General features: G+C 70.3%; 27 protein-coding genes (1 of these 27 running past the window's edge). 14 read left to right on the forward strand and 13 right to left on the reverse strand.

What is annotated here, in order from left to right:
- The 8 genes from ON31_RS04465 to ON31_RS04500 all read left to right on the forward strand — a co-directional run.
- Positions 1–530: fasciclin domain-containing protein (locus ON31_RS04465; protein ID WP_039809511.1), on the forward strand; the 530-nt coding region annotated here is incomplete at its 5' end.
- A gap of 125 nt (positions 531–655) precedes the next feature.
- Positions 656–1,318, forward strand: coding sequence for a sigma-70 family RNA polymerase sigma factor (locus ON31_RS04470; RefSeq protein ID WP_051036851.1), 663 nt, complete (start codon positions 656–658; stop codon positions 1,316–1,318).
- Entirely contained in the window at positions 1,315–2,064 is a 750-nt protein-coding gene (locus tag ON31_RS04475; RefSeq protein WP_029931797.1) for an anti-sigma factor, read from the forward strand. The genes ON31_RS04470 and ON31_RS04475 overlap by 4 nt, the downstream gene beginning before the upstream one ends.
- A gap of 25 nt (positions 2,065–2,089) precedes the next feature.
- Complete coding sequence (locus ON31_RS04480) at positions 2,090–3,655, forward strand: molybdopterin-dependent oxidoreductase (RefSeq protein ID WP_081592219.1); 1,566 nt, start codon at positions 2,090–2,092, stop codon at positions 3,653–3,655.
- Between the two features lie 198 nt (positions 3,656–3,853).
- Complete coding sequence (locus ON31_RS04485) at positions 3,854–5,533, forward strand: fatty acyl-AMP ligase (RefSeq protein WP_051036853.1); 1,680 nt, start codon at positions 3,854–3,856, stop codon at positions 5,531–5,533.
- The gene (locus ON31_RS04490) at positions 5,530–6,816 is read left to right on the forward strand and encodes a MupA/Atu3671 family FMN-dependent luciferase-like monooxygenase (protein ID WP_081592220.1); all 1,287 of its coding nucleotides are present in this window, start codon (positions 5,530–5,532) and stop codon (positions 6,814–6,816) included. Before ON31_RS04485 ends, ON31_RS04490 begins: the two co-directional genes overlap by 4 nt.
- Positions 6,817–35,367, forward strand: coding sequence for a non-ribosomal peptide synthase/polyketide synthase (locus ON31_RS04495; protein ID WP_039809518.1), 28,551 nt, complete (start codon positions 6,817–6,819; stop codon positions 35,365–35,367).
- 97 nt (positions 35,368–35,464) lie between these two features.
- Entirely contained in the window at positions 35,465–36,223 is a 759-nt protein-coding gene (locus tag ON31_RS04500) for a PP2C family protein-serine/threonine phosphatase (protein WP_081592221.1), read from the forward strand.
- Positions 36,224–36,944: 721 nt separating this feature from the next.
- On the opposite strand, the gene ON31_RS04505 is transcribed toward ON31_RS04500, so the two are convergent.
- From ON31_RS04505 to ON31_RS04515, 3 genes are all read right to left on the reverse strand, one after another.
- Positions 36,945–37,793, reverse strand: coding sequence for a lysophospholipid acyltransferase family protein (locus ON31_RS04505; RefSeq protein WP_051036855.1), 849 nt, complete (start codon positions 37,791–37,793; stop codon positions 36,945–36,947).
- A gap of 300 nt (positions 37,794–38,093) precedes the next feature.
- Positions 38,094–39,041 (reverse strand): enoyl-CoA hydratase/isomerase family protein, encoded by a 948-nt coding sequence (locus tag ON31_RS04510; protein WP_039809521.1) that lies wholly within the window; start codon positions 39,039–39,041, stop codon positions 38,094–38,096.
- A gap of 100 nt (positions 39,042–39,141) precedes the next feature.
- Positions 39,142–40,311 carry an MCE family protein gene (locus tag ON31_RS04515; RefSeq protein ID WP_039809523.1) on the reverse strand — a complete coding sequence of 390 codons (1,170 nt, stop codon included), beginning with the start codon at positions 40,309–40,311 and terminating at the stop codon, positions 39,142–39,144.
- A gap of 216 nt (positions 40,312–40,527) precedes the next feature.
- On the opposite strand from ON31_RS04515, the gene ON31_RS04520 reads away from it, so the two are divergent.
- On the forward strand, positions 40,528–40,929 hold the full coding sequence (locus ON31_RS04520) for a hypothetical protein (protein ID WP_039809525.1): 402 nt from the start codon (positions 40,528–40,530) through the stop codon (positions 40,927–40,929).
- A gap of 171 nt (positions 40,930–41,100) precedes the next feature.
- Positions 41,101–41,946 carry a DUF6319 family protein gene (locus ON31_RS04525; RefSeq protein WP_039809526.1) on the forward strand — a complete coding sequence of 282 codons (846 nt, stop codon included), beginning with the start codon at positions 41,101–41,103 and terminating at the stop codon, positions 41,944–41,946.
- A gap of 55 nt (positions 41,947–42,001) precedes the next feature.
- On the opposite strand, the gene ON31_RS04530 is transcribed toward ON31_RS04525, so the two are convergent.
- Entirely contained in the window at positions 42,002–43,456 is a 1,455-nt protein-coding gene (locus tag ON31_RS04530; RefSeq protein WP_051036856.1) for a GGDEF domain-containing protein, read from the reverse strand.
- Positions 43,457–43,909: 453 nt separating this feature from the next.
- On the opposite strand from ON31_RS04530, the gene ON31_RS04535 reads away from it, so the two are divergent.
- The 3 genes from ON31_RS04535 to ON31_RS04545 all read left to right on the forward strand — a co-directional run bounded on the left by ON31_RS04535 (position 43,910) and on the right by ON31_RS04545 (position 46,289).
- The gene (locus ON31_RS04535; protein ID WP_051036857.1) at positions 43,910–45,643 is read left to right on the forward strand and encodes a sodium:solute symporter family protein; all 1,734 of its coding nucleotides are present in this window, start codon (positions 43,910–43,912) and stop codon (positions 45,641–45,643) included.
- 25 nt (positions 45,644–45,668) lie between these two features.
- Positions 45,669–45,908 carry a hypothetical protein gene (locus ON31_RS04540; protein ID WP_039809528.1) on the forward strand — a complete coding sequence of 80 codons (240 nt, stop codon included), beginning with the start codon at positions 45,669–45,671 and terminating at the stop codon, positions 45,906–45,908.
- Between the two features lie 171 nt (positions 45,909–46,079).
- The gene (locus tag ON31_RS04545; RefSeq protein WP_039809530.1) at positions 46,080–46,289 is read left to right on the forward strand and encodes a hypothetical protein; all 210 of its coding nucleotides are present in this window, start codon (positions 46,080–46,082) and stop codon (positions 46,287–46,289) included.
- A gap of 85 nt (positions 46,290–46,374) precedes the next feature.
- On the opposite strand, the gene ON31_RS04550 is transcribed toward ON31_RS04545, so the two are convergent.
- The 8 genes from ON31_RS04550 to ON31_RS04585 form a co-directional block, all read right to left on the reverse strand.
- Positions 46,375–48,462 carry a heavy metal translocating P-type ATPase gene (locus ON31_RS04550; protein ID WP_063821432.1) on the reverse strand — a complete coding sequence of 696 codons (2,088 nt, stop codon included), beginning with the start codon at positions 48,460–48,462 and terminating at the stop codon, positions 46,375–46,377.
- A 22-nt stretch (positions 48,463–48,484) separates the two neighbouring features.
- On the reverse strand, positions 48,485–48,814 hold the full coding sequence (locus tag ON31_RS04555) for an ArsR/SmtB family transcription factor (protein WP_029931816.1): 330 nt from the start codon (positions 48,812–48,814) through the stop codon (positions 48,485–48,487).
- 78 nt (positions 48,815–48,892) lie between these two features.
- Positions 48,893–49,225: a YbjQ family protein gene (locus ON31_RS04560; protein ID WP_039809584.1), complete on the reverse strand. Its 333-nt coding sequence runs from the start codon at positions 49,223–49,225 to the stop codon at positions 48,893–48,895.
- Between the two features lie 447 nt (positions 49,226–49,672).
- Positions 49,673–50,368 carry a DUF8020 domain-containing protein gene (locus tag ON31_RS04565; protein ID WP_039809534.1) on the reverse strand — a complete coding sequence of 232 codons (696 nt, stop codon included), beginning with the start codon at positions 50,366–50,368 and terminating at the stop codon, positions 49,673–49,675.
- Positions 50,369–50,511: 143 nt separating this feature from the next.
- Entirely contained in the window at positions 50,512–51,876 is a 1,365-nt protein-coding gene (locus ON31_RS04570) for a PepSY-associated TM helix domain-containing protein (RefSeq protein ID WP_085996338.1), read from the reverse strand.
- A 240-nt stretch (positions 51,877–52,116) separates the two neighbouring features.
- The gene (locus tag ON31_RS04575; RefSeq protein ID WP_051036858.1) at positions 52,117–52,683 is read right to left on the reverse strand and encodes a hypothetical protein; all 567 of its coding nucleotides are present in this window, start codon (positions 52,681–52,683) and stop codon (positions 52,117–52,119) included.
- 79 nt (positions 52,684–52,762) lie between these two features.
- Positions 52,763–54,421 carry an acyl-CoA synthetase gene (locus ON31_RS04580; RefSeq protein ID WP_039809538.1) on the reverse strand — a complete coding sequence of 553 codons (1,659 nt, stop codon included), beginning with the start codon at positions 54,419–54,421 and terminating at the stop codon, positions 52,763–52,765.
- 164 nt (positions 54,422–54,585) lie between these two features.
- Complete coding sequence (locus tag ON31_RS04585) at positions 54,586–56,232, reverse strand: acyl-CoA synthetase (RefSeq protein ID WP_039809540.1); 1,647 nt, start codon at positions 56,230–56,232, stop codon at positions 54,586–54,588.
- 222 nt (positions 56,233–56,454) lie between these two features.
- Between ON31_RS04585 and ON31_RS04590 the strand changes: the two genes are divergently transcribed.
- Positions 56,455–57,462: a hypothetical protein gene (locus tag ON31_RS04590; protein ID WP_147286969.1), complete on the forward strand. Its 1,008-nt coding sequence runs from the start codon at positions 56,455–56,457 to the stop codon at positions 57,460–57,462.
- Between the two features lie 24 nt (positions 57,463–57,486).
- Here ON31_RS04590 and ON31_RS04595 read toward each other — a convergent pair whose 3' ends face one another.
- A protein-coding gene (locus tag ON31_RS04595; RefSeq protein WP_039809542.1) for a PHP domain-containing protein crosses the window boundary here: on the reverse strand, positions 57,487–57,671 show its 3' portion. 712 nt of this gene lie beyond the right edge of the window; the window shows 185 of its 897 coding nt (coding positions 713–897); the start codon falls outside the window, past its right edge; the stop codon is at positions 57,487–57,489.

Below are 57,671 nucleotides of genomic sequence, written 5' to 3' on the forward strand. Positions count from 1 at the left end.
CCACGACGGCGGCCGCGACGACCACCGCCGACGCGGCCTCGGACCTGGTCGGGCCCGGCTGTATGGAGTACGCCGAACAGGTGCCCACCGGCGCGGGTTCGGTGAGCGGTATGGCGCAGGACCCGGTCGCCGTGGCGGCCTCCAACAACCCCATCCTCACCACCTTGGTGTCGGCGGTGTCGGGCAAGCTCAACCCGGAGGTGAACCTGGTCGACACCCTGAACGGCGGGCAGTTCACCGTTTTCGCGCCCGTCGATTCGGCCTTCGCCAAGATCCCGAGCGAGACCGTGGACGGCCTGAAGACCGATTCGGCGACGCTGACCAAGATCCTCACCTACCACGTGGTCCCCGGACAGATCGCGCCCGACGAGATCGCCGGAACGCATCAGACCGTCGAGGGCGGATCGGTCACGGTCACCCGGAACGGGGACGACATCAAGGTCGGCGACGCCTCGGTCGTATGCGGTGGGGTCAAGACCGCCAATGCGACGGTCTACATGATCGACTCCGTGCTGATGCCGCCCGCCTGAGCGCACGGTCCAACACGCCCATGGTCGCTCACGTCCACCACGTCGCCAGGAAACGAGAGTCTGATGCCGACGCCGCGAATCCCGTTCAACTCGGCCGAGTTCGGAGGAATACCGCAGGTGCCCGCATGACCGAAGACGAGCATTCCACCGTTGTTCCGCTGTTCCGTGATCTGGAGCAGACCGCGGTGGCGCAGCCGTCCTGTCCCGCCGATCGCCCAGGGCGGGACCGGGAACTCGCCGAACGCCTCGTCGGCCTGCTGGCGGCGGTGGGCGGGGGCGATCGGGCGGCGTTCACCGAGCTGTACCGCCTGACCAGCCACCGCGTCTACGGCCTGGCCTTGCGCATGCTGCGCAACCGATCCACCGCGGAGGAGATCACCCAGGAGGTGTATCTCCAGGCGTGGTCACTGGCGGGTCGCTACGACGAGCGGATGGCCAGTCCCATGGGCTGGCTGATGATGCTGACCCATCGCCGGGCCGTCGACCGCATCCGCATGGAGCGGTCGGCGACCGGGCGGGAAAGCGCCTACGGCCACCTGCATCTGGGCCGTGACCACGACGTCGTACTGGAAGCCGTGGAGCAGAGTCTCGACGAGGGGGCCGTGCGCAGTTGCCTGGAGACGCTGACTCCGTTGCAGCGGGAAACCCTCGCGCTGGCCTACTACAGCGGGCGCACCTATTCGGAGGTCGCCGACCACCTGGACACGCCCGTGCCCACCGTGAAAACCCGTATCCGCGACGGGCTCGAGCGCCTGGCGGCCTGCCTGACAGGAGGTGACCTCCGATGAGCACCACCGAGCGGCCCGATCTGGATCTGCTCGAACTCGCCTACCCGTACGCGATCGACGCCGTGTCCGATGCGGAGCGCGCGGCCATCGAGGCGCGCCGAGAGCGGGCCGACCGATTCACCGCCGCCGAGTTCGACGCCACCGTCATCGCTATCCGTGACACCGTGGCCGATCTCACCGTGGTCGATTCGGTTTCTCCCCCCGCGGAACTGGAAGGTCGGCTGCTGCGCGCCCTCGACCGGGTCATCCGCGCCGCCCGCGGGCGCGGTGTGGGGTACCGGATACCCGGCGGCCTGGGTCCGTTCTCCCGGCTGGACTGGTTCGCGGCAGCCGTGGTCCTGGTGATCGCCCTCGGCGCGGGCATCGGCTTCGTCGTCCAACGCCCCTGGGAACCAACGGGTTCCGGGGAGGTGACGGCGGCGACGATCGAACGGCAGCCGGACGCGGTGACCCGCACCGCCGTGATCACGGGCGGCGGCGAGGTGGTGGTGCGCTCGTCGGCACTGCTGGGTGCCGCGGCGGTCGACCTCCGGGATGTACCGGTTCCGCCCGTCGGCCGCTGCTATCAGATCTGGCTGGTCGAGTTGGGCGGCGAACCGCGGTCGGCCGCCGTCGTGGACGCGCTGTCGACCATGCCGGTGGTCGCCGGCTTCGGTCCCGCCGACACTTTGGCCATCACCATCGAACCCTCCGGCGGCTCCCCGCAGCCGACCACGACACCGGTGGCCAGCCTCAACCTCACCTGAGCCGACTCGATCCGAAGGAGTCGTGATGTCGAATCCGAACAGTGCCACCGTCGGCTCCCGACCGAACTCATCGGCCGCAGGGATCGGTCGCGGTCGGGCCGCGCTGGCCGGGATGCTCGGTGCCGCCACGGTGCTCGGGGTGGGGCATCTGGTCGCGGTATTCGTCGATCCGGCGTCCTCACCGTTCTTCGCACTCGGCGCGACCATGGTCGACAATACGCCGACCGCCTTGAAAGAAGCGGCGATTCGACGCTTCGGCAGCAATGACAAGCTGGCACTGTTCGTCTCCATGGCCGTGGTGATGGCCATCGGCGCGGCCATCGCGGGCCTGCTCGAACGCCGTCGGCCCATCGGCAGTGCGCTCCTACTCCTCCTGGGTGGTCTCACCGCACTGGCGGCACTGCAACGGCCCACTGCCACACCGTGGTTCGCACTGCCCACCGTGGTGGGGATCGTCGTCGGCATCCTGGCCCTGCGCGCCCTGGTGTGGACCGCGACGCCCCGCCCGGGGGAGCCGGAGGGATTGTCGCGGCGGCGATTCCTGACCGGCGCGGTCGCCGTGGGCGCGGTCGCGGCCGGTGCGGCGGCGACCGGTCGCTGGCTGGGTGCGCGCCTGCGCGACGTGGTGGCCGATCGGGCGCGATTCGTGCTCCCCGTTGCCCGCCGGACAGCGCCGCCCATCCCACCGGAGGCCGAAGTGCCCGTTCCGGGAATCACCCCGCTGCTCACCCCCAACGACCGCTTCTACCGGGTCGACACCGCACTGCAACTGCCCGCGCTGGCCAGTACCGACTGGCGACTGCGGATACACGGAATGACCGACCGCACGGTGGAATTCGATGTCGACGAGCTGCGGCGACGCCCCGCCGTGGAGCGCGTCATCACGCTCACCTGTGTGTCCAACGAGGTCGGCGGCGACCTGGTCGGCACCGCCCGCTGGCTCGGCTATCCCTTGGCCGACCTGCTCGCCGAGGCCGGGATGCGATCCGACGCCGATATGCTGCTTTCCCGCAGTATCGACGGGTTCACGGCCGGAACTCCGCTGTCGACGGTGCTGGACGGCCGCGACGCACTGCTCGCGATCGGCATGAACGGCGAGGCCCTGCCGATCGATCACGGCTATCCGGCGCGGCTGATCGTGCCCGGACTGTACGGCTATGTCTCCGCCACCAAATGGGTGGTGGATCTCGAGGTGACTCGTTTCGACCGCGCCCGGGCCTACTGGACCGAGCGCGGCTGGGCCGACCGCGCCCCGATCGAGATCGCCTCCCGGATCGACGTTCCCGCGTCGTTCGCCACCGTGCCAGCGAGGCCGCTGACGGTCGCCGGTGTCGCCTGGGCGCAGCGCCGCGGCATCGCGAGCGTGGAGGTGCAGGTCGACAACCAGCCCTGGCAGCCCGCGACCCTCGCCGCGGAGTATTCCGTCGACACCTGGCGGCAGTGGACCTGGCAGTGGACGGCCACGCCGGGTACGCACACCCTGCGTGTCCGCGCCACCGACGGCACGGGGGAGCGGCAGACCGAGCAGCGCACCCCGCCCTTCCCCGACGGCTCCACCGGGTGGCACAACCGTGTGATCACCGTGCGCTGAGCACGCCCGCCCGGCAGCGGTCGCCGGGGAATACGGCGGCAACGCTCCGCGACATCGCGCTGACGTGATCCGGGTCACCTGCAAGCTATGATCTTGCACGGTCTTTTCAGCTGCTGTTCCGTCTAGCCGCTGTTCACCCGGGTCGTCGGCGCGTCCGGCCCGGTGCACAGCCGAGGATCCGGAAGGAGCCGGGCGTACATGGGGACCCCTCCCACCCTGGTGGATATCGCATCGGCACGAGTAACCGACGACCCGCACCGAATCGCTTTTCGGTTCTCGAGCTACCGGGAGGACACCGAGGAGGTCGATTTCCGGCGGCTGTGGGAGCGGGTCGCCGCCGTCGCGCAGCGGCTGATCGACACGACCGCGCCCGGTGACCGGGTGGTGCTGCTCTGTCCGCCCGGACCGCATTTCGTCCACGCGTTCTTCGCCTGCCTGGCGACACGCCGGATCGCGGTCGCCGTACCCTTGCCCACCTCGCCGCACCAGGTGGCCGCGGTGACGGCGATCGTTCGCGACAGCGGCGCGGCGGCGGCGATCGCGCCCTTGTCCGCGGTGCCGGTCGACGGGGAAATACTCGGCCGCGATCTCCGGATCATCGATATCGATTCGATAGATGGTGGCACGGGTCTCGAAATACGGTGCGCTGCGCCCACACCCGATGACGTCGCTTTCCTGCAATACACCTCGGGCTCCACCGGATCTCCCAAGGGAGTCACGGTGCTGCACCGCAATCTGGTGCACAACCTCGAACTCATCACCGCGAATTTCGGTCTCACCGAGCGCAATTCGCTGGTGTCGTGGTTGCCGCCCTTTCACGATATGGGCTTGATCCAGGGCATGCTGCTGCCGGTGTTCGTCGGCATGCGGGCCACCCTCATGTCGCCCATGACATTCCTGCGCAATCCGCTCACCTGGCTGCGGGCGATATCGGAGAGCGAGAACGTCCTCGCCGGTGGCCCGAATCTGGCGTACGGCCTGTGTACGAAGCGGATCTCACCGGCCGAGGCGGCACTGCTGGATCTGAGTGGTTGGGAGATGGCCTTCGTCGGCGCGGAGCCGGTGGATCCGAAGACCCTGCGCGCCTTCGCCGACACCTTCGCGGTGAGCGGGTTCCGCGCGGAGAGCTTCGTGCCCACCTACGGCCTGGCCGAATCCACCCTCTACGTGAGCGGCGGCCCGGTGGGCGCGGGTGCGCGCCCCCGCAGGTTCTCCACCGACGAACTCGAACGCGGCGTCGCCATCGTATGGCCCACCGGCCGGGAACTGCTGAGTATGGGACCGGTGCGACCGGAGCACGTCGCCGTGGTCGATCGGGCGACGGGGCGACGCTGCCCGGACAACCGGGTCGGCGAGATCTGGCTGCGCGGCGCGAGCGTCGCCGCCGGGTACTGGAACAAGCCGGAGCAGACCCGCGCCGCCTTCGCGGCGACGATCGCCGGGGAGGACGGGGCCGAGTATCTGCGCACCGGTGACCTCGGCTTCGTGTGCGCGGGCGAGCTGTACGTCTCCGGACGCAGCAAGGAACTGATGATCGTCCACGGCCGCAATATCTTCCCGCAGGATGTCGAGCGGACCATCGTCTCCAACCACCCCATGCTGCGCCCCGGCGGCTGCGCGGTATTCGCCGCCACCATCGACAACGAGGACCGCGTCATCGCGGTCCAGGAGTTGAACGACACCCTGGAGCCCGGTAGCGCGGCGGCCCTGGAGGGATCGATTCGCGACATCGTCAGCCGCGTGCACGCCATCAGCCTGCATCAGGTCGTCTTCGTCGAGAAGGGCGGGGTGCCCAAGACGACCAGCGGCAAGATCCAGCGGCAGCGGCTGCGCGAAACCTATTCGGCCGGAACGGCATTGGAGGAGAGTGCGCGATGAGCGGTGTGACGGGCAAGGCCACCGTGGTGGACTACTTCGTGGATTGGGTCGCGCGGCGGCTGGAACGGGACTCGGTCGACCCGCACGCGCCGCTCACCTCCCTCGGCCTCGATTCGGTGCAGGCCGCCGAACTCATGACCATCCTCGAGGACCGGTACGACACCGAGATCACCGCCGAGGAGATCTTCGACGGGCTGAGCCTGGCCGATATCGCGGCCAAGGTGAGCGCGTCCGGCGCGGAGAACACGGCGCGCACCATGGATTTCAGCCTGCTGTTCTTCGCCAGTGACGCGCAGCGCGCCGCCGGGGAACGCTACCGGCTGCTGCTGGAGAGCGCCCGGTTCGCCGATGCGCACGATTTCAAGGCCATCTGGGTTCCGGAACGCCACTTCCACAGCTTCGGCGGCCTCTACCCGAATCCCGCGGTGCTGGGTGCGGCGCTGGCCACCGCCACCGAGCGGGTGCGCATTCGCGCCGGGAGCGTGGTTCTGCCACTGCACAATCCGGTGCGGGTGGCCGAGGACTGGGCGGTGGTCGACAATCTGTCCGACGGCCGGGTCGACGTGGCGTTCGCCACCGGATGGAACGTGGACGACTTCGTCCTCGCCGACGGCGACTACGCCGATCGGGTCGAGATCACCCGCTCGGGCATGGACACCGTGCAGCGGCTCTGGCGTGGCGAATCCGTCGAACTGCCCAATGGTGTGGGCGAGAAGCGCTCGGTGCGGATCTTCCCGAACCCCGTCCAACCCGCACTGCCCACCTGGCTGACGTGCAGCGGCGGGGTCGAACGCTTCGCGATGGCGGGCGCGCTCGGCGCGAATGTTTTGACCGCCTTGCTCTTCCAAGAGGTGGACGAGCTGGCGGAGAAGGTGGCGGCCTATCGCAAGGCGCGGGCGGAGCACGGCCACGGCGTCGACGACGGCACCGTCACCGTCATGCTGCACACCTTCGTCGGCGAGGACGAGGCGCGGGTCCGGCGCACCGTCGAGGGGCCGTTCAAACGCTATCTGGAGGATTCCGTCGACCTGTGGCGGCGGGGCTCGGCCGCGCTGGAAAGCCTGGACGAGCACGCGCGGGCCAAGGTGCTGGACTTCGCCTTCGAACGCTACTACCGCAACAACGGGCTGTTCGGCACCCCGGATTCCGCCAGCTCGATGGTCACCCGGCTGCGGGAGATCGGCGTGGACGAGATCGCGTGCCTGATCGACTTCGGCATTCCCGACGCCGATGTGCTGGAAGGTCTCGCAGCACTGGCTCGACTCGAGAAAAGGGCAGCATAGTTGACCGTTCCGCGATCACTGCCGTTTCCGTTATCGGCTGCCCAGCAAGGGATTTGGTACGCACAGCAGTTATCCGGCTCGACCCCGATCACCAATTCGCTCTGCATCGACCTGCACGGTGACCTCGATCCCGACCTGCTGCTGGCCTCGTTCTGGCGCGTGGCGGGGGAGTTCGAGGCCGCCCGCCTGCGCCTGATCGAAACCGACGGCATCCCGATGCAGGTGGTGGATCGGGAGTTGGACGAACCGGCCCGGTGCCTGGATCTGCGCCGCGACCCGGACCCGGTCGCCGCCGCCCACGAGTGGATGCGCGCGGAATACAGCGAGCCGGTCGACCTGTACGCCGACCGGCTCATCACCACCGCGGTGCTGCGGGTGCAGCAGCGCCGCTGGTTCTGGTACCTGCGCGCCCACCACATCGCCATGGACGGCGTTGCCGCCATGACCCTGCTGACCCGGGTCGGCGCGGTGTACACCGCCGCGGTCGAGGGCACCGAGCCCGCACCCGCGCGGGTGCACGGTCTGGCCGAGTTGGTCGCCGAGGACGAGAAGTACCGTGCCTCCGAACGTTTCGTCAGCGACCGGGAGTACTGGCGGGAGCGGCTGGCGGGACTGCCCGCGCCGGTGAGCCTCGCCGGTCGCACCGGACAGGCCGACGCCCACCCGGTTTCGGTGAGCGGGCTGCTCTCCGCCGAGACCGCGCATCTGCTCGACACCGTGGTCAAGAAGTACGCGACCACCCCGGCCGCCCTGATCCTCGCGGCGTTCGGCCTGTTCCTGAGCCGCATGACCGACAGCGCGGATGTCGTTCTCGGCCTGCCGGTATCGGCGCGCGTCACCACCTCGGCGCGGCGGTCCGGCGGCATGCTGGCCAATACCCTCCCGTTCCGGATCACCACCGGCCCGTACGACACCGTCGGCGCGCTCATCGAATCGGCACAGCGGCAGCTCATCGACGCGCTGCGCCACCAGCGCTACCGCCAGGAGGACATGTTCCGGGATATCGGCCGCCTCACGCCGCAATCCCAGGTGTTCGGGCCGTTCGTGGACCTGATGATGTTCGACACCAAGATCGTCCTCGGTTCGATCGTCGGCCACCTCCAGGTGCTGACCCCGGGGCTGGTCTCGGATCTGTCGGTCAGCTGCTATTCCGGCGCCGGTGCCGAGGCCACCCGCCTGGACTTCGTCGGGAACCACGACCTCTACACCCCGGCCGAACTCGCGGCGCAGCATCGCCGGTTCCTCGGCTTCTTCCACGGTTTCCTGCACACGATCGTCACCGACCCGGACACGCCGGTGCGGCGCGTCGACGTCCTCGACGACGGCGAACGCGATCGGCTGCTGCGGCTGTGGAACGACACCGCGCTACCGGTGGACCCGAACCGCACCCTGGTGGACATGTTCCGGGTGCGCGCGGACGAGGCCCCGGACGCGGTCGCCGTGGTATCCGGCGACCGGGCATACACCTACGCCGAACTCGGCACCCGCGCCCGACACCTCGCCGCCCTGTTGGCCGAGCGCGGAGCGGGACCGGAAACGATTGTCGCCGTGGCGCTTCCGCGCGGCATGGAGCTGATCACGGCGCTGCTGGCGGTACTCGAGGCCGGTGCCGCCTACCTGCCGCTCGACCCGGCGTCACCGCCGGACCGCCTCGCCTACATCCTCGCCGACGCCGCGCCGCGCCTCGTGCTCGCCGACGACAGCACGGCGCATCTGGTCGACCACGAGCGGGTGCCGTGCCTGCGCGTCGACCAGGTGCCGCACGACGGAGCGGCGCGGGCCCGATCGCCGCGGGTGCGTCCGGACAATGCGGCGTATTACATCTACACCTCCGGCACGACCGGAAAACCCAAGGGCGTCGCGGTAACCCACGCGAATGCGGTAGCGCTGTTCGCCGGTACGCGGCCATGGGGTGGGTTCGGCCCCGACGATGTGTGGGCCTGGTGCCATTCCCAGGCATTCGATTTCTCGGTATGGGAGATCTGGGGCGCGCTGCTGTACGGCGGCCGCGTGGTGGTCGTACCGCGCGAGGTGGCGTACTCGCCCCCGGAACTGTGGGAACTCGTCGTGGCGCAGGGCGTGACCATTCTCAACCAGACCCCCTCGGCGTTCTACGCCCTGATCGAATCCCATTGCACGCGTGCGGAGGACGCCAGCGCGCTGCGGCTGGTCATCTTCGGCGGGGAGGCCCTGGACCCGGCCCGGCTGCGGCGCTGGCCGCTGCTGGACACCGCCGCCGCTCCCGCACTGGTCAATATGTACGGGATCACCGAGACCACCGTCCATGTGACGAAACAGCCGCTCGAGCCCGCGCATTGGCACGGTGCGGCGGGCAGCAGCCCGATCGGCGTGCCGCTGGCGAATCTTCGCGTCTACGTCCTGGACACCTGGCTGCGACCGGTCCCGATCGGGGCCGCCGGTGAGCTGTACGTGGCGGGTGGTCAGGTCGGCCGCGGCTACCATGACCGACCGGGGCTGACCGCCGCGCGCTTCGTGGCCGACCCCTTCGACGCGGCCGGTGGCGGACGCCTCTACCGCAGTGGCGATGTGGTCCGCTGGACCGAGGCCGGGGTGCTGGAGTACCTCGGCCGCGCCGACGAGCAGGTGAAGATCCGCGGCTATCGCATCGAACTGGGCGAGATCGAAGCCGTGCTCGCCGCCCAGGACGAGGTGGCGCGGGCCGTGGTCACCACCCGCCCCACCGTGTCCTCGGATCAGCTTGTCGCCTATATGGTTCCGGATCCTGGGGTCGCGCCGGTGGCGCTGCGCTGCCTGGAATTGCGGCGCGACGGCGTCATCGCCGCCGACGAACTGCACGAGCTGCCCAACGGCATGCCGGTGGTGGGCCGCAATCGGTCCAATATCCGCTTCCTGTACGAGGAGATCTTCGAGCGGGCGGAGTACTGCGCCTGCGGACTGACCATTCCCGAAACGGGCTGTGTGGTCGACATCGGTTCGCACGTCGGCATGTTCTCCCTCTACGCGCAGAGCAAGTCACCGGAGCTGAGGATCTTCGCGGTCGAGCCGATGCCGGAACTGCGGCGCATGTTCGCGGCCAACGCCGCCCTGCACGGCCTGAACGCGACCCTGGTGCCCTACGCGATCGGCGCGGCGGCCGAGATGGACACCTTCACCTACTACCCGGAGATGTCGGTGCTGTCCGGGCGCGGCAGCGACAGCCACGTACAGCGCGGCATCCTGGAGTCCTACCTGCACAACGAATACCGCGGTGAGAGCGTCGATCCGGGGGAGCGGTACGTCGATCAGCTGATCGCCGACCGGCTGGAGTTCGAACAGGTCGACGTGCCCATCCGCACCCTGTCGCACATCATCGGCGAGTACGCCATCGACCATATCGATCTGCTGAAGATCGATGTGGAGGGCAGCGAACTGGATGCGCTGCGCGGCATCGCATCCGACGACTGGCCGCGCATCGACCGGATGGTCATCGAGGTGCACGATATCGAGGACCGCCTCGCGTGCATCGAGAAGCTGTTGCGGGAGCACGGATTCCAGGTCGCCTCCCGGGTGTCACCGAAGGTGGAGGGCACCGACCTGCACATCGTCTACGCGGTGCGGCGGGGTCTCGATTCCGGTGTCGACGCCAACCGGGTGAACGTGCTGGAGCAGCGGCCGCGGTGGATGTCACCGTCGGCGCTCGGCACCCGGATGCGGCAGCGGCTGGGCGAGCGGCTGCCCGGCTACATGGTGCCGGACGTGGTCATGGTCCTGGACGGCCTGCCGCTGACGGTGAACGGCAAGGTCGACAAGGCCGCCCTGCCCGATCCGGTGCTGACCCGCACGGCCTACCGCGCACCCGCCACCGCCATGGAGGAGGTGGTGGCCGGGGTGTTCGGCGAGGTGCTCGGCATCGGCCGGGTGGGCGTCGACGACGACTTCTTCGAACTGGGCGGCAACTCGCTGTCCGCGACCCGACTGGCGGCGCGGCTGGCCGACGGCGTGGGCGTCGCGCTGACCGTGCGCCATATCTTCGAGGCATCGACGGCCGGGGCGCTGGCGGCGCTGCTCGACGAACGCGTCGCGGGCGCGGATGTGGCGCGGGTGGCGGCGGCGCCGCGCCTGACCCCGCAGCCGCGCCCGGAGCGGGTGCCGCTGTCGTACGCGCAGCAGCGGATGTGGTTCGTGAACCGGTTCGACCCCGACTCGGCGGCATACAGCATCCCCATGCTGCTGCGGATCGCGGGCCGGGTGGAGGTGGCGGCGCTGACCGCGGCGGTGCGGGATGTGCTCGTTCGGCACGAGGTGCTGCGGACCCGGTATCCCGAGGTGGCCGGCATTCCGTATCAGGTGGTGGTGCCGGTCGAGGAACTGGCCGAGGCCGTGGACTTCGACCTCACGCCGCAGGCGGTGGACGAGGCCGGTGCCCGCGCGGTGATCGCCGGTGTGGTGGCAACGGGTTTCGATGTGGCGCAGCACATTCCGCTGCGGGCGCGGTTGCTGTCGGTGCGTCCTGACGAGTTCGTGCTGGTGCTGGTGGTGCACCACATCAATGCCGACGGCTTCTCCATCGCGGTACTGGCCCGGGATCTGGCCGCGGCGTACGCGGCACGGTGCCGGGGGCGACAGCCGGAGTGGACCCCGCTTCCGGTGCAGTACGCCGACTACGCGCTGTGGCAGCGCGAGGCGCTCGGGTCGGTCACCGATCCGGAATCGCCGCTGGCGCGGCAGCTGCGGTACTGGGTGACGCAGCTGGACGGGTTGCCCGAGGTGATGGCGCTCCCCACCGATCGCCCGCGCGCGGCGGTGGCGTCGCATCGCGGGGCGAAGTGCGGCTTCGCGGTGGAACCCGAGGTGGTCGCGCAACTGCGGGAACTGGCGCACACCGGTGGCGTCACAGTGTTCATGATCTTCCACGCCGCCCTGGCGGTCGTGCTGTCCCGGCTGTCGGGCAGCCGGGACATCGCCATCGGCTCACCGGTGTCCGGCCGCGGCGTCGCCGAGTTGGACGATCTCGTGGGCATGTTCGTGAATACGATCGTGCTGCGCACCCGGGTGGACGAGGCGGAACCCTTCGCCGATCTGCTGGCGCGGGTGCGCGGGGTGGACCTGGACGCGTTCGCGCACGCGGAAGTTCCGTTCGAGCAGGTGGTGGAGGCGGTGGATCCGCCGCGCAGCCGGGCGCATCATCCGCTGTTCCAGGTCATGCTGGCCTTCCACAATCTCGACGAGGTCCGGTTCGACTTCCCCGGCCTGGTGGTGACCGGCTCCGGAGCCGACACCGGCATCGAGCGCTTCGACCTGACCTTCACACTGAGCGACACACCGGACGCCACCGGCGCGATACCGGTCGAACTCGGCTATGCCACCGATCTTTTCGACCCGGCCACGATCGAGGCGCTGACCCGGCGGCTGCGCTCGGTGCTGCGCACGGTGGCGCACGATCCCGCCGTCCTGGTGCGCGATATCGATGTGCTGTCGCCGTCGGAGCGACACCGGCTGCTCGACGTCTGGGGCCGCAACGATCACGTCGTGGACGGCGTACTGCTGCCCGACCTGCTGGCCGCGGCGGTGGCGAGCAATCCGGACGGCGACGCGGTGGTGGACGGGGACCGGCGGCTCAGCTACCGGGATCTGGATGAACGCTCGAATCGACTGGCGCGCTGGCTGATCGACCGCGCGATCGGACCGGAGGCCGTGGTGGCCGTCGGGCTGCCCCGGTCGCTGGAATGGGTGCTCGCGGTATGGTCGATCGCCAAGACGGGGGCCGCCTTCCTGTCCGTGGATCCGGCGCATCCGCTGGAGCGCAATCGCTTCGTCTGTGCGGATTCCGCTGTGCGGGTGGGCATCACGACCCAACGGTATGCGGCGGCACTGCCCGCCGACGGCATGTCCTGGCTGGTGGCCGATGATCCGGCCGCCAGCTCCGATATCGAGGCGTGCGCGGGTACCGCCGTGGCCGACGCCGAGCGGATCGCGTCGACGCACCCGGCGACCACGGCCTATGTCGTCTACACCTCGGGTTCCACGGGCCGTCCGAAGGGCGTGGAGGTCACGCACACCGGCCTGGCCGCGTTGGTGGCCGACCAGCGGCGGCGCGCCGGGGTAGCCGCCGATTCGCGCGTGCTCGCGGTCGCGGCCCGGACCTTCGACGCGGCGATCCTGGAACTGCTGCTGTCACTGTCCGGCAGTGCGGCGCTGGTGGTCGCGCCCGAGGACGTGTACGGCGGGCCGCCGCTGGCGGATCTGCTGCGGGCCCGGCGCATTACGCACGCCTTCCTCACCCCGTCGGTGGCGATGTCGGTGGACCCCGACGGGCTCGACGCCCTCCGGATCGTCATGACCGGCGGCGACCAGTGTGGACCGCAGCTGGTTTCGCGCTGGTCGGGTACCGATCCGGGGCGGCGGCGCACGCTGCACAACCTCTACGGTCCGGCCGAGGCGAGCATCTGGGTCACGGGGGCGGAACCGGCCGTGGGCCGGTCGGTGGTTATCGGCGGCCCGATCGCCGGGATGTCGGTCGCCGTCCTGGACGAGTGGCTGCGCCCCGTCCCCGCCGGGGTGGTGGGCGAGCTGTACGTCTCCGGTCCCGGCGTGGCCCGCGGGTATCGGGGGCGGCCGGGCCTGACGGCGACGCGGTTCGTGGCCGATCCGCACGGGCGTCCCGGCGAACGGCGGTACCGCACAGGTGATCTGGTGCGCTGGATCGACGACGCGGCGTCCGGCGCCGCCGAACTGGCCTATGTCGGCCGCGCCGACTCGCAGGTGAAGGTACGCGGTCAGCGGTTGGAGCTCGGTGAGGTGGAGGCCGCGCTGAGCGAGGTCGACGGGGTCGAGCAGGCGGTCGCCGCCGCCCAGGCCACCGCCGCCGGGACACGATTGATCGCCTATGTGACGGCGTCCGGGTCCGAACTGGACGCGGTGGCGGTGCGGGAGGCGGTGAGCCGCCGCCTGCCGGGCTACATGGTGCCCGATGCGGTGACCGTTCTCGACGCGCTGCCCCTGAGCAGCAGCGGCAAGGTGGACCGGCGGGCCCTGCCCGAGCCGGTGTTCGACACGCCCACCTTCCGGGCGCCCGCCACACCGGTCGAGGAGACCATCGCCCGGGTCGTCGCCGACGTGCTCGGCATCGAGCGGGTGGGAGCCGACGACGACTTCTTCGTCCTGGGCGGCGATTCGATCATCTCCATCCAGGTGGTGGCCAAGGCCCGCGAACGCGGGGTGGTGTTCGGCCCGAAGGACGTGTTCGAACAGCGCACGCCCGCCCGGCTGGCGGTGATCGCGCGCACCGCCGAGCCGGAGGCCGTCCGCGACACCGTGGACGATGGTACGGGCGAGTTCCCGCTACTGCCGGTGGCTCGGTGGATGGTGGAGTGGGGCGGCGGATTCCGGCGCTTCGAACAGCATGTGCTGCTGCGACTCCCGGCCGATGTCGACGCGGCGGCTCTCGCCCTGGCGGTCGGCGCACTGCTCGACCGTCACGACGCCCTGCGGGCCACCCTGCGGCGCAACGGGTTCGGCGACTGGACGTTGGTCGTGCCCGCACCCGGCAGCGTGCTCGCCGCCGACGTGCTGTCCCGGCGGGCGCTCGATCCCGCAACCGACCCGGATACCGAGGCGGGGCGGGCGGCCATCGCGGATATCGCCGCCGCGGCACTGGATTCGGCCCAGGCCGGGCTCGATCCGGCCGCCGGGGCGATGATGCGGTGCGTGTGGCTCGACCCCGGCGATCACGCGCCCGGCTGGCTGCTGATGGTGGCGCACCACCTGGTGGTCGACGGCGTGTCCTGGCGGATCGTCATCCCCGATCTGCTGTCCGCGCTCGCACAGGCGGGATCGGGGACATCGCCGGTGCTGCCGCCCGTCGGCACGTCCCTGCGCCGCTGGACACACGGCCTGCACGCGGCGGCGACCGCCCCGCGTCGGCGCGGTGAGCTGGCGCTCTGGCAGCACATGACGTCCGGCCCCGATCCGCTCTGGGGCGGACGCGATCTCGACCCGGCCATCGACACCGCCGCCACGCTCGACGAGGTGCGCGTCGAGTTGCCGCCCGCGGTGACCCGTGCGCTGCTGTCGCGGGTGCCTGCGGTATTCCACGGCGGCGTCGACGACGGACTGCTCGCGGGGCTGGTGGTGGCGGTGCGCCGCTGGCGGTCCCACCGCGGTGTGGACGACCCGTCGGTGCTGATCCGGTTGGAGGGCCACGGGCGCGAGGAACAGGTCGTACCGGGAGCGGATCTGTCGCGGACCGTGGGCTGGTTCACCTCCATGTACCCGGTGCGCTTCGACCTGTCCGGCATCGACCTCGACACGGTGGCGGCGGGCGCGACCGAACTCGACGCCGTCGTGCGGACGGTCAAGGAGACACTGCGCTCGATCCCGGACCGGGGCATCGGCTACGGCCTGCTGCGCTATCTCGACGCGGACAGCGCGAACCGTCTGCCGCACCGCATGCCCGGCCGCATCGGCTTCAACTACCTCGGCCGCCTGGCGGGACTCGGCGACGACGGCATCGACGGCGGGCTGGGCGAACTGCCCGGCACCCCGGATCCGGAGATGCCGGTGACCCTGGCCGTGGATATCAGTGCGATCGTCAGCGGCGACCGCCTGCGCGCCAGTTTCCGCTACCCGCGCACGCTGCTGCACCGCGCGGATGTGCACGAGCTGGCGTCGGCCTGGTCGCAGGCGCTGACCGACCTGGCCGAGCACGCCGAACTGCCCGGCGCGGGCGGCCACAGCCCCTCCGACTTCGCGCTGGTGTCGCTGACCCAATCCGACGTCACCGCACTGGAATCCGCCTACCCGACACTGCGCGACGTGTGGCCGGTGACGCCGCTGCAAGCCGGTCTGCTGTTCCACGCCGAACTCGACACCGACGTCGACCTGTACACCGCCCAGCTGGTGCTGCGGTTGACCGGTGCGCTGGACGCGGATCGCCTGCACGACGCCGCGCGCGCGGTCCTGGACGCCCATCCGAGCCTGCGCACCGCGTACACCACCACCGGCAGCGGCGTCAGCGTCGCCGTCGTCCTCGACGATGTCGAACCGCCCTGGCAGGTAGTGGATCTCACCGATCGGCAGGGCGGCGACGGGTCGGCCGCCGCGGCGGACGCCACCGTCGTTCTCGCGGAGCTGGCCGCCGCGGAGCGGGACCGGCGCTTCGCCCCGGCGTCCGCGCCGCTGCTGCGCTTCCTCCTCGCGCGGCTGGCCGCCGACCGCTGGGCGCTGGTGCTGACCAACCACCACGTCATTCTCGACGGCTGGTCGTGGCCGCTGCTCATCACCGAACTGTTCACCCGCTACGCCGACCCGGACACCCGCTCCCTCGGTGCGGCCGGATCGTATCGGGACTTCCTGGCCTGGCTGGCCGCCCGGGACGTCGACGCGGCGCGTGCGGCGTGGCGCGAAACCCTGCACGGTGCCGAACCGACCCTGGTCGCGGCGAGCACCGACACCGGGTCCGGCGCGGTGGCCGACTACGCCGTCACCCTCGACGACGCCGACACCCGGGCGCTGCTGGCGACCGCCGCGGCCGCCGGTGTGACGGTCCATACGGTGCTGCAATCGGCCTGGGCGCTGCTGGTCGGGCAGCTGACCGGACGCGACGATGTGGTGTTCGGTTCGACGGTGTCGGGTCGTCCGGGTGAGCTGCCCGGTGCCGAGCGCGCCATCGGCCTGTTCATCAATACGGTGCCGACCCGGGTGCGGCTGCACCCGGCCGAGACCCTCACCCGGCTGTGGCAGCGTATGCACGACGAGCAGGCGACGCTGCTCGAGCATCAGCATCTCGGACTCACCGATATCCATGAACTCACCGGCTGCGACCGCCTGTTCGACACGGTCATGGTGTTCGAGTCCTATCCCCTCGACGCCGAGCGGATTCGGACGCTCACCGGCCGCGCCGGTATCGGCATCGACGGCGTGGACGCGACCGATGCCACGCACTACCCGCTGACGTGCAGCGTCACGTTGCAGGAGACGCTGCGGCTGCGGTTGCAGTACCGGCCAGAACTGTTCACCGACGCCGCCATCGCCGCCTTCGCTCAGCGCCTACGGCAGGTGCTGGGTGCGATCGCCGCCGACGCGGCCCTGCCGCTGCGGGCCGTGGATCTGCTGCCGCCAGCGCAACGGCGACTGCTGTCGCACCGTGGAGCCGGGGTCGCCGTCGACCCCGGCTCGTCCGAGGTGACCCTGCCGCTCCTGCTGGCCGCCGCCGTGACGGGCGATCCCGGGGGCGACGCGGTCGTGGACGGGGACCGGCGGATCACCTACCGGGAGCTGGACGAGCGGTCAAATCGGTTGGCGCACTTCCTGATCGACCGGGGCATCGGTCCGGAGACGGTGGTGGCGATCGGGCTGCCGAGGTCGCTGGACTGGGTGGCGGCGGTCTGGGCCGTCGCCAAGACCGGCGCGGCCTTCCTCTCGCTCGATCCCGGGCATCCACTGGAACGCAACTCCTTCATGTGCGCCGATTCCGCTGTGCCGGTGGGCATTACCGTCACACGGCAGGTGTCGGCACTGCCGAGCGAGACCATCGGCTGGCTGGTGGTCGACGATCCGGCCGTGGCGGCCGACATTCGGCAGTACCCGCCGACACCGGTCACGGTTCGGCCGCACCCGGACGGCACCGCCTACATCGTCTACACCTCGGGCTCGACCGGCCGTCCCAAGGGCGTCGCCATCACCCACACCGGACTCGCGGCCCTGTGCGCCGAACAGCGCCAGCGATTCGGAGTGACCCCGGACGCACGGGTGCTGAGCGTGGCCGCCCGCACCTTCGACGCCGCCGTCTTCGAACTGCTGCTGGCGCTGTCGGGTTCCGCGACGCTGGTGATCAGCCCGCCCGACGTCTACGGCGGCCGAGCCCTGGCCGACCTGCTGCGCGCCGAACGGGTCAGCCACGCCGTACTCACCCCGGCCGTGGCCGCCACCGTCGACCCCGCCGGGCTCGACGACCTGGAGGTGCTCACCCTCGCCGGTGAGGCCTGCCCGCCCGCCCTGGTCACCCGCTGGTCGCATACCGACAGCGCGGGTCGACGGCGGGTGCACAACCTGTACGGCCCCGCCGAGGCCACGATCTGGGTGACCGGCAGCGCCGACCTGCGTGCCGGTGCCCCGGTGCCCATGGGCGCGGTCGTCGCCGGAATGTCGGTGCGCGTGCTGGATTCGTGGCTGCGGCCGGTTCCCGCCGGCGTGGTGGGCGAGCTGTACGTCTGCGGCGCGGGACTGGCCCGGGGCTATGCGGGCCGCCCGGGACAGACCGCCGCCCGTTTCGTCGCCGACCCCAGCGGTGAGACCGGACGCCGCATGTACCGCACCGGCGATCTCGTGCGCTGGACGACAGACGGAAACGGCTCGGGCGCAGCGGAACTGGAGTTCGTCGGACGCGGTGACGGCCAGGTCAAGGTGCGGGGACAGCGTCTGGAACCGGGGGAGGTCGAAGCCGCCCTGACCGACCTCGCCGGTATCGACCGGGCCGTCGTGCTGGTGCGGACCCCGGCGGACGGTGTCGGCGCGCGCCTGGTGGCCTATGTGGTGGCCGATCCGGGCCACCGTCCGGATCCGGCCCGGATCCGGGAAGCCGTGGGCCGACGTCTGCCCGGATACATGGTGCCGGATGCGGTGCTGGCGCTCGACGAACTGCCGCTGACGGTGAACGGCAAGGTGGACAGGGCGGCGCTGCCCGAACCGGTGTCGGCCCGGGCCGCCTATCGCGCGCCCGCCACGCCGATCGAACAGCGGGTGGCGGCCGTCGTCGCCGAGGTGCTCGGTACCGGCCGCGTCGGACTCGATGACGACTTCTTCGCGCTGGGCGGCAATTCCCTGTCCGCCACCCGGCTGTCGGCGCGGCTGGCCGATGGGATCGGCGTCACGGTTGGCCTGCGCGATATCTTCGCGCGGCCGATGGTGGGCGAGCTGGCGGCGACACTCACCGCCCGGGTGGCGGAATCGACCACCGGCGCGGATGTTCCACCACTGCGGCCGCGGACGCGCCCGGAGCGGGTGCCGCTGTCCTTCGCGCAGCAGCGCATGTGGTTCGTGAACCGCTTCGCACCGGACTCCGTCGCCTACAGCATTCCCATGGTCCTGCGGCTGACCGGTCGTGTGGACGTGGCGGCGCTGTCGGCGGCGGTATGGGATGTGCTCGGCCGCCACGAGGTGCTGCGCACACGCTATCCCGACGCGGACGGGGTTCCCTACCAGTCGGTGGTGCCGGTCGCGGAGCTGGCCGCCGCGGCGGAAGTGGACACCACCCCGCGTCCCGTGGCCGCCGCCGCTGTCGCGGCGACCGTCGCCGCCGAGGTGGCGGTGGGATTCGATGTCGCGCAGCGGGTTCCGCTGCGGGTGCGGCTGCTGTCGGTGGGGCCCGAGGAGTTCGTGCTGGTGTGGGTGGTGCACCACATCGGCGCGGACGGCTTCTCGATGGGTCCGCTGGCCCGCGATCTGGCCGGGGCGTATCGGGCCAGGTGTGCCGGACGGCACCCGGCGTGGGCGGCGTTGCCGGTGCAGTACGCCGACTACACCCTGTGGCAGCGTGAACTCCTCGGCTCGGCGGACGACCCGACCTCGCTGCTTACGCGGCAGCTCCGGTACTGGTCCGAGCAGTTGGACGGATTGCCGGACACCCTGGACCTGCCGACCGACCGTCCCCGCCCGGCCGTGGCGTCGCATCGGGGAGCCACCCTCCACGTCACGGTGGCACCGAGCGTGGTCGCCGGGCTGCACGACACCGCCCGCGCTCGCGGCGTCACGGTGTTCATGATCGTCCACGCCGCCCTGGCGGTCGTGCTGTCGCGGCTGTCGGGCAGCGCCGATATCGCCATCGGGTCGCCGGTCGCGGGACGCGGCGCGGCCGAACTCGACGGTCTCGTCGGCATGTTCGTGAACACGGTGGTGCTGCGTACCCGGATCGACGAGTCGGCCACGATCGCCGACCTGCTGGCCGAGGTGCGCGACGTCGACCTGGAAGCGTTCGCGCACGCGGAGATTCCGTTCGAACAGGTGGTGGAGGCGGTGGATCCGCCGCGCAGCGAGTCCCGGCACCCGCTGTTCCAGGTGATGCTGGCCTTCCACAATCTCGCCGACGCCGAAATCGCCCTGCCCGGAGTCGATGTCGTCGCATCGGGCGCCGACACCGGTGTGGAGCGGTTCGATCTGACCGTCACCGCCGCCGACACCCCCGACGAACGCGGGGCCATGCCGATCACGCTCGGCTACGCCACCGATCTGTTCGACGAGGGCACGGTGTCCGCGCTCGCGCAGCGGCTGGTTCGCGTACTGAGCGCCTGCACAGCCGATTCCGACCGCGCCGTGCGGGATATCGACATCCTCTCGGCCTCCGAACGGCACAGCCTGCTCTCCGAATGGGGCCGTGTCGACACCGTCCCGTCCTCCGACGGCGTCACGCTGCCCGAACTCCTGGCGCGGGCCGTGGCGGCGAATCCGGATGGGGACGCGGTCGTCGCGGGCGAACGCCGACTGACCTACCGGGAGGCCGACGAAGAATCGAATCGGTTGGCGCGCTTCCTGATCGAGTGCGGGGTCGGCCCCGAGTCGGTGGTCGCCATCGGCATGTCGCGGTCGCTGGAATGGGTGCTGGCGGTCTGGGCCGTCACCAAGGCCGGGGCCGGGTTCCTCTCCCTCGATCCGACGCATCCGGCCGAGCGCAATCGGTTCCTGTGCGCCGATTCCGAGGTGCGCGTAGGGCTCACACTGGAGCGCCACCGGGCGGAGCTGTCCGGCGCGGTGCCCGAATGGCTGGTCGTGGACACTCCGGATGTGGCGGAGCGGGTCCGCAACCACCCCGCCACACCGGTGTCCGACGCGGATCGGCGCGGTGCGCTCCATCCCGACTCCCTCGCCTACATCGTCTACACCTCGGGGTCGACCGGCCGTCCGAAGGGCGTCGCGGTCACCCATGCCGGAATGTTGGCGGTCGCCGCCACCCAGGCGCAGCGGTACGCGATCGACACCGAGTCGCGGATACTGGGCGTGGCCGCCCGCACCTTCGACGCCGCCGTACTCGAGATTCTGCTCGCCGTCCCCACGGGCGCGACGCTGGTGCTCGCACCCGCCGACGTCTACGGCGGCGAACCGCTGGCCGAATTCCTGCGCGCACAACGCATCAGCCACCTCTTCTGGACCCCGGCGGTGGCACGGTCGGTGGACCCCGCGGGACTCGACGAACTGCGGGTGGTCACGGTCGGCGGCGAGCACTATCCACCGGACCTGGTGACGCGGTGGTCGCGCACCGACACCGCGCGTGCGCGCCGCTTCTTCAATGTCTACGGCCCTACGGAAACCACCATCATCGTGACCGTCAGCCCCGAACTCCGCGCGGGTGATCCGATCACCCTCGGCGCGGGTATCGCGGGTATGTCCATGCGGGTGCTGGATTCGTCGCTGCGGCCGGTTCCGGTGGGCGTGGTGGGTGAGCTGTACGTGTCGGGCCCCGGTGTGGCACGCGGCTATCGGGGCCGCGCGGGGTTGACGGCGGGGCGCTTCGTCGCCGACCCCTACGGGCGGCCCGGCGAGCGGCTGTACCGCACCGGTGATCTGGTGCGTTGGCTGTGCGGCAGCGAATCCGACTCCGCCACAGGCATTCTGGAGTATGTCGGCCGATCCGACTTCCAGGTGAAGGTCCGCGGTCAGCGTCTGGAACCGGGTGAGGTCGAGGCCGCGCTGACCGGGGTGACCGGCGTGGCGCAGGCCGTCGCGCTCGCACACGGCAGCGAGGACGCCGCCGGGGCGCGATTGGTGGCCTACGTGGTCGCCGCGCCGGGAACCGAGCTCGATCCGGCAGCGGTGCGGGAGTCGGTGCGCCGCCGCCTGCCCGGCTATCTGGTACCGGATGTGGTGACAGTGCTCGACGAACTGCCACTGACCAGCAGCGGCAAGATAGACCGCCGCGCACTGCCGGAACCGGTCCTCGCCCCGCACGAGTTCCGGGCACCGGCAACCCCCGCCGAACAGGTGGTGGCCGAGGTGTTCGCCGAGGTGCTGGGCGTCGACCGGGTCGGCGCGGAGGACGACTTCTTCGCTCTGGGCGGCGATTCCATTGTCTCCATCCAGGTGGTGGCGAAGGCGCGGGCCCGGGGCGTGGCCTTCGGCCCGCGCGACGTCTTCGAACAGCGGACGGCGGCGCGCCTGGCGGCCGTCGCCGACACCACCGCGGCCGCCGGGGTCACGCTGGCCGAGCTGCCCGGCGGTGGCGTGGGTGAGTTGCCGCTGCTGCCGGTGGCGCACTGGATGGTGCAGTGGGGGAAGGGTTTCCAACGTTTCGACCAGCATGTGGTGCTGCGGATGCCCGACGGCGTGACCGAGCCAGGCCTGCACGCCGCGCTGGGCGCGCTAATGGACCGCCACGACATGCTGCGCTCGACGCTGCGGTGCGATGCGTCCGGACGGTGGTCGATCACGGTCGCACCGCCGAGCACGGTCGCCGCGGCGTCGCTGCTGCACCGCCGACCGCTCGACCCGGAGCTGATATCCGACGGGGTGGAGACCGTCACGAATATCGCTGCCGCGGAGCTGGATTCGGCCCTGCGAGCGCTCGATCCGGCCGCCGGGACGATGGTGCGGTGCGTCTGGCTCGACCCCGGGGACGGGGTACCCGGTTGGCTGCTGGTGGTGGCGCACCACCTGGTGGTCGACGGCGTGTCCTGGCGCGTGCTGGTCCCGGATCTGCTGTCGGCACTCGACCGGGTGCGCACCGGCGCGGCCCCCGACCTCGCCCCCGTGGGCACCTCGATGCGGCGATGGGCGCACGGCCTCGTCGCGGCCGCCGCGGAACCGGCTCGGCTGGCGGAACTGGAGCTCTGGCAGGGCATCGTCGACGGCCCCGACCCGCTGTGGGGCGGACGGGAACTCGACCCCGGGGTCGATACCGCCGAGACGCTCGACCAGGTGCGCGTCGAGCTGCCCGAGGCGGTGACGCGCACCCTGCTGAGCACGGTCCCGACCGTATTCCACGGCGGCGTCAACGACGGGCTGCTCGCCGGTCTGGCCGTGGCCGTGCGACTCTGGCTGGCGCGCCGCGGCATCGACGAACCGACGGTGCTGGTGCGCCTGGAAGGGCACGGCCGCGAGGAACAGGTGGTGCCCGGCGCGGACCTGTCCCGCACCGTGGGCTGGTTCACCTCGATGTTCCCGGTGCGCTTCGATCTGACCGGCGTCGACCTCGCGGACGTCGCCACGGTGGTGCGATCGGTGAAGGAGACCCTGCGCGCCCTCCCGGACAAGGGCATCGGCTACGGCCTGCTGCGCTATCTCAACCCCGACACCGCCGCCCGGCTGCCCGATCGCATGCCCGGGCGGATCGGCTTCAACTATCTGGGCCGGGTCTCCGCCGCGGACACCGGCGACAGCGAGGTGCACGGCGGACTGGGCGAGCTCGATGCCGCACCGGATCCCGATATGCCGGTGACGGTGGCGGTCGACATCAGCGCGATCGCCATCGACGATCGGCTGCGGGCCAGCTTCCGCTTCCCGCGTACGCTGCTCGATCGGTCCGAGGTCGAAGAGTTCGCACAGCTGTGGTCGCAGGCGTTGACCGCGATCGCAGAATGTGCCGAAATACCCGGTGCGGGTGGACATTCGCCGTCCGACTTCGAGCTGGTGCGGCTCACGCAATCGGAGATCGACGCGTTGGAGGTCGCGTACCCGTCCCTGGGTGATATCTGGCCGGTGACTCCGTTGCAGGCCGGACTGCTGTTCCATGCCCATCTGGTCGACGCCGACGCGGACGCCTATGTCGCACAGCTGATGCTGCGACTGTCCGGTGACCTGGACGTCGACCGGCTGCGCCGCGCGGCGGCCACGCTGCTGGCCCGCCACGACGGCCTGCGCACCGCGTTCCGCACCACCGACAGCGGCAGCACCGTGGCGGTGCTCCGCAACGACGTCGAACTGCCGTGGCGGGTAGTGGATCTCACCGACGATCCCGATCCGGACACCGCGCTGGCGCGGTTGGCCGCGGCGGAGAAGGCGACCCCCTTCGACCTCACCGCCGCACCGCTGCTGCGGTGCACGGTCGCCGCACTGCCCGCCGACCGCTGGGCGCTGGTGCTGACCAACCACCATGTGATCCTCGACGGCTGGTCCTGGCCGCTACTGCTCACCGATCTGTTCGGCCGCTACGCCGACGCGCCGGGAACGCCGCCCGGTTCGTACCGTGACTTCCTCGTCTGGTTGGCGGCCCGGGACCGGGACGCGGCCCGCGCCGCCTGGACCACCGCGCTCGACGGCGCCGAACCCACCCTCCTCGCCGCCGGAGCCACCCTCGGCACCGGCCCGCTCGCGGTGGCCGATCACGCGATCACGCTGGAGGACAGCGAAACCCGCGAACTGCTGGCCGCCGCCGCGGCGGCGGGCGTGACCGTCAATACCGTCCTCCAGTCGGCCTGGGCGATCATGACCGCACGGTGGAGCGGACGCACCGACGTGGTCTTCGGGGCCACGGTCTCCGGGCGTCCCGGTGACCTGCCCGCCGCCGATCGCACCGTCGGCCTGTTCATCAATACGATTCCGACCCGGGTTCGCCTGCGCCCGACCGAATCCGTGGCCCAGCTCTGGACCCGCATGCACCGGGACCAGGCGGCCCTGCTCGACCACCACCATGTCGGCCTGCGCGAGATTCACGCGCTCACCGGGCACGACAGTCTCTTCGACACCCTCATGGTGCTGGAGTCGTACCCGGTGGACGCCGACGGCATCGAACACGCCATCGGCGACGGCGGCCTCACCGTCGAGCGCATCGTCGCCGACGACGCCACCCACTATCCGCTGACCTGCACCGCCACCGTCCAGGACACCCTGCGCCTGCGAATCCAGTACCACACGGCGATTTTCGACGCCGACACCATCGCCGCGTTCACCCGGGAACTGCGGCGGGTGCTGCACATCATCGGCACCGAGACCGCCGCCACGGTGCGCGACATCGACCCGCTGTCGGAGCGGGAGCGTCAGCTGCCGCCGTGCGCCGGGGACGACGACCACGCCGGGGCGGGGACCCTGCTGCCGGACCTGCTGGCGGCGGCCGTGGCGAGCAATCCGGACGGTGCGGCGCTGGTGGACGGCGATCACACCCTCAGCTACCGGCAACTGGACGAGCAGGCGAATCGCCTGGCGCGCTACCTGATCGGCCGCGGCGTCGGCCCCGAGTCCGTGGTGGCGGTGGGCGTGCCCCGCTCCCTGGACTGGGTGCTGGCGGTCTGGGCGGTCGCCAAGACCGGCGCGGCCTTCCTGTCCGTGGACCCGGGCCACCCGATCGACCGCAATCGCTACGTCTGCGCCGATTCCCAGGTGCGGGTCGGTCTCACCGTGACCGCGTACGCCGCCGACCTTCCGGTGGACGGGGTGCCGTGGCTGGTCATCGACGCGCCCGCCACCTCGGACGAGATCGCGGCGTCCGCGCCCGCACCGGTGACGGCCGCGGACCGCGGTGCCGTACGACCGTCCGCCACGGCCTATGTGGTCTACACCTCCGGTTCGACGGGCCGCCCGAAGGGGGTGGAGGTCACCCATGCCGGACTGGCGAACCTGGTGGCCGACCACCGGAACCGCGTTGCCGTCGACCCGGATTCGCGCGTGCTGGCCGTCGCGGCGCGCACCTTCGACGCGGCCGTGCTGGAACTGCTGCTCGCGGTCTCCGGCGGCGCCGCGCTGGTCGTCGCGCCCGAGGAGACCTACGGCGGCCCGCCGTTGGCGGACCTGCTGCGATCGCGGCGCATCACCCACGCGTTCCTCACGCCCGCGGTGGCGCTGTCGATGGACGCCGACGGACTCGACGCGCTGCGGGTCGTGCTGACCGGCGGCGACCGCTGCCCACCGCAGATGGTGGCGCGGTGGTCGCGCACCGACTCGGCCCGGCGGCGGCGCGTGCACAACCTGTACGGTCCGGCGGAGGCCACCATCTGGGTGACCGGGAGCCGCGAACTGCGCGCCGATGCGCCGATCACGCTGGGCGCGACCATTACCGGCATGTCGGTGGCGGTCCTGGACACCTGGCTGCGGCCCGTGCCCGCGGGCGTGGTCGGTGAACTCTACGTCTCTGGACCCGGCGTGGCGCGCGGCTATCGGGGCCGCGCGGGCCTCACCGCGACCCGGTTCGTGGCCGACCCGCACGGGCGGCCGGGGCGGCGCATGTACCGCACCGGCGACCTGGTGCGCTGGAACGCCGACGTATCGGGTTCCGGTGCCGGGGAACTGGAGTTCGTCGGGCGTTCCGACTTCCAGGTCAAGGTGCGCGGTCAGCGCCTGGAACTCGGCGAGGTCGAATCCGCGCTGACCGAAGTGACGGGGGTGGGGCAGGCCGTCGCGGTGGTGCACCACCCGGTGGGCGAGGCCGCCGCGGCGCGGCTGGTGGCCTATGTCGTGGCCGCGCCCGGCAGCGACCTCGACCCTTCCGGCGTGCGCGACTCGGTGGCCCGGCGGCTGCCCGCGTTCCTGGTGCCGGATGTGGTGACCGTGCTCGACGAACTGCCGTTGAACAGCAGCGGCAAGGTCGACCGCCGTGCCCTGCCCGAACCCGCTCTCACGCAACGAGGTTTCCGCGCGCCCGCCGGCGAGACCGAGCGGATCATCGCCGAGGTGTTCGCCGACGTGCTCGGGACCGACCGGGTCGGCGTGGACGACGACTTCTTCGTCCTGGGCGGCGATTCCATCGTCTCCATCCAGGTCGTGGCGAAAGCCAGGGCACGGGGCGTGGTGTTCGGTCCACGGGAGGTGTTCGAGCAGCGGACCGCGGCCCGTCTCGCGACGGTCGCCCGGACCGCCGCGGACGCGGCAGCCGCCGCGACCGAGCTGCCCGGCGGCGGTGTGGGCGAGCTGCCCCTGCTGCCGATCGCCCGCTGGATGGTGGAGTGGGGCAGGGGTTTCCAGCGTTTCGACCAGCACGTGGTGTTGCGGCTCCCCGCCGGTGTCCACGAATCGGCCCTGCTCGCGGCCGTCGGCGCAGTGCTGGAGCGGCACGACGCGCTTCGCTCGACGCTGCGCCACGACGGATCGGGGGAGTGGTCCCTGCATATCGCCCCGGCCGATGCGGTGAACGCGGCGACGGTACTGCACCGGCGCGCGCTCGACCCGGCCGTCGACGTCGACTCCGAACGAGGCCGCCGGACCGTCACCCATATCGCCGCGGTGGAACTGGATTCGGCGCTGCGGCGGTTGGATCCGAGCGCCGGCGACATGGTGCGAATGGTCTGGCTCGCGCCCGCAGACGGTGCACCCGGATGGCTGCTGATCGTGGCGCACCATCTCGTCGTCGACGGCGTGTCCTGGCGAATCCTGGTGCCGGACCTGCTCGCGGCCCTGGCCCAGGCCACCGCCGGCAGCGCGCCGCCCCTGCCGCCGGTGGGCACCTCCGTGCGGCGCTGGGCCCACGGCCTGGTGACCGCCGCCGCCGAGGCGTCCCGCACGGCCGAACTACCTCTCTGGCACGCCATGGCGACGGGACCGGACCCGATGTGGGGCGGGCGCGACCTGGATCCGGGGATCGATACCGTCGAAGCACTGGACCAGGTCGGCATCGAACTGCCCGAGTCGGTCACTCGCGCGCTGTTGTCGACGGTGCCGACGGTCTTCCACGGCAACGTCAACGACGGACTGCTGGCGAGTCTGGCCGCGGCCGTGCGCATCTGGCGTCACCGGCGGGGCATCGCGGAGCCGTCGGTGCTGGTGCGCCTGGAGGGGCACGGACGCGAGGAGCAGGTGGTGCCCGGGGCGGACCTGTCCCGGACGGTCGGCTGGTTCACCTCCATGTTCCCGGTACGCCTCGATACGACCGGGCTCGACCTGGACGGACCGCTCACCGGCAGCGCCGGCCCGGCCGCCCTGGTGCGGTCGGTGAAGGAGACCCTGCGCGCCCTCCCGGACAAGGGCATCGGCTACGGCCTGCTGCGGTACCTCAATCCCGAGACCGCCGCCCAGCTGCCGGACCGGATGCCGGGCCGCATCGCCTTCAACTACCTCGGCCGGGTCTCCGATACCGGCGACGACGAGATCCACGGCGGGCTGGGCGAACTCGCGGTGGCACCCGATCCCGAGACACCGGTGACGGCGGCCCTGGACATCAGCGCGATCGCGGTGGGCGACCGGCTGCGGGGGAGCCTTCGGTTCCCGCGTACGCTGCTCGACCGGGCCGAGGTCGAGGAGTTGGCGCAGTTGTGGTCGCAGGCGTTGACCGCGATCGCTGAATGTGCCGAACTACCCGGTGCGGGTGGACATTCGCCGTCCGACTTCGATCTGGTGCGGTTGACGCAAGCGGAGATCGATGGGTTGGAGCGGGCGTATCCGGCGCTGAGCGATATCTGGCCGGTGACTCCGTTGCAGGCCGGGCTGCTGTTCCACGCCCGATGGGCCGCCGCCGACGATCTGTACGCCTCACAGGTGCTGCTGCGACTGTCCGGCCACCTGGACGTCGCCCGGCTGCGCCGAGCGGGGGCGGTGGTGCTCGAACGTCACCCGAGCCTGCGCAGCGCCTTCGCCACCGGCCGCGACGGCACCACCGTGGCCGTGATCTGCGATGACGCCGAAATACCGTGGGAGTTCGTCGATCTCACCGACGCGACCGATAGCGAGGCGGCGCTCGCGGAGCTGGCCGCCGCCGAGAAGGCGCGGCGCTTCGATCTCGCGGCGGCCCCGCTGCTGCGCTGCACCGTCGTCGCATCGGCCCCCGAGCGGTGGGCCCTGCTCCTGACCAACCACCATGCGATTCTCGACGGCTGGTCCTGCCCGCTGCTGCTCACCGAACTGTTCGCCGCGTATCTGGGTCAGGAATCGCCGACGGCTCCCGGCTCGTATCGAGATTTCCTGGCCTGGCTGGCGACTCGGGACCGGGATGCGGCCCGCGCCGCCTGGGCTCGCGCCCTGGACGGCGTCGAACCCACCCTGATCGCCGGTGCCGCCGCCGACACCGGGGTCGTCGCCGACCACTGGATCACCGTCGCGGACAACGAGACCCGAGAGCTGACGGCCGCGGCCGCCGCCGCGGGCGTCACGCTCAACACCGTCCTCCAGTCGGTGTGGGCCGTGCTGATCGCGCGACTCACCGGACGCGCCGATGTGGTGTTCGGTACGACGGTGTCGGGTCGTCCCGGTGAGCTGCCCGGTGTCGACCGCGCCATCGGCCTGTTCATCAATACGGTGCCGACCCGGGTGCGACTGCGCCCGGCCGAGCCGGTCACCCGGCTGTGGACCCGCGTACACGACGAACAGGCGGCCCTGCTCGACCATCAACACCTGGGGCTCACCGAGATTCACGCGCTCGCCGGTAGCGACGCCCTGTTCGACACCGTCATGGTGCTGGAGTCCTACCCGGTCGACGTCGACGCCGTCCGTCGGCTCACCGGCCCGGGCGCCGTCGCCGTCACCGGCGTGAGCGCTGCCGACTCCACCCACTATCCGCTCACCTGCAGTGTCATCGCGCAGGACGGCCTGCGGATTCGGTTGCAGCACCGTCCGGACGTGCTGGACGAGACCGCCGTCACGGCGTTCGCCACCCGGCTGCACGCGACCCTGCGCGCGGTCGCCCTCGCCCCGGAGACGCCGGTGCGTGCCCTCGGCCTGCCCTCGCCCGCCGAGCACGATCGGCTCGTGCGCGACTGGGGACGCCGCGGCAACCCGGCCACGGCCGTCGTGACCATGCCGGACCTGCTGGCGGCGGCGGTGACCCGCAATCCCGACGGTGACGCGGTCACCGACGGCCATCGGACCCTCACCTACCGCGAACTCGACCAGCGCTCGAATCGATTGGCGCGCTACTTGATCGGTCAGGGCGTCGGCCCGGAATCGGTGATCGCCATCGGCCTGCCGCGCTCCCCGGAATGGGTGCTGGCGGTCTGGGCCATCGCCAAGGCCGGTGCCGCGTTCCTCTCGCTGGACCCCGGTCACCCGCTCGACCGCAATCGGTTCGTCTGTGCGGATTCCATTGTGCACATGGGGATCACGACCGAAGCCCATGCGGCGGCACTGCCGCGCGACGGCGTGGCCTGGCTGGTGCTGGACGATCCGGGCAGCGCGGACGCGATCGCGTCGTGCGCGCCCACGCCGGTCGCCGACGCCGACCGCCACCGCGGCATTCGGCCCGGCAACACCGCCTACCTCATCTACACCTCCGGATCCACCGGCCGCCCCAAGGGCGTGCAGGTCACCCATGCCGGACTCGCGGCCCTGGCCGCCGCGCAGCTCCGTGACCACGAGGTACGGCCCGATTCGCGGGTGCTGGCGGTCGCCGCGCGAACCTTCGACGCGGCCGTCCTCGAATTCCTGTCGGCGGTCTCGGGCGGCGCGCTGCTGGTGATCGCACCCGACGACGTGTACGGCGGCCCGGCGCTGGCCGCGCTGCTGCACACCGCGCGCATCACGCACGCGTTCATGACGCCCGCGGTGGCGCTGACCGTGGAAACGGAGGGCCTGGATGAGCTGCGCATGGTCATGACCGGCGGTGATCGCTGTGCGCCACAGCTGGTGTCGCGCTGGTCGCGCACCGATACCGCGGGTCGGCGCACGGTGCGCAATCTGTACGGTCCGGCCGAGGCGACCGTCTGGGTGACGGGCGCCGAACTGACACCCGGTCGCCCGGTGGTGATCGGCGGGCCGATCCCGGGCATGGGTGTGGTGGTGCTGGATTCGTGGTTGCGGCCGGTGCCCGCCGGGGTGGCGGGTGAACTGTACGTCTCCGGACCCGGCGTGGCGCGGGGCTACCGAGGCCGTGCGGGCCTGACCGCCGCGCGCTTCGTCGCCGACCCGTTCGGAACGGCGGGGGAGCGTCTCTACCGCACCGGCGACCTGGTGCGGTGGCTGCCGGACACGGAATCCGGCTCCGGCGTACTGGAATTCGTGGGCCGGGTCGACTTCCAGGTGAAGGTGCGCGGTCAGCGGATGGAGCCCGGTGAGGTCGAAAGCGCCCTCACCGAACTGGCGGACGTCGAACAGGCCGCCGTCGTCGTGCACACCCCGAACGGCGGTGCCGGTGCGCGCCTGGTGGCCTACGTGGTCGCCGCGCCGGGACACCGGCCCGACCCGGCGACGGTGCGGCGCGCGCTGGGCCAGCGCCTGCCCGGCTATATGGTGCCGGACGCGGTCACGGTGCTGGATCGGCTGCCGGTCACGGTGCACGGCAAAGTCGACAAGGCGGCCCTGCCCGAACCGGTGTGGGAGCGGGCGGAGTACCGCGCGCCGGTCACCCGCACCGAAGAGCTGGTGGCCCGCGTGTTCGCGGCCGTGCTCGACGCCGAGCGGATCGGCCGCCACGACGACTTCTTCGCCCTGGGCGGCAATTCGCTGTCGGCGACCCGGCTGTCGGCGCGACTGGCCGACGAGACCGGTCTCGGCGTCGGCGTACGCGACGTGTTCGAGCGGCCGGTGGTCGCGGAGCTGGCGGCGCTGCTCGACACCCGCACCAGCGCTGCGACGGTGGACACGCCGCGGATCGCCGCGCGGGTGCGGCCGGAGCGGGTGCCGCTGTCGTTCGCGCAGCAGCGCATGTGGTTCGTCAACCGGTACGCCCCCGAATCCGCGGCCTACAGCATCCCGTTGGCGCTGCGGCTGTCCGGCGCGGTGCGCGTGCCGGCGCTCGCGGCCGCCGTCCGGGATGTGCTGGGCCGCCACGAGGTGCTGCGCACGCGGTACCCGGATGTGGACGGTGTGCCGTTCCAAGTGGTCGTCCCGGTCGAGGAGCTGCCCGCCGTGGCGGACATCGACCTGACGCCGCGACCGGCGGAACCCACCGCCGTGACTGCCGCGGTCGCCGCCGCGGCATCGGTGGGATTCGATGTGGCGCAGCGCGTTCCGCTGCGGGTGCGACTGCTGTCGACCGGTCCCGAAGAGTACGTGCTGGTGTGGGTGGTGCATCATATCGCCGCGGACGGCTTCTCCATGGCCCCGCTGGCGCGAGACCTGGCCGCCGCCTACGCCGCGCGCTGCGTCGGGCGGCGACCGGAGTGGGCCCCGCTGCCGGTGCAGTACGCCGACTACACCCTGTGGCAGCGCGAATCGCTGGGCACGGCGGACGACCCGGACGCACCGCTGTCGCGGCAACTCGACTTCTGGACCGAGCGGCTGCGCGGTCTGCCGGAGGTCCTGGACCTGCCCGTCGACCGCCCGCGCCCGGCCGTGGCCTCCCATCGGGGAGCCACCCATCGGTTCACCGTGGACCCGGCGGTGGTCACCGCTGTGCGGGAGCTGGCGCGCACGCGCGGGGTGACCACGTTCATGGTGTTCCATGCGGCCCTGGCGGTGCTGCTGGCGCGGTTGTCGAACAGCGCCGACATCGCCGTGGGCACACCGGTCGCGGGGCGCGGCGCGGCCGAACTCGACGATCTGGTGGGCATGTTCGTCAATACGCTCGTGCTGCGCACCCGCGTGGACGAGTCGGTGCCCTTCACCGAACTGCTGTCCGAGGTTCGTGGCGTCGACCTGGATGCCTTCGCGCACGCGGAGATTCCCTTCGAGCAGGTGGTGGAGGCGCTGGATCCGCCTCGGACCCAGGCCCATCACCCACTGTTCCAGGTGATGCTGGCCTTCCAGAACCTCGATCCGGCCGGGGTAGAGTTGCCGGAGGTGTCGGTGACGCCCGTCGGGACCGACACCGGCATCGAACGGTTCGACCTGACCTTCACCCTGACCGATATCGCCGACGCCGACGGCGCGCTCGGAGTGCACATCGGCTATGCCATCGACCTCTTCGACGCGCGGACGGTCGCCGACGTCGCCGAACGCCTGCTGCGGGTGTTGCGCGCCATCACCGCGAATCCCGCCGTGCCCGTGCGGGATATCGACATCCTCGGCATCGCGGAGCGGCAGCGCCTCCTGGCCGAATACGGGCACGGCCCCGACCTCGAACTCGCCACGATCACGATGCCGGAGCTGCTGGAGATGGCCGTGGCGGGCCATCCCGAGGGCGACGCGGTCGTCGACGGTGACCGGCGACTGTCCTACCGCGAGCTGGACGAGCGCTCGAACCGGTTGGCGCGCTGCCTGATCGGGCACGGCATCGGGCCCGAATCGGTGGTCGCTATCGGCATCGCGCGCTCACTGGACTGGGTGCTGGCCGTCTGGGCCGTCGCCAAGGCCGGGGCGGCCTTCGTGTCGGTGGATCCCGCGCACCCCGCGGAACGAAACCTGTTCGTCTGCACCGATTCCGAAGCGCGCTGTCTGCTCGCGGTGCACGACCTGGGCTTCGAGGTGCCCGGTGTACCGACGCTCCGTCTCGACGCGATCGACCTGACGCGGTTCGACGCGACCGCGGTATCCGATACGGATCGTCGCGGACTGCTGTTGCCGACCACGACGGCCTACGTCGTGTACACCTCGGGCTCCACCGGCCGCCCGAAGGGGGTGGCGGTCCCGCATTCCGGTCTGGGCGCCCTGGTGGCGACGGACCAGCGCGAATACGATGTCGACCCGGACTCGCGCGTAGTTGCCGTGGCGGCACGGACATTCGACGCCGCCGTGCTCGAACTGCTGCTGGCGCTGTCGGGCAGCGCCGCACTGGTCGTCGCGCCCCCGGACGCGTTCGGCGGCGAGCCGCTCGCGCAGGTGCTGCGCGCACAGCGCGTCACCCACGCCTTCCTGACACCCGCGGTGGCGCTCTCGGTGGACCCGGACGGACTCGACGACCTGCGGGTGGTGCTCACCGGCGGGGACCGGTGCCCGTCCCGACTGGTGTCGCGCTGGTCGCGCACCGATACGGCGCGGCGGCGGCGCGTGCACAACCTCTACGGCCCCGCCGAAACGACGATCTGGGCGACCGCCAGCGCCGAACTGCTGCCCGACACCCCGGTCACCCTCGGTTCGGCGATCCCCGGAGCCGCGGTCACGGTGCTCGACGGCTGGCTGCGCCCGGTGCCTGCGGGCGTGGTGGGCGAGCTGTACATCGCGGGACCCGGTGTGGCACGCGGTTATCGAGGTCGCGCCGCCGCCACCGCGGCCCGATTCGTCGCCGACCCCTACGGCCCACCCGGCGCGCGTCTGTACCGCACCGGCGACCTGGTGCGCTGGACGACCGGCGACACCTGTGTCGGGGTCGGCGGATTCGACTCGGCCGTACCCGAGTTCCGGCAAGGGCCGGGCGCCTCCGGCCCGGTTCGGCCCGGAGCGAGTCCGGGGACAACTGCTGGGCGCGGTGCCGGAGGACCCGACCACGTCGGTGGACGGGGAGTACTGACCTTCGTGGGCCGCGCCGACTTCCAGGTGAAGGTGCGCGGCCAACGGCTGGAACTCGGCGAGGTCGAAGCGGCGCTGACCGAACTGGACTCCATCGAGCAGGCGACCGTCGTCGTGCACACCCCCGATGACGCCACCGGGGCGCGCCTGGTGGCCTATGTGACGGCGCGGCCGGAGCACACCGTGGACCCGGATCGGGTGCGCCGGGAGCTGGGCCGGCGTCTGCCCGGCTACCTGGTGCCCGATACCGTCATGGCGCTCACCGCCCTGCCGATGACCGCCAGCGGCAAGGTCGACCGCCGCGCGCTGCCGGAACCGGTCATCGCGGCACGTACCTTCCGCGCACCGGTCACCGCCACCGAGCGGCTGGTCGCGGCGGTGTTCGCCGAAGTGCTCGGGGTCGACCGGGTGGGCGCGGACGACGACTTCTTCGCACTCGGCGGGAACTCGCTCAGCGCGGTGCGGGTCGTCACGCTGCTGCGGTCGCGTACCGGCAGGCAGTTGCGGTACGGCCACCTCTTCTCCGACGCCAGCCCGGCCGCACTCGCACACGCCCTCGACAGCGGCGCGGACACCATGAACCTCTCGCTCGGCGTCCTGACCCCCCTGCGCTCCGCGGGCACCCGCCCGCCGCTGTTCTGCGTGCATCCCGGCGGCGGCCTGGCCTGGGTGTACGGCGCACTGGTCGGTCACCTCGAGCCGGACCGCCCCGTCCACGGCCTCCAGGATCCCTACATCGTCGCCGACGAACCTCGGCTGGAATCCGTTGGCGCATACGCCGATCGGTATGTGCGCGAACTCCTCGAGCGGTTCCCGGACACCACCTACCACCTGCTGGGCTGGTCCCTGGGCGGCCAGATCGCCCACGCCATGGCCGCCCGGCTGCAGGAACTCGGCCACCCGGTCGGCCTGCTCGCCCTGGTGGACGCCGGTATCACCACCGAACCCGTCGAACTGCCGGAACCGGGACCGCGCGAGGTGGCCGAGACCGTCGGCCGGATTCTCGGCGGCTGGCGAGAGGCACTCGGCCTGTCCGACATTCCCGACATCGACCGGGTCGAGGACTTCTACGCCCTGGTCTCCGATCGGATCAGCCGCGCCGGCATCCTGACGGCACCGCAGGTGGAACGCGTCCTGGAGAGCTTCTCCCAACCGCTGCCCTACGACCCGCGCCACTTCACCGGCGACGCCCTGCTGTTCACCTCCGCCCGCGAGCCGAACCGGGACGGGTTCACCGCGACCTGGCGGCGGTACATCACCGGCCGTATCGAGGAAATCCCCGTTGACGCCTGGCATACCGGAATGTTGAGCGCCGACAAGGCAGCCGAACTCGGCCCGATCCTGCGGGCCCGGCTGCGCGCGCTCGATAACGGCTCCGCAGCAGGTCAGCCGACCGACGACCGGTTAGGTGACAATCCGATCACATAGCAACTACACAGGTAATTCTGGCGCGGAACACGGCTCGAGGCTGTTGACTATGGGTTGTGCTGATCGGCAGCACCCGCGAGTCCGAGGAGGTCGGGCCATGCACAGCGCAGCCATCGAGGTCGGAGCCGTCACGTCGGTAGGTCCGGACGGGGAGGGGCGGGCGGTGCGGGTCGCGGGGGAGGCGGTCAGCAAGCGCGGACGGCGCGAGATCAACGCCGATGCGGTCGCCACGGTGACCGATCGTCGGGTCGGGCGCACCGCGGTGGTGGTGGCGGACGGCGTCGGCGACCATCTGGGTGCGGCCCGGGCGGCCCGCATCGTGGCCCGCACGGCGGCGCGGGTGGCGGTCACCGAGGGGGCGCGCGCCGGAATCCTCGCCGCCCGAACCGAACTGGAACGCGAGCTACCCGAGTCCGGCGGTGACAGCGTGCTGGCGGTCGCGGTGCTGCCCGCCGACGGTCGCCCCGACGGCCCGTGCGATATCGCCTGGGTCGGCGACTGCCGCGTCTACCGCTGGAACGGCCGTGTCCTGCACCAGATCACCACCGACCACACCGTCGCAGAATACTTCCGCCTGCGCGGCCACGAACCCCTGCCCGGTATGGGCCACCTGGTCACCACCTCCGCCCGCACCGCGCGCGCCGAGGACATCGGCCAGGCCGCCACCGGCTCCAGCACCGGCCGCTTCCTCCTCACCACCGACGGCGTCCACAAGCCCCTGGACATCGCCACCGTCAAAGCCCTGCTCACCCACCCCACCACCCCCGGCCTCACCGCCGACTCCCTGGTGGAAACCGCCCTCACCTCCGGCGGCACCGACAACGCCACCGCCCTCGTGGTGGACGTGCGCGGCTAACCCCGCCGATCTGCCCGCCCTTTCCACAGCCGACACCGACTCCTCGCGCCAGCCGACACCGACTCGCGCCATGGCCGATACGGGCTCGCGCTTCGCCGATACGTCGAGCGCCACAGCCGATATGGTTCGTCGCATCTCGCCGGTGCGGTCAGCGCCCTGGTCGCCGTATCGAGTCCCGCAGTCCATGCCCTGTGCCGCAGCTGATGCGATCCAGCGCTGTAGCCGGTGTGGCCTGCGCTGTAGCCGGTGCGTCGAGCGGCACAGTCCATGCCCTGTGCCGCAACTGATGCGATCCAGCGCCGTAGCCGATGCGGCCGGAGCTGCGGCTGATGCGTCGAGCGCCGCAGTCCACGCCTTGTGCCGCAACTGATGCGCCCCAGCGTCGTAGCCGATGCGGCTGGAGTCGTGGCTGTTGCGCTCCAGCGCCGTAGCCGGTGTGGCCTGCGCCGTAGCCGATGCGTCGAGCCCCGCGGTCCACGCCTTGTGCCGCAGCCGATGTGAACCAGCGCCGTAGCCGGTGCCGCTTGCGCCGCCGAAGATTCCGCTGTGCGCCGTAGCCGGTGCGGCCTGCGAGCGTGCTGAGGAAGCGCGAGAGCGTGGCCCGGAGAGGCGGGTGAGCGCGGCCCGAGGGGCGGGTGAGTGTGGCCCGGACGGTTGGGGTGCGGCCCGGAGAGTAGGAGGTCTCTCCGGGCCACGGCTGTCCGTCGGGCGGTATGTCGTCCTACAGGAGGTTCGCCAAGCCGGACAGCGGTCCGGGGAGGGCCGCGAGGTGGTTCTTGATACCCGCGGACACCGGGTTGGGGGTTTCGGCTCGGAGGCGGTCGAGTTCGGTTTGCATGGTGCGCACTGTTGATTCGTAGTGGGCGGCCACCGCGGCTGTGTCCTCGGGGTCACCGGGTTCGGTGGACCAGTCCAGGGGTGGGAGGAAGCTGACGTCGACCGTGGCGGGGAGAGGTATCTGCGGGATCACCGGGGCGACGCCGAAGGGGAGGCCGACGGTGTAGGGGAACACCTTGGCGCGGAACAGCTTGTCGAGCTGCAAGAGCTTGGCGGTGCGTTCGCCGCGGCTGAGGATGAAGATGGAATCGTGGCCGCCGTTGGCGACCGCGGGGATGACCGGCACTCCCAGTTTCAGGGCCAGCCGGATGAATCCCTTGCGCCCGGCGAAATCGATCTTGCCGCGCTCGGTCCAGGGACGGCACGCCTCCCAGTCGCCACCGGGATACACCATGACCGCGCCACCGTCCTTGAGTCCGGCCGCGGCTGCCTCCTGGGACGCGGGAATCACGCCGAACTGCCGCAGACTGTCACCGAGAAACGGTGCGCGCAAAAGAATTTCGTGCGCGACCCCGAAGGTCGGCTCGGTGGGGCGACGCTCCATCATGGCCATGAAGGTGATCCACACCTCGGGCGCCCAGTAGATGGAGGAGTGATTGCCGATGACCAGCGCCGGGCCCGAGGCAGGCAGATTCTCCAGCCCGCTCACCTTCGGGGTGAAATAACTCGTGTAGGCCCGCGCCAGGGGCAGCAGCGGGTGATTCGGATCCGGAACCTGCGTGGTGGTGCTCATGTACCCATTCCTGTCTCTCGCACTGGCGGTGGACGGGCGGCGCGAGACGGCCTGCGCCCATGCTCGAAAAAGCCTCGGGCGGAATTGAATTGCCCCCGGTACATCCCCATTGATAGTCCCCGATCGGCCGCGTCCACGCGGACCGGTAGGGCGCTGCGGCGCTCCATCGTCGCCGCGCTGCGATCGATGTCCGTCACCGTCCTCCTGCCCCTCCGACGTTAGCAGCCAAGCGTTTGCTTGGTAGGAAGTGTGCGGAATCCAACAGTCACGGCCACCCCCGGCGAATTCACCCGCGCCGTCCTAGGATTCCCCGGCCGTACCCCGATGCCAATCCGGCAGCCGCTCCTCGATGAACGCGGTGAGATCCTTCCCCGCCGCCTCGTTGCGCCGCACATCGGCGAGATAGGCGCGCATGGCGTCCCGCGTCTGCGGCTGCGAGGCGGCGGCGAGGAATCCGGCCCGCTCCACATGCAGTCCGGCCTCCAGCCCGGCCGAACCGCCCTCGTGCACAGCGCGTTTGACGGCGGCGACGGCCACGGGGGAGCGCCGCGCCAACCGCCGGGCGGTATCGAGCGCCTCCGCGAGCAGCCGATCCGGATCGACCAGCCGGTTCACCAGCCCGATATCCCGCGCGGTGGCGGCGTCGATCGGCGCGCCCTCCAGACACAGTTCCAGCGCCCGCGCCGCGCCGAGCGAGCGGGTGAGCAACTGGGTGCCGCCGCCGCCCGGAATCAGCCCGACCAGGATTTCCGGCTGCCCGATGCGGTACGGCCCGTCGGCCATCAGCCGGATATCGCAGGACAGGACGAGTTCGCAGCCGCCGCCCATGGCGTGGCCGTTCACCGCGGCGACGAAGACCTTGTCCGATCGCCGCATCAGGCGGCACACCTCGTGATAGCGCAGGATATCGGTGAGCCCGGCGGTCATCCCGCGCCCGAGCACCGCCTGCGCCCCGGGCAGATGACTGGCCGCGCCCGTGGTTCGCAATGCCGCACCGGCCAGCGCCGGACTCAGCGGCAGCGGGCTGGCCTCGGCCCCGGCGAGAATCTCGGCCACGTCGTAGTGGCTCACGAACACCCCGGGCAGCGCGCTGGTCACCACGACCGCCCGCACCGTCTCGTCGTCGGCCAGCCGGTGCAGCAGTGCTTCCAGGTCGCGCATCATCTCGCCGGTGAGGAAGTTGTAGGGCGGATTATCCAGTTCCACGGTGAGGACGGCATCGTGCTGTCTGGTACGAATCGCGTTCATTCGCCCACGATATGGACGCCGATCCGCTCGGTGGAATACCCGTGCGGCCGGTCTTGTCGGTTGCACAATTCCCGCCGGGAATTCCGGGCAGCGTGCCGGGTCAGCGCACCGGCGGCAGCGTCCGTTCGTTCGGATCCACCCCCGTGGGCTGATTCGCGCCATTGTCGGGCACATTCGGCCGCGGCGCATTGCCCGAGCCGCGAATCTGTTGTTCGGCGGGCGGATTCACGCAGTAGTTCCAGCGGCGGAAGGTACCGTCCTGCACCACGTACTGGGGGGTCTGCTTGGTCGGGTACTGGCAGAACGGGCGCGGCCAGATGTCGACGATGGTGTAGAACTCACCGTCGTGCGCGGGCACGCCCATGGCGGAGGTGCCGATCAGCAGCGACGGGAACAGCGCCCGCAGGGCCGGAATACGCAGTTGGGCCGCGCGGACCACGGCGCTGAGATTGGTCGCCAGGCTGGTGATGGGGTCGGCATTGCGGTCCAGCGTCCGCGCCGCCACGTCGATCATGCCCGGCGCGTCGTCGAGCAGTGCCCGGATCTCGGCGTCGGCGGCGGTGACCTGATCGATGAGAATGCGCGAACTGCGGGTCAGCGTGCCCAGATCCGGTTGGGCCTGGGAGGTGGTGGCGGCGATGGTGCGCAGGCTGGTGATGAGATTGGTGGTCTGCGGCAGCAGATTGTCCAACCCGGCCACGGCCAGGCTGATGCCGTTCACGAAGGCGCGGAACTGGTCCGGTCCGCCGCTGAGCGCGATATCGAGTTCGTCCAGGATGACGGCGAACTTGTCGGGATCGATCTGGGCGATGAGCTCGCTGGAGTCGATCAGGACCTCCGAGAGCGGCACCGGGGTGGAGGTGCGGGCGGCGTCGAACGGCACCACCGCGCCGTCGTCGAGGTAGGGACCCCGATCGGTATTGGGCACGAAGTCGATGTACTGCTCGCCGGCAGCGGACAGCGCGTGCACCTGGACGGCCGTATCCTTCGGAATCCGGTATCGGTTGTCGACTTCCGCGCGCACCGCCACCGCGGCACCGGCGTCGGTGAGTTCGACGGCCGTGATCTCGCCGATCCGGTAGCCGCGCCAGGTGACATTGTTACCCGCCTGCAAACCGCCTGACCGGTCCAATTGGATGGTCACCGTGTACGTCGATCCGGGTGGTCGCACCCGCATCACGTCGAACAGCAGATAACCGCCTCCGACCAGTACTCCGAGCGCGAGGGTGAGACCGCTGGCCAGAAACCTGTGACGCTGGGGATTGCTCACGAGCCACCTTTGCCGCCGGGTACCGGAACACTGCAACAGCTAACTCTTGGCGAAAACTCGCCCATAGTAGCGGGTCCGCGTGCGCCGATTGCGTGATTGCGACACGACCCACGCGTCATGTGACGACACGCCGGTGTGGTGGGGTACTCTTCGCGCAGCTAATGGACGGCAACCGAGGTTCGGGGGCCGGAAGTGTGCTGGGGAAAGGGAGATTCGATGATCGCCCGCCGCGTGTGGTTGGCCGGTGTCGCAGGTGCGTGTGCGGTACTGGCGTCGGGATGTGCTGATCGGGACGACACCACCACCGAGGCGTTCGGTGCGGAACCGGCCGCGACGGACGCGTCGAACGCGCAGCGCAGTGTCTTCGTCACCGAGTGCGGGGGCACGGCGGCCGGGTGGCGGGCCGCGGGGGTGGTGAGCAACCTCGATGACGTCGAGCACCGCTACGCGGTCGTGGTCAGCTTCGTCACGCCGGAGTCGACCGTACTGGAGCGCACCCGCACCGAGGTGCTGGTGCAGCCGGGGGCAACGGAGAACTTCACCACCGAAACCCGGCTCGATCCGGTGCGGCGGCCGGATTCCGTGGCGTGCGTGCTGCGGGATGTGGAACAGCTCTGAACTCGGCGTACCGATTGCCGGGAGGCTGCTCCGGGCTCGGGTCGAACCCGCCCGGCGGGGGCCGCGCAGGGCTTAGGATCAGCAGCGGGCCGAACTCTCCGTTGTGGATTTGTCGGTGCCATGGTGCATGCTCTTGGGCACGCAAGTGTCCACCACCGCTCGGAGTGCCCCATGTCGTCCCGCCGCACCAAGCCACAGCCCTTGTCGGATAGCGAGATTCGGCAGATCGCCACGGATATCGAGGCCGGCCGTCCGCCGATGGTGTGGTTCACGGCCGCGGCGGTCGGGGTGCCGGAGGGGCGGTCCGGGAAGGTGCTCGCACTCGGTGATCCCTCCGAGGGCGATTTCCTACAGATAAAACCGACCGGCTCGAAAGATGTGATGGCCTTCGGCCCCACCGAGGTCACCCTGATCAAACCGGCCCGGCCCCAGAAGGACGCCGCGGCCGGGAAGAAGGCGACCGCGGCCAAGGCCGCGGCCGCCGCGACAACGACCGACGCGAAACCGCCTGTAGCGAAACCGACAACGGCAACCAGGAAGGATTCCACTGTGACGATGTCGTCGCCCGCGACCATGCCATCGGCCCAGCCGAGCGCATCGCCCACGCCCGATCCCGCAGCGGCGCAGCCCGGCTCGGCGCCGGAGCCCGCGGGCACCGCCGCCACCTCCAACAACGACACGGGCAAGGCGGCCAAGCCCGCCGGGTCTCGCCCCGCCCGCAATGCCGCCGCCGCATCCCGCAAGGCCAAGGCCCCGGAGGTGACCGTCACCCTCTCCGGCACCGCCGACGGTGAATGGACCCTCGATGTCGTCAACGGCAAGAAGCGCACCATTCGCGGTCTCTCGGTGCCGAGTTCGTCGGTAGCCCAAGCGGCCAAGATCCTGCACCCGGAGGTCGCCGAGGTGGTCGACTCCGTACTCGAGGCGGTGCGCGGCGCCCAGCGCGCCAAGGTGGAACAGTTGCAGGCCGAACTGGAGAACGCCCGCCGCCTGCTCGACGAGCTCGGCAGCAACTGACCTGCCGTCCCGCCCGGTCCGTCGCGCCGCCGCGCGACCGGCTGGGCGGGGCCGCTCAGACCGCCGTCTCCCGCTGCCAGGCCGGTGGATCGGCGGGCTGGACCGGGGGCGCCTCGTCCTGGAACACGTAGCCGAGCGAGAACTCCTTGGCCTGGTACATGGCCGAATCCGCCTCGCGCAGTAGGTCGTATACAGTGGTGTCACTGCCCCGTCCGCCGCTGCACGCGACACCGATACTGGCCGCGATCCGCACCTCCGCCGCACTGAGCTCGAACGGCTCACCGAGCGCGGCCAGCAGCCGCTCCGCCAGGAGGGTGGCCTGCTGCCGTCCCACCGGAGTGAGCACCACGAATTCATCACCGCCGTAGCGGGCGGCGGCGTCGTCGCGCCGGATGATGCGTCGAATCCGCGCCGCCGCATTGGCGATCAACTCGTCACCCACCGCGTGCCCGTAGTTGTCGTTGACCCGTTTGAACCCGTCCAGGTCGATGAACAGCAGCGCCAGCGGCGCCTCACCCCAGCGCTCGCGATTGCGGTGCAGCGCCCGCAGCAGTGCCGCGCGATTGAGCAGTCCGGTCAGCATGTCGTGATCGGCCTGATACTGCGCCCGCCGCTCACTGCGCGCGCTGCGTTCGATGGCACGCTCACTGCGCAGCAGCATTCCGGCCAGCAGCAGCGCGAACAGCGAGGACACCACCAGCCGGTCCACCGGATCCAGGCTCGAACCCACCACCGGAACCAGCGACGCCACGATGAGCACGATGGCGATGATGCTGGCCCGCTGCCGTGACCGGTGCGACAGGATTCGCCGCGGTTCCCCGAGCGTGACCATGGTGGGGTGCAGGGCCGCCACCCCGATCAGCGTGTACGCCAGTTGCAGTGGCACCAGCAGGATCTCGTGCTCGATCACCGCCGATCCGGCCGTCTCCAGGTTGTAGCCCAGATCGCCCGCCAGAATGATCAGCATGGCCAGGTGCACCAGACGCAGGGAGTATTCCGAACGCGCCGAGGTCACCACCGAATGCGCGACCACGGTCAGCATGAGCGCGTCCACCACCGGGTAGGTGGCGGCGGTCAGCGTGGTGAACGAGATCCGCTCGGCCGCGTGCAGGATCGGCGAGATGAGGAAGGTCCACGAGGCCAGCAGCGCACCCAACCCGATGAGCGCGGAATCCAGCAGCAGATCGTGATCGGTGCTGCGCTTGCGGGGCCGCAGCCACAGCACCGCCGCCACGCCGATACCGCAGTATCCGGTGAGCGTGAACAGGTCGTCGAACGGATGCGTCTGCGAGTGCGTGACATCGCGCAGTACCGCCCCGATGGTGAACTGCACGGCGGAGATCGAGAGCAGATACCACGGCAGCGGCTGCGGGGGTGCGTAGCGGCGCAGCCCCACCCCGATCATGGTCACGCTGGCGATGACGGAAACGCTGAGCGTGAACACACCGAAGGAGCGGGAAGCCACAAGCAGCAGCAGGGTCAGCAGGCAGAGCAGAAATCCGAACAGCACGGTGCGCCAACAGGATCCGAATAGTCGACCGGACCTCTCCGTTGGCCCTGCCTCCCTGCCCACCAGCCGCCCCCTTTGTCCGCTCCGTCCCCGATGAAGCCGCCACTTCATCGTAGGTCCGCGATTCCTCCGCCATGAGGTCACCCGGTGCGCACTGGGCGCGGCTCGTTGGGGGGTGAGGTGAACCCCGTGTACGGCCATACGGTCCCGGGTAGCAGAGTCGATCATGTCACGAAAACAAGCTTCCCGTATCGGACTTGGACGAACGCGTAGGACTGCTTTTCGCAAGGTTCGCTGTGCATGCTGCACTGTGAGGTTTCGATGCCGAGGGTCGGGCGTGTGACCCGGTGCCAGGCGTGTCCCACACGATCATCACCGGCGCTACGGACTGGACAGTTAGTATTCGCCGCACGGTTGTTCGTCTCCGCCCGATCGTCTCGTCAGGAGAGCTGTATGCCGTTCCACGTCGCCGGTTCCGCCGAACCCCTCACCGCCGTACTCGCCGACGGGCAATTGCGGCTGGATGCCGATCCCGTCGACTACGCGCTGGTAGCGCTGTATTTCATCTTCGTTCTCGGCATCGGTCTGCTGGCCCGGCAGCGGGTTTCGTCGAGTATCGACTTTTTCCTGTCCGGACGTTCGCTGCCCGCCTGGGTGACCGGTCTGGCCTTCATCTCCGCCAATCTCGGCGCGGTCGAGATCATGGGCATGTCCGCCAACGGTGCGGAGTACGGCATGCCGACCATGCACTACTTCTGGATCGGCGCGGTGCCGGCCATGCTGTTCCTGGGCGTGGTGATGATGCCGTTCTACTACGGCTCCAAGGTGCGCAGCGTCCCGGAATTCATGCGGCGGCGCTTCGGACCGGGTGCGCACCTGGTCAACGCGCTCAGCTTCGCGGTGGCGCAGGTGCTCATCGCCGGGGTCAACCTGTACCTGCTCGGCACCATCCTCAATGTGCTGCTGGGCTGGCCGCTGTGGGTGTCGGTGATGGCGGCCGCGGTGATCGTGCTCTCCTACATCACGCTGGGCGGGTTGTCGGCGGCCATCTACAACGAGGTGCTGCAGTTCTTCGTGATCGTGGCCGCCCTGCTGCCGCTGACACTGGTCGGTCTGCACAAGGTGGGCGGCTGGGATGGCCTGCGCGACAAGGTGATCGCCGGTCCCGGCGGCGCGCAGCAGGTCGAGGCGTGGCCGGGTAATGAGCTGTCCGGCTTCGCTAACAACTTCATGTCCATTCTCGGCATCGTGTTCGGCCTCGGCTTCGTGCTGTCGTTCGGGTACTGGACCACCAATTTCGTCGAGGTGCAGCGCGCCATGGCGACGCACTCGATCTCCGCCGCGCGGCGCACGCCGATCATCGGCGCGTATCCGAAGATGTTCATCCCCTTCATCGTCGTCATTCCGGGCATGATCTCCGCGGTGCTGGTGCCGCAGATCATCGACCTCAAGGCGCAGACCGCGGCGAATCCGGACTACCAGGGCGACACCACCTACAACCAGGCGCTGCTGTACCTCATGAAGGACACGCTGCCCAACGGGCTGCTGGGGGTGGGGCTGGCCGGACTCCTCGCGGCGTTCATGGCCGGTATGGCGGCCAATGTCTCGGCGTTCAACACCGTGTTCAGCTACGACCTGTGGCAGCAGTACGTGGTCAAGGACCGGGAGGACGGGTACTACCTGCGCGTGGGCCGCCTGGCCACCGTCGGCGCGACCGTCGCCGCCATCGGCACCGCGTTCATCGCCGGGAATTTCGGCAATATGATGGACTATCTGCAAACGCTGTTCAGCTTCTTCAACGCACCGCTGTTCGCGACCTTCATCTTGGGCATGTTCTGGAAGCGCATGACACCGGCCGCCGGATGGGCGGGCCTGGTGGCCGGAACCGCCTCCGCCATCGTCGTTTTCATCCTGCACGAGGCCGGTGTCTTCCATTTGTCCGGGCAGGGTTCGAGTTTCGTGGCGGCGGGCGTGGCATTCGCGGTGGATATCGTGGTGAGCGTGGTCGTCACCCAGGTGTCGCAGCCCAGGCCCGCGGCGGAACTGGTCGGCCTGGTCTACTCCGAGACTCCCAAAGAGGTGCGTACCGACCCGGAATCGGACACGCTGCCCTGGTATCAGCGGCCCGTCCTGCTGGCCGGTATCGCCCTGGTCATCGTCATCGCCCTCAATGTCTTCGTCGGCTGACCCCGCCGGATAGGAAAGGCCCGCCATGCTGTTCGATATCCGCACCATCGTCGGCGCACTGCTCGCCTGCTACGGCCTCATCGTCCTGGTGACGGGCCTGACCTACGACGCCGCCGAACAGGAGGCCAAAACCGGCGGCATCGACATCAACCAGTGGACCGGCATCGGCATGCTCATCGCCGCCGCCGTCTTCTTCACCTGGGTTCGCCTGCGCCCCGTCCAGGTCCCGCCCACCCCGCCGGAGAACGAGAAGCCCGCCGAATAGCTCAGCGTCGGCAGGCGCGCGGGCGCGTCGCGCGCGTGTCCACCGCGGCATCGGTAACGAACGATCGCCGTACTCCCGACACACAGACGTGGATGGACGACGACGCGGTCCTCGTCCCCGTCGCCGCCGGTCGGCACCGTGCCACCGGAACGCATCACCGAAGGTGAGCCAATGGAGTACTTCGCGCCCCGCTCGCTCGAACTCGTCGACTGCACGGTCGAATTGGAGAACCTGACCAGACTGGACCTCTCGAACGTGCTGGCCCTACACCGGGATTGCGATCCGGGGATCTGCTCCCTGCATTCCCGCGCCGCATCCCTGCTCGGCATCGCCCACGGCCCGGCACCCGCGCGTCGTCACCCGCGGTTACCGAACCACTGAGGTTCGAACCGCGCTGGGCGGCAGCGCGGTTCACCCGCGGGTCTGCGGTGGGTTCGGGTCCGGTGTCGTCATTGCGGAGACGAAATCACCGAGGCGGCGCTGCCTTTCGTTCCGACGGACGAATCGTGAGGCCGATGGGCGCGGGTTCCGCGCAGCAGTCACAGGCCGGGGTGGCTGCCGACGGTCGTGTGGCGCGGATGTCGAACGATGGGGGAGTACCGACCGGTTGCATGGTTGGCAGGTCGGCACGACGGCGCAGCCGGGCGGCGCGGATGCCGTTGGCGATGACGAAGACCTCGGCGAGTTCGTGGATGAAGACCACGGTGGCCAGGCCGAGGACGCCGGTGGCGGCGAGCGGGACCAGCGACAGCACGATCGCGGCCGACAGGCCCATGTTCTGGAGCATGATCGCGCGGGCGCGGCGGGCGTGCCGGACGGCGTGCGGCAGTTGGCGCAGGTCGTGCCCGAGCAGTGCGATATCGGCGGTCTCGATGGCGACATCGGTTCCCATGGCGCCCATGGCGATTCCGATATCGGCGGTGGCCAGCGCGGGGGCGTCGTTGACGCCGTCGCCGACCATGGCGACCGCGCCGGGGCGCTCCCGGCGCAGCCGGGCGATGTGGTCGGCCTTGTCGGTGGGAAGCAGCTCGGCATGGACGTCGTCGATACCCGCCCGTGCGGCGAGCGCGGCCGCCGTGCGGGCGTTGTCGCCGGTCAGCATGGCCACCCGCACCCCGGCCCGGTGGAGGTCGGCGACGGTGTCGGCGGCCTCGGGGCGCAGTTCGTCACGGATGCCGACCAGTCCGATCAGGACGTGATCGTATTCGAGCAGCGCGACCGTCACACCGGCGTCTTGGAGTCGATCGACATGGTCGGCGAGTGCGCCGGTACGAATCCAGCCGGGCTTGCCGAGGCGGGCCGCCCGCCCGTCCACGATGCCCTCGATCCCCGCACCGGGAACGGTGGTGACGTCCCGTGCGGGCGCGGCGGGTGCGGGAGCGTCGGCCAGAATCGCGGCGGCGAGCGGATGTTCACTGCGCGCCTCCAGCGCGGCGGCGAGCGCGTGGACCCGTTCGGGAGAATGGTCCGCGGTGGGAACGATCTCGACGACAGTGGGCCGGTTGCGGGTCAGCGTGCCGGTCTTGTCCAGCGCGACCGTGCGCACCGCGCCCAGCGCTTCCAGCGCCGCGCCACCCTTGACCAGCACCCCGAGCCGGGTGGCGGCGCCGACCGCGGCGATGACGGTGACCGGCACCGAAATGGCCAGGGCGCACGGGGCGGCGGCGACCAGCACCACCAGCGCACGTTCGAACCACAGCGCCGGATCGCCGAAAACACCGCCGAGCGCGGCGATTCCGGCGGCGAGCACCATGACCGCGGGCACCAGCGGGCGGGCCAACCGGTCGGCCAGCCGCTGCCGGGAACCCTTGCGCCGCTGGGCGTCCTCGACCACGCGGACGACCTTGGCCAGCGAGTTGTCCGCCACGGTCGCGGTCGCCCGCACCACCAGCGCGCCGCGGGCATTGATCGACCCGGCGAACACCGCGTCACCCGGGCCGACCTCCACCGGCACCGACTCCCCGGTCACCGCGGCGGTGTCCAGACTCGAACGCCCTTCGCGCACCATGCCGTCGCTGGCGATCCGGTCACCCGCCCGCACCAGCATCAGGTCCCCGACCAGCAGTTCACCGGGCTCGATGGTGGCTTCGCGGCCGTCGCGCAGCACGCGCACCCGGTCCGGCACCAGGGTGAGCAGCGCCCGCAACCCCTGGCGGGTGCGCGCGAGCGAATAGTCCTCCAGGGCTTCGCTGATGGAGAACAGGAACGCCAGCATCGCCGCCTCGGCGAACTGCCCCAGCGCCAGCGCGCCGATCAATGCGATCGTCATCAGCGTGGCGACGCCGATCCGCCGCCGCAGCAGTGCCCGCACCGCACCCGGTACGAAGGTCGTCCCGCCGACCGCCGCCGCTGCCAGGTGCGTCGCGGTGGCCCCGGCCTCGAAGCCGGACCAGCCCGCCGCGAAACCGCCCAGCAGCAGCACCCCCGCCACACCGGCCAGCCGGAGTTCCCGCACCTGCCACAACCGCTGCGGGCGTTCGTCTCCGGCGTCCGGCGCGGCCGCGTTCCCGTGTTCGCCGGGGCCTTCGTCGATGCCGCAGCACGCGTCGCTCATCGTCGCACTCGCTCTCGTGTGTTCAGCAGCAGTCCTGGGCTTCGGCGGCGGGGCAGCACGCGGGGTCCACCGCCAACACCACACCCAGCAGATCCCCCAGCGCGGCCGCGATACGCCGGTCGGCCAGCTCGTACCGATTACGCCGACCCTCGGGCACCGCCACCACCAGCCCGCATCCCCGCAGGCAGGCAAGGTGATTCGACAGAATCTGCCGCGACACCCCGATCCGCTCCGCCATCTCCGACGGATAGGCGGGTCCGTCCCGCAGGCTCAACAGGATCCGGGTACGCGTCGGGTCGGACAGCGCGTGCCCGAACCGAGCCAACGCGTCCGAGTGCAGCAGGGTCTCCATAAACCCTGACGCTACATCAGAATCTGTATACAGAAAAGCATGAACTATCTACGCCGCTGCCGGGCGGCGGCGCGCTGGCTACGGCGCGGCTTGGACGGGCCGGATCCGCACGGCCGTACCGTAGGCCGCCACCTCGCTCATGGTGCCCGCGATCTCGTTGCAGTCGAAGCGCATGGCCACAATGGCATTCGCGCCCAGCGAGATGGCGTGCTGGCACATGCGCATGATCGCCTCGTGCCGGGACTGGTACAGCAGCTGGGTGTACTCGTGAATCTCCCCGCCGCCCAGGGAGCGGAAGGTCGCGCCGATATTCGACCCGATACTGCGACTGCGCACCGTCAACCCGGCCACCTCCCCGAAAACCTGCACGATGTCCTGACCGGGCACATCGTTCATGGTGGAGACCAGAATCGGGAACTGCGGCCCGGGCTGCTGCTGCGGGTAGGGCTGCTGTGCGTACGGTTGCTGCGGCGGGTACTGCGGCTGCTGCGGCGGCATGGGATGACTCACAGATCCGCAGCGTACGGGGGCGATCGGCGTCGGCGCTTCCCGGGCTCGAGATCGTGGCGGTCGGCCGAGCGCGTGACGGATGGGTAGGGTCACCGCCGGTTAGGGAAGAATTGACCGGCGGACCGGGCCGGTTGACGCGGTGGTCGACAGCGGTCGCGCTGTTGGCGGCGGCGGTCGCGGTGTTGCTGGGACGTCTGCTGATCGCCGATCACGCGCGGGAGGTCGCCGATGCGACGCGCCCTTGGCGGTCGCCGACGCGGTACGACTGGCCGAGCAGTGGCCCGAGGGTGTCCCCACCGAGGAGCGGTAACCCCGCCCGGTCGGTGGCCGGGCGGGGTCGGGCTCGTCTCAGTCGGCGGGCTGGGGCAGCGGTGCGTTGATGGTGTTGAAGTAGTCGATGATCGACGCCACCGCCACCGGGGCGGTGATCAGCACCGTGCCCGCGATGCCGATCAGGCTCGCGCCCGCCGCCGCGCCGACCAGGCAGCCGACGATCGGGCCGCCACCGAACAGCGTGAACACCACACCCGTCGCGATCGTGCCCGCGACCGCGCCGAGGGCGCAGCCGACGAGACCGCCCAGCACGGTCGTGGTCAGCCCGGCCAGGGTGCCCGCCAAGCCGATGCGGGAGGTCATCCGGGACCAGGCGGCCTTCTCCCGCTCGTACTCGTTCTTGAACTCGGCCTTGTCCTCGAACGGCAGCGAAACGGGCTGGTAGACAGCATGTTCGCGGTCGATCTGTGGCGTCAGGGTCGCGCTGTGCCCGGAGACCTCCGCGGCGACGGGGAAGACGAAGTCGTCCACCCGCACCCGGAGGGGAGCGCCCGCCATGACCGTGCCGTCGGTTGACTTGATCGCCAGCACACCGTTCGCGACCTCCAGCGAACCGATATCGGTGGAGAGCGTCAGGCTCCGCTCCTGCGCCTGGTAGGAGACGTTGACCGGGGCGGGCCCGGTCGGCGCGTCGGCGTGGCCGGTGCCGGTGGCGACGCCGAGGGCGACGACGAGCAGGGCCGAGGTGGCGGCGAAGTTGTTGATCTTCATCAGGTGAATTCCTTCGGTAGCTGCGCAGGGTTCAGCGCGCCGCCTCCGTGCCGGTGAACAGGCGACGTGACCCCGGGAGGGAACGGACCGCACCGGCGGCACGGCTCGAATGCCGTGTCGCCGCAGTGCGGTTCGGAAGTGAGTCAGGCAGAGGCCCGGCGGCGTGCGATCATTCCGACCACCACGTCCACGACGAGGAAGCCGAGCACGCTGAGCCCGATGAGCGGAGCGAACCAGCCCACCACCACGGCCGCGACCGCGAACGGCAGCAGCAGCCGCAGCGGCGTCCGCCGCAGCATCCCGCGCCGCGGCGCCTTGCCGACGGCGAACGCCTTGGCGTCCCTGGTCGGTCGTCGCCGCCACCACATCAGGTAGCCGCGCACGATCACCGTGATCAGCCCGACCATGACGGCCAGCAGCAACAGCTGGTTGAGCAGCCCGAACATCAGGCCCATATGGAACTGGATGCCCCAGTTGGTCAGCTTGGCCGCCAGCGACCAGTCGGAATACCGCAGCAGGTCGGTGACCTCACCGCTGGCGCCGTTCACGGCGATGGAGTCGACGGTGAGCACCCCGGGCATCCGGCGTTCCTTGGCGGTGAACGCCACGCCCTCCGCCGCCGGAATGCTGATCTCCACGGGCGATTCGATGCCATTGGCGCGCACCACGCCGTACACCAGATCCGCCTGCTCGATCGCCTTGACCGACGGCGCGGCCGCCTCCGGGTCCGGCATGGCGTGATGGGAGTGTTCCCCGGCGGCGGGCACGGACGGCGTCGCGGCGCCGGGCAGCTCGGAACTCACCTTCGGGGTGGTCCAGCTCATCTCCTCGCGGACCTTCTTGATGTTCTCACCCGCGTAGGTGGACCAGGTCATACCGGTCACCGACAGCAGCAGCACGATCGGCAGAATCCACACACCCACGGCCGCATGCCAATTCAGCGCACGGCCGCGCGGGCGGGAACGATCCGGCCACAGCAGCCAGCGCGCGGACCGGCGCTCGCGCCGAGCCCGCACCCGCCGGATCCACAGCACCAGCCCGGCCAGGGCGATCACCCACAGCCAGGAGGCGGCCAACTCGCTGTAGAGGCGACCCGGTTCACCCAGGCGCAGGTCACGGTGCAACTGGTCGATCCAGGTGCGCATGGGCAGCGCACCCGAGCTGCCGTAGACGACGCTGTCGCCCAGCGGCTCGGCGGTCACCGGATCCACGAAGACGGCGCGCCGCTCGGACGCTCCGAGTGTCGGGTCCGTGAAGATCACCCGGGTGGTGTCCCCGCTGCCCTGCGCCGGGGCGACCGCCGCCAACGCCAGGTCCGGCTGCTGCGCGACGGCGGCGCGGATCTGATCCGACAGCGGCTTGACCGGGCCGGTCGAATCGGTGTGCAGCAGGCCCCGTTCGGTGATGTTCTCCAGGGTCGGGGCAATGGCGTAGAGCGCGCCCGTGACGGCCGCGATCAGGATGAACGGGGCGACGAAAACGCCCGCGTAAAAATGGAGCCTCAGCATCAGCGCTTGAAAAGCGCCGCCTGCTTTCTTCTTACCGCCCGCGGATTCGACGGACGAATCCGTTTCCGGGGTAGGCGAAATAGGCGGTGTCGTCCCGACACCGCTATCCGTGGTGGTCACTAGCGGACTTTCTGTTCGAGGGGCAGCCCGGATGCGCGGAATACCGCATGCCGCATCGGCATACGTGGACAGCGCGATCACACGGACGGGAAAGTCCGTGTGCCGGGCGAGAAAGGAGAATCAGCCTCGAACGAGAACGGGTGGCCCGCGGGTGCGCAGTGCATCGGCGGCGAAGAGCCGCAGCACGATCCGATCGCGGTGCTCGATGGGCAGCGCGGGCGGCCCCGCGAGCACCGGCAGCACGACGGGTACCGGCAGCACCCGCGCCATCACGGCGGTGACGATCCGATAGGCGGCCTCCGCGCCCAGGATCACGACAGCCGCGGCGATGGCGGCCACGATATGCGCCAGCAGCATGGACGGCGTCCACACCGACTGCTGGTGGTGATGCCCGCCGCCAGCACCCCACGACATGGCGAGGTGGCCCAGCAGCTGTCCACCCACCAGCGCGCCCACCAGCCCGACGGCGGTGGTGCGCAGCGAGCGCACCCCGGCGGTCAGTGCGCCCACGGCGGCACAGCCCGCGATGAGCAGAGTCAGCGCGCCGGAATCGGGGGCCATGGCGCCGGAGGCCCAGCCGTGCGCGGCGACGGCCAGCGCCCCGGAAATCGAACCGGCCGCCCCACCGCGCAATACCGCGGCATCACCGCGGAAATGCGCCGTAGGGCGGCCGGACTCGAAACTCACCCGCTGATGATAGCGGTCCCTGGATTCCGGACTCCACACCCGCTACCCGCCGGAGTGCGGATGGCGTGGTCGCGTCGAATTACTCCGCCGGAACTTCCATTTCGACCAGCGGCTTGCGCAGCAGTTTGCCGGTGGCATTGCGTGGCAGCTCGTCGAGGAAGATCACCTCGCGCGGCACCTTGTAGCGCGCCAGGTTCTCCTTCACGAAATCCTTGATCTCCTGGGCGTCGCGCTTGGAATCCGGACCCGGAACCACGATGGCGCGCAAACGCTTTCCGAAGTCGGCATCGTCCACACCCACCACGGCCGCCTCCAGCACGTCGGGGCGGTTGGAGATGAGGTGCTCCACCTCCTGCGGGAAGACGTTCTCGCCGCCGGAGACGATCATGTCGTCGTCGCGGCCGTCGATGAACAGCAGGCCGTCGGCGTCGAAGTGACCCACGTCGCCCGAGGACATGAGGCCGTCCACGAACTCCTTGGTGCGGCCGTCGGTGTACGCCTTGAAGGAATGCGCGTTGCCGATGAAGATGGTGCCCGTCACGCCCGGCTTGGTGATGAGCTTACGGTTCTCGTCGTACAGCGCGAGGGTGATGCCGACGGGCGGGCGGCCCGCGGTGGTCGGCGACTTGCGCAGCTCATCCGGGGTGGCCACGGTGATGACCGCGCATTCGGTGGAGCCGTACAGGTTGTAGAGCGTCGGGCCGAAGTAGTCCAGGCTGCGGGTGACCACGTCCGGCGGGATGGCCGAACCGGCGGCGAAGATGACGCGCAGCGACGCCTTCGGGTTGTACTCGGCCAGCACCTCGGGCGGCAGGTCGAGCATGCGCTGCAGCATGGTCGGCACCACGGTCAGGCCCTGCGCCCGGTACTTCACGATATTGGCGATCGTGAGCTCCGGGTCGAAGCGGCGCTGCTGGAAGACCACCTTGTTGCCCAGTGCGATGGACAGGGTGAACTGCGACAGGCCGGTGCCGTGGAAGATGGGCGCGGCCATCACCATGGTGCCGTTGCGCGGCAGCGGAATTCGATCCAGGAACTGGGCCGAGATGAACGGGCTCACCTTGTCGCGCGGCGCACCCTTCGGGGTGCCGGTGGTGCCGGAGGTCAGGATGACCATGCCGCCCGGCTTGTCCGGCGGCGTGATCGGCGCGGTGGACTGCCCCTGCGACACCGACTCGATGGTGGGGATGGCCGGATCGGCGTTGTCCTTCTCGTCCACCCAGGTGAGGATGCGCGGAATGTCCTCGGGAATGGCACTCATGAGCTCGAAGAACTCACTGTCGTGCAGGACCGCCTTGACCTGCTCGCGGGCCGCCACATCGGCGAACTGCGGCTTGGCGAAGCCGGTGTTCATGAGGACGGCGCGCACCCCGAGCTTGCCGGTGGCGAGCAGGCTCAGCACCATGCCGCGGTGGTCGCGGGCCAGCACCGCCACCACATCGCCGGGCCGCAACCCGCGCGCGCTGAGTCCGCGCGCGAAGGCGTTGGACAGTTCGTCGAGCTCCTTGACCGACAGCTCACCGCGCTCGTCGATGATGGCGGCGTGCGGATTGGTCTGCGCCGCGTGCATGACCACACCGGCGAACGGGCCGAACTTGAGCACGTTCAGCGCGGATTTGACGGCATGATCGGGGCGCAGCGGATTGAACAGGCCCCGCTTCATCATGGCGTTCACGCTGAGCGCCGTGTCGCTGACCTTTTTCAACGCGCTGTTTGCCGTCGGACGGGCAACTGACATGGGTACAACCATTCCCGCGATCCCCCTGCCGGACGAGTCGGCCGGGCGGATCGCGACATCGAGATCCAGTGCGCTTGCAGCCTAGCAAGCGCAGGCAGAAAGGTTGTGGCTCAGGTCTCTGTTACCCCAAGTAGCGCTTAATGCGGTCGGAATGTGACCCCCGGCTACACCTCGTACTCGACCAGCACGCGGCGCAGCAGCTTGCCGGTGGTGTTGCGGGGCAGATCGTCGAGGAAGATCACCTCGCGCGGCACCTTGTAGCGGGCCAGATTGCCCTTCACGTACGCCTTGATCTCCTCGGCGTCCGGGCTCGCACCCGGTTCCGGAACGATGAAGGCGCGCAAGCGCTTTCCGAACTCCACATCGTCCACGCCGACCACCGCCGCGTCGAACACGTCCGGCCGCTCCAGCAGCAGGTTCTCCACCTCCTGCGGGAAGACGTTCTCCCCGCCGGAGACGATCATGTCGTCGTCGCGGCCGTCCACGAACAGTAGGCCGTTGTCGTCGAAATGCCCGACGTCACCGCTGGACATGTACCCGTCGATGATCTGCTTGTGCCGCCCGTCGGTGTAGCCCTCGAAGGGTGCGCCGGAGCGGATGAAGATACGGCCGGTGACATTCTTGGCGTGGATGCGCTTGTCGTCATCGTCGAACAGCGCGACCTCGCAGGTCAGTGGCGATTTGCCCGCTGTGCCCGGTGCCTTGGCCAGATCCTCGGGGCGCGCCACCGTCGCCACCGCGCATTCGGTCGAGCCGTACAGGTTGTACAGCACCGGGCCGAAGACCTCCTGGGTGCGCGTGCTGAGCTCGGGCGACAGCGCCGAACCGGCGATGACGATGCCCTTCAGCGAGGAGGTGTCGTACTTCTCGCGAATGGCCGGATCCAACTCCACCATGCGGTGCACCATGGTCGGCACCGCCACCAGCATGTCCGCCTTGTGCTCGTCGATCAGCCGCAGCGTGCGTTCGGCGTCGAACCGGCGGACCAGCACCACCTTGTTGCCCAGTGCCGTGCCGACCAGCCAGGTGCCCATGCCGGTGCTGTGGAAGATGGGGGAGACGATCACCATGGTGCCCTGGCGCGGGAAGTCGATGCGGTCCACCATCTGCACGGTGCCGATCGGGCCGACCTTGGTGCGCGGCGCGCCCTTGGGCAGGCCGGTGGTGCCGCTGGTGAGAATGATGAAACCGCCCGGCTTCTGCGGGGCGGGCAGCCGCTCGGTGGAGTTCTCCGCCATCAGCGTGTCGAGCGTCGTCGCCCCCGCCGGGACCTCGTGCCCCTCGTCCACCCAGGTGAGTACGCGCGGCAGTTCCGGCGGCAGGGCGTCGAGCAGGCCCAGGAACTCGCTGTCGTGCAGCACCGCCTTGACGTTCTCGCGGGCGCACACCTCGGCGAACTGCGGCTTGGCGAATCCGGTGTTCATCAGCGCCGATCGCACCCCGAGCTTCCCGGCGGCCGCCAGCGAGAGCAGCAGTCCGCGGTGGTCACGGGCCAGGATGCCGATCACCATGCCCGGCTGGATGCCCATGGCCTGAAGGCCCCGGGCCACCGCCGTCGAACCCTCGTCGAGTTCGCGGTAGGTCATCTCGCCGCGTTCGTCGGCCAGCGCCGGGCGGTCCGGCCACACCCGCGCGGCATGCTGCACCATGGTGGCCTGCGGCCCGAAAACCTTGGCCTCCCGCATGGTTCGCAGGGTTTCCATGGGATTGCGGGGATCGCTGATGCCGACCTCCCGCAACCGCCCCAGACCCTTGATCACCTCTCCGGTGTGGGTCATACGCTGCTGCACCGAATGCAGAATCGAGGCCATCTCGATCAACCTCCGAACTCGTGGTCGTGCCGGTTCGACGCCGCACGACACCCTGCGATTGGCGCAACGGTAGCAGTGGAGTGTGACCGACGTTACAGAAATCCGGTCAGATCGGACAGCGCGGCCGGGTGCGTCCACCGACCAGGCGTTTTGCCGCGGCGGATCGGGTGTATCGATCCGGGCGGTGACCGGCGGGCGCTCGCCGGTGGTTACATGGACCGGGTGACCGATTCCACGGAGTTGCTCTTCGGTGTGTACGCGGCGGGGCAGGTCAGCACGGTGGCCGGGCCGCCCGACGACCGCGCCGCCATCACGGATCTGGTGCGGCGGCTACAGGGGGACGCGCCGTTCGTGGTGCGGGAGTACCTGCACTACCTGGGCACTCCACCGGACCCGGAACGGGCTGCGGTCCTGCACCCCGAACGCGTCTACGGCGAGTTGACCATGCCGGATCGGTGGTATCTGGAGGAGCACCGGCAGTTGGACCTGGTGCTCTGCTACCTGCCGACCGCCGTCGACGTGGACGGCTGGCTGAATTTCATCGACCGGGCCATCGACCGGTACGGGCGGATCGTGCGCTACCTCCAGATCACCCTGGAACCCAATTTCGACATCCCGTGGATCGACGGCAGTTCCCCCGGCGTGGTGGCGGCCCTGGTGCACGGCATCGCGCACGCGCGCAAGGCGCTCGACACGGTGGGCCTGGACGCGGTGCGCATCGGATTCTCGGTGGCCGAATCACCGGACTGGATGGGCGGTGACGCGGCCTTCTGGGAACGGCTGGCGGCCGTACCCGCACACGAATTCGCCGACCTGGTCGACTATGTCGGGCTGGCGCTGTATCCCGATGCCTTCTCCCCGGTCGCACCGCACGGCACGCCGGGCGATATCGATTCCCAGGTGAAGCACGCCATCGGGCAGCTGCGCGAGGAGTCGCTGCCCGAGGCGCACATCGGATCTCACGTACCGATCCACATCTCGGAATGCGGCAGCGTCACCGGCCCGGAACGCACCCCCGAACACCAGGCCGACAGCATCGACCACCTGGTGCGCGCCGTTGCGGCGGTGCGAAGCCGCCACCACGTGACCCATCTGGAGCTCTTCGGCCTGCGCGACGCCAACTCCGCTCAGCCGGAACCCATGGCGCAGTTGGGAATCACGTCCAGCGACTACCGCCCCAAGGCGGCCTTCGAGACCTATCGCCGCCTGGTGGAGGAGTTCAGCGCCTGACGCTCGGCCCCGGACCCCTGAAACTCACTGCCGCCGAATCGGATTGCTCCAGGCCCGGTTGCCCGCGACGTCGGTGACCGTCACCCGCACATACGGGCTGCGCGCGAACATGTCCAGCGGCAGCCGACATTCGGTCAACCCGTCACCCATCCGCCACTGCGCCCCGGGAACCGATCCGGTCACCACGATCTTGTGCACCGGCGAGCACC

It is taken from the genome of Nocardia otitidiscaviarum NBRC 14405 (assembly GCF_000308635.1).
GTDB classification, from domain to species: domain Bacteria; phylum Actinomycetota; class Actinomycetes; order Mycobacteriales; family Mycobacteriaceae; genus Nocardia; species Nocardia otitidiscaviarum.

What these genes read in the sequence shown, in the direction of transcription:
- ON31_RS04480 (WP_081592219.1), top strand. Translation starts at nt 2,090, where the DNA reads ATGTCGAATCCGAACAGTGCCACCGTCGGCTCCCGACCGAACTCATCG.
- ON31_RS04520 (WP_039809525.1), top strand. Translation starts at nt 40,528, where the DNA reads ATGATCGCCCGCCGCGTGTGGTTGGCCGGTGTCGCAGGTGCGTGTGCG.
- ON31_RS04535 (WP_051036857.1), top strand. Translation starts at nt 43,910, where the DNA reads ATGCCGTTCCACGTCGCCGGTTCCGCCGAACCCCTCACCGCCGTACTC.
- ON31_RS04505 (WP_051036855.1), bottom strand. Translation starts at nt 37,793, where the DNA reads ATGAGCACCACCACGCAGGTTCCGGATCCGAATCACCCGCTGCTGCCC.
- ON31_RS04540 (WP_039809528.1), top strand. Translation starts at nt 45,669, where the DNA reads ATGCTGTTCGATATCCGCACCATCGTCGGCGCACTGCTCGCCTGCTAC.
- ON31_RS04510 (WP_039809521.1), bottom strand. Translation starts at nt 39,041, where the DNA reads ATGAACGCGATTCGTACCAGACAGCACGATGCCGTCCTCACCGTGGAA.
- ON31_RS04555 (WP_029931816.1), bottom strand. Translation starts at nt 48,814, where the DNA reads ATGGAGACCCTGCTGCACTCGGACGCGTTGGCTCGGTTCGGGCACGCG.
- ON31_RS04550 (WP_063821432.1), bottom strand. Translation starts at nt 48,462, where the DNA reads ATGAGCGACGCGTGCTGCGGCATCGACGAAGGCCCCGGCGAACACGGG.
- ON31_RS04470 (WP_051036851.1), top strand. Translation starts at nt 656, where the DNA reads ATGACCGAAGACGAGCATTCCACCGTTGTTCCGCTGTTCCGTGATCTG.
- ON31_RS04475 (WP_029931797.1), top strand. Translation starts at nt 1,315, where the DNA reads ATGAGCACCACCGAGCGGCCCGATCTGGATCTGCTCGAACTCGCCTAC.
- ON31_RS04485 (WP_051036853.1), top strand. Translation starts at nt 3,854, where the DNA reads ATGGGGACCCCTCCCACCCTGGTGGATATCGCATCGGCACGAGTAACC.
- ON31_RS04545 (WP_039809530.1), top strand. Translation starts at nt 46,080, where the DNA reads ATGGAGTACTTCGCGCCCCGCTCGCTCGAACTCGTCGACTGCACGGTC.
- ON31_RS04570 (WP_085996338.1), bottom strand. Translation starts at nt 51,876, where the DNA reads ATGCTGAGGCTCCATTTTTACGCGGGCGTTTTCGTCGCCCCGTTCATC.
- ON31_RS04580 (WP_039809538.1), bottom strand. Translation starts at nt 54,421, where the DNA reads ATGTCAGTTGCCCGTCCGACGGCAAACAGCGCGTTGAAAAAGGTCAGC.
- ON31_RS04565 (WP_039809534.1), bottom strand. Translation starts at nt 50,368, where the DNA reads ATGAAGATCAACAACTTCGCCGCCACCTCGGCCCTGCTCGTCGTCGCC.
- ON31_RS04490 (WP_081592220.1), top strand. Translation starts at nt 5,530, where the DNA reads ATGAGCGGTGTGACGGGCAAGGCCACCGTGGTGGACTACTTCGTGGAT.
- ON31_RS04525 (WP_039809526.1), top strand. Translation starts at nt 41,101, where the DNA reads ATGTCGTCCCGCCGCACCAAGCCACAGCCCTTGTCGGATAGCGAGATT.
- ON31_RS04500 (WP_081592221.1), top strand. Translation starts at nt 35,465, where the DNA reads ATGCACAGCGCAGCCATCGAGGTCGGAGCCGTCACGTCGGTAGGTCCG.
- ON31_RS04585 (WP_039809540.1), bottom strand. Translation starts at nt 56,232, where the DNA reads ATGGCCTCGATTCTGCATTCGGTGCAGCAGCGTATGACCCACACCGGA.